The sequence below is a fragment of the Amycolatopsis sp. cmx-11-32 genome (assembly GCF_047608695.1).
Taxonomy (GTDB): domain Bacteria; phylum Actinomycetota; class Actinomycetes; order Mycobacteriales; family Pseudonocardiaceae; genus Amycolatopsis.
On sequence record NZ_JADNQN010000004.1, the window covers coordinates 623,860 to 679,148 of the forward strand.

The following is a 55,289-nucleotide window of genomic DNA, read 5'->3' on the forward strand; positions in this document are numbered from 1 at the left end:
GGCCTCGGACGGTGAATTCGGCGTCGAGCGCGACCATCACCGCGGGCAGTTCCGCGGCCGGGTCGGCGTGGGCGAGGCTGCCGCCGATCGTGCCCCGGTTCCGGATCGCCACGTGCCCCACGTAACCGAGGGCTTCGGCGAGCAGCGGAACTTCCGACCGGACGACTTCGGACGTCTCGACGACCCGGTGCCGGGTGAGCGCGCCGATCTCCAGGCGCCCGTTCTCCCGGCGCAGGAAGGAAAGCTCGTCGACGCGGTTGATGTCGACCACCAGCGACGGCCGTGCCTGACGCAGGTTCAGCGACGGCACCAGGCTCTGCCCGCCTGCCAGCACTCGTGAGTCCGGTGTGCCCAGAGCTTGGGCGGCCTCGTCGAGCGACGACACCCGGAGATAGTCGAACGGCGCGGCCTTCACCGGCGGGCTCCCCGCTTCAGCGCGGCCAGCAGCCGTGGCGGCGTGATCGGCAGCGAAGTGATGTCGACGCCGTACTCGCGCAGCGCGTCCTCGACAGCGTGTGCGATCGCCGCGCCACCGCCGATCACGCCAGCTTCTCCCATGCCCTTGAACCCGCCGGGAACGTGATCGGCGGGGGTCGCCATATGGGACACGGAGAACGGCGGGATCTCGGTCGCGGTCGGCAGCAGGTAGCCGGTGAACGAAGTGGTCTCCATCCGTCCGTCGGCGCCGTAGACCAGCTCTTCGTACAGCGCGCCGCCGATCGCTTGTGCCGCACCGCCGTGCAACTGCCCGTCCACGATCGTCGGGTTGATCACCGTGCCGCAGTCGTGCGCGATCAGGTAGTCCAGCAACGTCACCACGCCGGTCTCCCGGTCTACTTCGGCGAGCACGGCGGTGCAGCCGAACGAGGTCGCGACGTTGACCGGGTCGTAGACCTCGCGCTCCTCCAGCGTCGGCGTCTCGTCTTCCGGCCAGATACCGTTCAGCCGCCGGTACGCCGCGTCGCCGATCGCGGCCAGGGTGACCTCCTTGCCCGGTACGCCCTTCACCGAAACGACTCCGTCCTCGAGGGACAGATCGTCAGGGGAGGCCTCCAGGATGTGCCCGGCCACCCGCAGGATCTTCGCCCGCAGCCGGGTCGACGCGTTCAGCACGGCGGCGCCGCCGACGGCCGCCCCTCGGCTCGCCGCCGTGCCGTAACCGGTGTACGGGCAGCTGTCGGTGTCGCCGGACAGCACGGTGACGTGGTCGAGCGGGACGCCGAGCGTGTGCGCGGCCACCTGTGCCAGTGTCGTGTGAATGCCCTGGCCGATCGCGGACAGTCCCGTGTAGACGGTCACATGACCGGTCGAGTCGACTCGCACGACCTCCTCGTCGAAGCCGGAATGCCCCAAGCCGGAAAGGTTGATGATTCGGCTCGGTCCGAACCCGGTCAGTTCGTTGTGAAACGAATATCCGATGCCGACACCGTTTCCACGGCGCTTCGCCCAGCCCGCGTCTTCGACCGCTTTCAGGCAGAGATTTAGGCAGTCTTCGTACCGGCCGCTGTCGTAGACGAACACCGGGCTCTGGTACGGAAACGCCTCAGGCGGGATGAAGTTCTTGCGCCGCACCGCGTGCGCGTCCATGCCGAGGCGTTTCGCCAGTTGTTCCACCAGATGTTCGTGCACGAAGTTCGCCTTCGGCAGCCCGTAACCGCGGAACGACCCGTACGGCGAGCGATTCGTCATCACGGCGACGAGGCTCAGTTCCACGTTCGGGATGGCGTACGGCCCGGTCAGCAGCGCGGTCGTCGTCCAGCACGGGCTGGGGCCGACGGTCCCGAGCGTGCCGCCGAGGACGCCGTACACCGTGGCGCGCAGACCGGTGATCGTGCCGTCGTCCTTGGCCGCGAGTTCGACGTCGATCTTCTGCTCGCGCGAGTGCGCGTTGGCGACGAAGCTTTCTCTCCGGTCCTCGATGAGCTTGACCGGTTTCCCAGTGCGTCGAGAGAGGATCGCCGCGACGACCTCCTCGGCGTAGAAGTCGAATTTGTTCCCGAAGCCGCCGCCGACGTCGGGAGTGCGCACGCGGATCCGGTCCATGGAGAGCCCGAAGACCTCGCCGAACAGTTCCCGCGCGAGATTCGGCGCCTGTGTCGAAAGCCAGACGTCGAGCCGGTCGGTGAACGGGTCCCAGGTCGCCACCACGCCACGCGTTTCGATCGGCGTGCCCATCTGGCGTGCGAAGCGGAACGATTCGGTGAGTACGACGTCGGCCTCGGCGAACGCGGCGCTCACGTCACCCATCGGGATCGTTCCGGTGCCGGCGATGTTGTCCGGCCAGTCTTCGTAGAGCTTCGGCGCGCCGTCCGCCAGTGCCTGTTCGAGCGTGCTGACGGCCGGGAGTTCCTCGTACTCGACCTCGATCAGCTCCAGCGCGTCTTCGGCGGTCGCCCGGTCCTTCGCCGCGACAGCCGCGACGCCTTGACCGGGATACCGCACCTTGCCGACGGCCAGCGCGTGGTTCTCGGGCACCCGCATGTCCGGCAGGTTCGACCAGATCACCGGTTGCGGTGTCTTCGTGCTCGCCAGCACGTCTTCGCCGGTGACCACGGCGAACACGCCGGGGTGGGCGTTCGCGGCCGTGACGTCGACGCGCACGATCCGCGCGTGCGGCAGGGGACTGCGGAGGATCGCGGCCTCGAGCATCCCCGGCGACCGGACGTCGTCGATGTACCGCGCCCGGCCGGTGAGCAGGCGGACGTCCTCCCGCCGGGTCACCCTCGCGCCGATCAGTCCCTCGCCCATGCTGTCACTTTTCCGTACCGGCGGGCCTTCGCGCATCGTGCACATGGGTCACCGGTGCGGAATCCTGGGCGAGGATCTCGCGCTGACGTGGTTGCCGAGCACGGAAGCGCTGACTTCGAGCCGTTCCTGGACCACGCCGAACTCGGCGCGTTCCACGGTGTCGAGCAGGGCACAAATCCGCAGCCGGTTCGAGGACCAGACCCGGCGAACCAGATCCGGACCTGGTCCAGGACGTTGGCCACCGCCCTCGCGCCGATCAGCACGAGCCGCCACACGACACCCGGCTGACGGATGAACGTCCGATCGTGATCCCGAATCGCGCGGCCCAGACCGCGAGTCCGCCGCGGCCATGGCGAGGAAGTACCGCCACGGCGGTGGGACGCCGTTTCCGAGTTGGAAAGTCAGCGGATCCTGGCGACCCGGTAGGCGATCCCGCCCTCGACCAGGTAACCCGAGCCGGCGCAGACGACGTCGTTCAGCCAAGAGTAGTGCTCGGAGCCGGTCTCGAACAGCGGGTTCGTCCGGAAGTAGTACCGGGCCGGATCGACCAGATGCCGGGTCGCGGGATCGGCGACTTCGGCGCGGAGTTCGGCCGGGATCCGCCAGCGGCCGCCGTAGGTCATGTGCAGCAGTGCGTCGTCGTGGGTGCGGAGGGTCAGCCGGACGTCGAGCGTCATCGTGCCGTCGGGTCGGAACACGGCCCAGTCGCCGCCGGTGGGCAGCACCTCGCCGCGTAGATCCGGGCCCTCGAACGTGCCGCCCGCGGCGCCGAAGAACACCCGTCCACCGCCGATGTCCAGCCGCGGGTGCAGGTCGACGACGATGTCGAAGAGCAGTTCCGTGCGGAGTTCGCCGACGTCCTTCACGCGCGTGATCATGAGCTGAAAACCTTCCGCCGGACGGCGTCGGTCGAGACGCCGGACTGGGCGCAGAGCGCCGAGAGGTCGAAGAAGAACCGTTCGGACGCGATGAGGCCGTCCGCGAACGTGAACTGGATGAAGACAGGGAGTTCGGCGCGATCGCCGTTGGGCACGACGCCGAACCGGTCGCCGGTCATGGTCATCCGCGCGGTACCCCAGCAGACGAGTGTCGCGCCGTCGCTCGCGTGGCCGTCGAGGGTGACGTCGTAGTCGGGAAAGGTGGCGAAGAAGCGCTTGAGCGCCTTTTCGTTCTCGGCTCGGCCTTTCGCGGTCGTGCCGAAGGCGGGGGTTTCGAGAGTCATGTCCGGATGGAGCAGGTCCAGGGCGGCGGGGATGTCCTGCTTGCTCTTGGCGACGGCCAAGGCTTGGGCGAGTGCGAAGGTCACAAACTAAACGTACGACCGTTCGTATAGTTTAGTCAAGGGGTGGAGACCTGGGGAGGGTCGCCGGCGCCCGATTTGCGAGACACAGCCACGGGGCGTCCTGCGAGGCAAGCCCAAGTACCTGAAGGGGGCCTTCATGTACTCCAGGCCGCGGCGCTCATGGCCGCCCGGTCCGCCACTGGGAGCCACTGCCGCTCCGCGTCGAACGGCTGATAACCGGACCGCACGTGCTCGATCAGCAGCGGCAGCGTCGGGTGCCGGTTCTCGTGCCGCCACAGCAGGGAGAACGGATATACCGGCGTCGGGTCGACGAGCGGGATTTGGACGACGTCCGGATGCCGGGGCACGTGCATCTTCGCGCCGACGAAACCCAGGCGGTCCTTCGACTCGCTGAGCACCTCGATGTGGTGTTCGAGTCCGAAGTTCGGGCCGTCGGTGTCGACGAGGACGCCGAACGCCGGGCACAGTTCCTGCCAGAACTCCGCCCATTCGCTGGCCCGCGCGTTGTACGGCATCCAGGCCGTGAGGCCGTCGAGTTCCGCCATCTCCACCCGCCGTCGCCGTGCGAGCGGATGCCGCCGCCCGACCAGCAGGTTCGCCGGCTCCAGGTAGGCGGGTGTGCGGGCGATCGCGGGGTCCTTCACGGCGCTGACACGGGCGAAGGCGGCATCGACCGACTCGGGCAGCATCGGACGGCGCACCGCGCCCAGTCCGGGCGTGACGAGTTCCAGTTCGTCGTCGTGATCGGCGTGGAAGGCCCGGATCACTTCCATGGTCGCCAATCGTGTGCCGAGGACGTCGACGCGCAGTGGACGGCGCCTGTCGTGAAGACGCTCGACGGCGTGGTCCGCGAGGCTGATCAGCGCGCGAGCGTGCGCGAGGAACTCCTCGCCGTCCTCGGTCGGCTCGGCCCCTCCGCGCGTCCGCGACAGCAGTCGCACGCCTAGATCGGCTTCGAGTTTCGCGACCCGCTTGGAGATGGCCTGCTGGCTCACCTCCAGCCGGATCGCGGCCTCGCCGAAGTACCGGTCGTCGGCCACCGCGACGAAAGCGCGCACCGCGCCGAGGTCGAGTTCCATGTGTCCTCCTCTTACCACTCGTGGTTGTCGCTCGCCGCGTGTCGCTTGTCGGACAACTCGATGCCCGACGGCGCGGCCAAGATAGCGCCGCTGTTCACCGAGGCCCAGCGGTTCGGCACGCCGGCGGTGGGCATGACCGACCACGGGAACATGTGGGGCGCCGACGAGTTCTACCGGCAGTCCACCCAGGCCGGGCTCAAACCGGTGATCGGCATCGAGGTTTCCCTCGCGCCCGAGTCGCGTTTCCACGATAAGCCGGTGTTCTGGGACCGTCGCGGCGGTGACGTCTCCGGTGGCGGCGCCTACACGCGTACGACCATGGTCGCGGAGAACGCGGCCGGTCTGCGGAATCTTTTCCGACTGTCCTCTTTGGCCAGTCTGGAGGGCTGCTACCGCAAACCGCGGATGGACCGGGAACCCCATCATCGCGACCATCGGGTGCCCGTCCGGTGAGGTGCGGACCAGGCTCCGGCTGAGTAAGTCGGACGAGACGACGAGGACGCGGTTCTCGAACTGAAACAGGCCTTGCTGGCGCACAAGGGGGAAACCCCGGTCGCGGTCAGCTCGATGCCCTTGGGAGAGCCGAAGTTTATTCCCGGCAGCACGCCGCGCTGAGCCGAGGCGACCGGATTATGTTGTGGGCATGAGTTCCTTCGTCGCACAGCGAAACGGGCGGACGGCGTCCGCGGAAGACCTGGCGCCGCTGGCTTTCGCTGGGTTCGCCCACTTCACGGCCATGCAGGTGCGTGACGGCCGGGTCCGCGGTCTCGACCTGCATCTGGACCGGCTGCGGACCGCGTCCATGGAGTTGTTCGGCGGTGCGGTGCCTGACGACCGGATCCGCTCGTACCTGCGGACGGCGTTGGAGTCCGGTCCGGCCGACGTCTCCCTGACCGTGACGATCCACCTGCCGGGCGAACTCGAAGTCCTCATCCGAACCCGGCCACCGGCGTCCGGTCCGGAAGGTCCGCTGACGCTGGCGGCCGTCGAGCACGAACGCGTCCTGCCCTCGATCAAGCACACCGGCGAGATGGCGAAGACCTACTTCGGGCGTCAGGCCGTGGCCGAAGGGTTCGACGACGCCGCGTTCGTCGACAGCCAGGGCAGGCTCAGTGAGGCGACGATCTGGAACCTGGCGTTCTGGGACGGCGATACGGTGGTGTGGCCCGACGCCGGTCTGTTGCGGGGTACCACGATGGACATCTTGCGACGGCGGCTGGAAGTGCCGCAACGGGTCCAGGAGATCACCCTCGCCGCTCTGCCGGAACTCGCGGGCGCGGTGGTCATGAACTCGTGGACGCCGGGGATCGCGGTGCGCCGGATCGGCGCCACGCCGATGCCGGACGCTCCGTCCTTCGTGGCCTCGCTGCACCAGGCTTACCAGGCAGAACCCCTTATCCAGCCCTGAAAGGAAGACGCCGATGAAGATCCTCGTGGTCGGTGCCACCGGAACGATCGGGGCCGCGGTCTCCGAAGCCCTCACCGCGCGCGGGCACACCGTGCTCCCCGCCTCACGCTCCGGCGAATTCAAGGTGGACGTCGAGCGGCCCGGCACGCTCGACTCGGTGTTCGCCGCCGAACCGGGGATCGAGCACGTCGTGTGCTGTGCGGGGAGCGGCTCGCTCGTCCCGGTCGACGGCGGCAGCGACGAGGAGTTCGTCCAAGGCCTGCAAGGAAAACTGCTCGGCCAGGTGTTCCTGCTGCGGCACGCGATCCCGCACCTGCCGGACGGCGGGTCGGTGACGCTGACCGCTGGCCGGATCCCGGAGACGTTGCGCGGCAGCGCGTTCGGCGTCCTGACGAACACCGGCCTCGAAGCGTTCGTCGCGGCGGCGGCGCGCGAACTGCCACGCGGTCTCCGCGTCAACGCCGTCAGTCCCGGCTGGGTGAGCGAAACGCTGGCCGCGCTCGGCGAACCGGACGGCGGCACCCCGGCGGCGGAGGTCGCGCGGAGCTACGTCGAGGCCGTGGAGACCGCGGACCTCACCGGGCGGACGCTGACACCCTGAAAGGCCGCCGGGGCCGGGCTGGAGACATTGCCCGCCAGTGTGCGGGAGATCGTGGCCGGATTCCCGTTTGACGGGGCTGCCATCGTGGATCTTCGTGGCGAACCAAGACGACGACAGAAACGAACTCCTTCGACTGGCCGGGCTGGCGACGCCGATGGCGCTGCGGGTCGCGGTCACCCTCGGCCTGCCGGACCGGCTGTCCGGCGACGGTGCGGCCGCCGGTGAACTGGCGGCGGAACTCGGCCAGTCCCCGCTCGCGCTCGATCTGCTGCTGGGTCACCTCGTCACCCTGGGCGTCCTCGAACGGACGTCGAACGGCTACCGGACCACCGAATACGGCGCGAATCTCCGCGCCGCCGCGGGAAACGGCCTGGCCGGTCTGCTGGACATCAAGGCCGCCGGAGGGCGAGGTGAGCTGGCGTTCGTCGAACTCGCGCACAGCATCGCCACCGGCCAGGCGGGCTACCTCCGTCGCTACGGCCAGGACTTCTGGACCGATCTCGCCGAGCACCCGCGCCTCCGGGAGACGTTCGACCACCAGATGACCCAGCGGTTCAGTGCGCAGATCCCGGGGCTCGTCGGTGGTTTCGACTGGTCCCGTTTCGGCACGATCGTCGATGTCGGCAGCGGCCACGGCAGTCTGCTCGCCGCGATCCTGACGGCCAACCCCTCGGTACGCGGCCATCTCGTCGATCTCGCGCCCACCGCGGCAGGCGCCGAGAAGGAGCTGCGTGCGCAGGGACTCGAAGACCGGACCGAGGTGACCGCTGGCAGCTTCTTCGACCCGCTCCCGGCCGGCGCGGACGCCTATCTGCTCTCCGACATCCTCCACGACTGGGACGACGAGCGCGCGCACCGAATCCTGGCCCGCTGCGCCGAAGCGGCTCGTCCCGGGGGCCGGGTCCTCGTCATCGAGGCGGTCGGCGGGCTGGGGGCCCAAACGGAGTGGGACCTGGTCATGCTCGTGCTCTACGGCGGCCGCGAGCGGCGCCTCGTCGAACTTCGTGAACTCGCCGCCGCCCACGACCTGGTCTTCGACTCCGTCACGACGTTGACCGACGAGCGGAGCCTCCTGGAGTTCCGTATCCAAGATATTCCTTGACAAGAATATTCTCATGAGTGAATACTTCGGGGCATGGAACAGCAGATCGCAGCGGCGCTGGGAGACGGAGCGAGGTGGCGCATCGTCGAACTCCTCGCCGAACGGCCTCGTTCCGTCGGTGAGCTCGCCGAGCTGACCGGCCTCCGGCAACCACAGACCACCAAGCACCTCCAGACCCTCGCTCGCGTCGGTCTCGTGACGGTCTTCCCGCTCGGGCAGCGTCGCGTCTACGCGGTCGAGACGGTTCCGCTGAAGGATCTCGAAAACCGGCTGGGCGAGCTGATCGCGACCATCGGAGCGAACGAGGGCGAGCGAGATGTCCTCACGCGCTACCAAGCCAAGATCGGCGCGGACTCCGCCGCCGCGGACCGCGATAGGTGGGCGGACGGACGCGCGTTCTCGTTCGACCGCCTGCTGGCCGCGCCGCGGGACGTCGCCTGGCGGCACTGGACCGAGCCGGATCTGCTCGCGTCCTGGTGGGCTCCGCCGTCGATGACCGTCACCGACTGCGTCATCGAACCGTGGGCGGGCGGCCGTGCCGTTCTCGACTATCGCGACGCCGAGGGGCGGTATCGCTCGACCGGAAGAGTCCACGCCGCGAAGGAACTCGAGCGACTCGAGTTCGAACTCTCGGTGCTGGACGCCAAGGGAAAGACCTTCTTCACCGGTCATTACGACCTGAAGTTCACCGAGGCGCCGGGCGGAACCCGGCTCCGGCTGGACCTGCGCATCACCGAAACCACCGTCGAGGCCGTCCCCTTCATCGCCGGGATCGAAACCGGCTGGGGTCAGGTGCTCGACAAGCTCACAGCCCGGCTCACCCAGGAAAAGGACTGAACGACATGACGAACTCGACCGGCCGCCGCGTCACCGCGAACATCGGCCTCACCCTCGACGGCCACTACAGCGGCCCCGGTGGCCCCGGTGACATGGGAGCGATCGTCTCGTACGCCACCACCGACGTCGCCCGCGGACACCTCGCCCGCATCCACGAGAACGCGACGACCGCGCTGCTCGGCAGACTGAACGCGGAGGGCTTCCTTGGCTTCTGGCCGATGGTCGCCGGCGACGAGAACGCCGACCCGCGCGACCGCGCCTACGCGAAGTGGCTGGTGGACGCGGAAAAGGTGGTCTTCTCCACGACGCTGACCGAGGCCCCGTGGGACCGCGCCCGTGTCGTGAACGCCCCCGCCGCCGAGGTCGTCGCCGATCTCAAGGCCGACGGTGAAGGCGACATCCTGGTCAACAGCAGCGCGAGCGTCATCAAGGCCCTGCTCGCGGACGACCTGATCGACCGGCTGTACCTGATAATCTGCCCCGAGATCACCGGCGGCGGGCAGCGGCTGTTCGTCGACGGCCTGCCGGCTTCGAAGTGGAAGCTGACGTACCAGGAAGCCGGCGAGCTTGGCGAGCTGGCCTTGGTCTACGACCGCGTGCGCTGATCACTCCGAACAAGGTGAACGTCACCGACGCGACGCCGGGTGTTCCCGCGCGATCGTGGTGGCATGACACGTGAAACGAAATCCCCGGTACCAGGGGCGCTGACCAGGCGGAGATTCCGCGTTCGAGCGCCGTCGCGTCGGGTATGGCCACCGATGGAGTCTCTGAGCCAACTATAAGACTGGTATATGTACTATAGTTGGGTATTCAGTACTATACTTGGCGTTGCCGAAGACTGCTTCAGGGAGTTGGATCGTGGACTTGAGCCGACCGTTGATGACGGTCACCCCCACGCTCGACGGCGACGTCCTCGCCGTGCTCGCCAATCATGACGGCATCTTCACGACCGGGCAGTTGCATCGTCTTCTGGCAAGGCATTCGGAGGAGGGGATTCGCAAGGTGCTTCGGCGCCTGGCGAAGCAGGGTGTCGTGCTGTCCGACCGGGTCGGGAACGCCTTCGCGTACCGGCTCAACCGTGAGCATCTCGCGGCGGAGCACATCATCGGGCTCTCCCAGATTCAGAAGACGCTCCTGGAACGCATCGAAGACCGCCTGGAGTCTTGGGAGATCCCGCCGGTCTATGCCGCGGTGTTCGGCTCGGCGGCGCGCGGCGGGATGACGGAGGACAGCGATGTGGACCTCCTGCTGATCCGGCCGGATGACGCCGACGACGACCGGTGGGAAACGCAGGTTCACGCATTGGCGATCGAGGTGACCCGCTGGGTCGGAAACGACACTCGTCCTTTGGAGTTCACGGAAGCCGAACTCGCCGACCGGGCGTACGACGAGGCCGTTCTGCGTGATGTGGCACGAGACGGGCTCACCGTGGCCGGGAGCAGGGCATGGCTGGCAGGCCACTTGCGAAAGAGAAAAGGCTGACGTGCGAACCAGGGAGTGCGGCGGGGGTGTCCGGCGAGGGCGCATGCACAAGGCGAGCCAGTTCATCGAGGCCGCGGACACGATCCGTGAACTCGCCGACGAGCACGAGGACGCGGCCGACGCATACGTGACCTTGTGTGTCCACGCCGGAATCGCGTCCGACGTCATCTGCTGTGCCAGGTTGGGCGAACATGCGCGGGGTGAGAACCATGATGAAGCGCCGGCTACGGCGGATGAGTTCAAGCGCGCGGGCCGGGCGGCTCAGACCCTGGTCGAGACGGCTCGCCGGGTGGCTGCTGCCCGCTGAGCGAGCCGCGAGCAGGTGGGGTGGGCCCGGAGAGACTCGAACTCTCACTGGCACGGACCTAAACCGTGTGCCTCTGCCAATTGGGCTACGGGCCCCAGTACCGCCCTGAAATCGTAGCGTGCGACACGATCGGCGTTTCTCGGCGTGGCCGGTGCCGCCGGAGGGGGTGGCGTCCTCTAACGTGGGCCCCCTGCAAGTTCGTCGCGGCGAGGAGGACACGTGGCTCGCGATCCCGAGACCATCGAGCGTGAGATCAAGCAGGCCAGGAACGCACTGGTCGCCACGCTCGACCAACTGGGCACGAAGGCGAACCCCGCGAAGCTGGTGGATTCCGCGAAGACCGGCCTGCGCGCGAAGCTGGATGAGCCCAAGGTGAAGTACCCGCTCATCGGCGGGGCGGTGCTGATCGGCGTGCTGCTGATCCGCAAGCTCCTGAAGTAGCTCTCAGGAGGTCTGGGCCGCCTTGGCGGGTGTCTTGGCGGGCTCGGTCTTCTCCTCGGGCACCTTCGCCTCATCGACGGCCTTCGGGAGTTCCTTACCCTGGGGTATCGGCGGCTTGGCGGCGATCTTCTCTTTCGCCTTGCCGTTCGCCGGGGGAGGAACCTCGAGAGGTTCGATCTCCGGGAGCGTCAGCCGCGCCGTCATGTAGGCGGCGGTGAACTCGAGGGCACTGCCGTTGAGCAGGTGCACCACGGTCGACCTTTCCGGCGGGGACAGTTTCTCGACCAGCTGGTCGGCCCGGTCCCTCGCCGCGATGATGCCCGGCGCGCGACCGGTCAGTTCCTTGCCGGAGCCGCTGACCGTGACCTTCCAGTCGTCGTCCTCTCGGAAATACGACGCGGTGATCGGTTCGGTCATCCGCCTCACCCCTCTCCTCGCGAGCATGCGTCACTCTGTGGACTGAGCCACGCCACCGCCATGACGCCACTTTCGGTTGGTGGCGCCCCCTCTTGGCGGAGGTCGTGGAGGTCCATTAGGGTTTCTACAGTGTCATCGATACAGTAGGACAACTCTGTGTCACAAGACACTGGGGGCAATGTGCTCTGAGTGACGACCGAATGGCCTAATGCACGCGCATCTTCACAGTCGCTTCAGTGGGCCCGCGCGGACAGGCCTGACCAGAGGACGTCCATCGCGTATTCGGTGGCCATTTCGGGGCTGACGTCCTCGTGTCGCTCGCACCAGATCGCGAGCCGTTCGCACGCGCCGACGACGAACTCCGCCGATGCCTCGGCGCGGAGGTCGTCGCCCGATTCGAAGTAGCCGCTCATCAGTGCGGCGATCAGGTCGGTCTGCTGGCGCCGGGTCTGCTCGATCTCGTCGGCGGCCGGGGTGCCGATGAGCGCCATTTCGTGCCTGAGCAGCGACCAGGCCTGCCGTCGTTCCCGGATGAAGACGAAGAAGGCGAGCAGTCCCCGCCGCAAGGCCTCCTCGGCGGTGGTGGCGCCGACGGTCGCCCGTTCGGTGACCTCGCGCAGCGCTGCCCTCGACTGCTGGATGCAGGCCAGCAGCAGCCCCTCTTTCGAGTTGAAGTACTCGTACAACATCGGCTTCGAGACGCCGACGCGTTCGGCGATCTCGTCCATCGACGCCGCGCCGTAGCCGCGTTCGGAGAAGACCTCCTCGGCGATCTCGATCATCTGCCGCATCCGCTCCGCACGGGGCATGCGTTTGCGCTTCGCCGTCGTCACCACAACACTCTACCGAAGGTAACCTACTTCAAGTAAGGTGAACTCTCGGTAACAGGTAATACGAAGGAGGGGTCGGGGTCATGGGCAACCGCACCGAGACCGGTGTCGTCATCGTCGGGACCGGCTTCTCCGGTCTGGGCATGGCCATCCAGCTGCGGAAAGAGGGGCGCGAAGACTTCGTCATCCTGGAGAAGGCCGACGACGTCGGCGGCACGTGGCGGGACAACACCTACCCCGGCTGCGCCTGTGACATCCCCTCGCACATGTACTCGTTCTCGTTCGAGCAGAACCCCGGCTGGTCTCGCGCGTACTCGCCGCAGCCGGAAATCTGGCGCTATATGCGCGACGTCGCCGCGAAGTACGACCTGCACCGCTACATCCGCTTCGGCCAGGAGATGACCGGCGCCCGCTGGGAAGCCGACGAGAATCGCTGGCACGTCGCGTCGAAGTCGGGCGAAGAGTTCGTCGCGCCGGCACTGGTCGCCGGAGTCGGTGCGCTGCACCTGCCGCAGATCCCGGCGCTGCCGGGCATCGAGAACTTCAAAGGCCGGGCGTTCCACTCCGCGCGGTGGGAGCACGACTACGACCTCGACGGCAAGCGGGTCGCCGTGGTCGGCACCGGTGCGAGCGCGATCCAGTTCGTCCCGCGGATCGCGGCGGACGTCGCCGAGCTGACGCTCTTCCAGCGGACGCCGCCGTGGATCATGCCGAAGCCGGACCGCGAGATGCCGCCGGCGCTCAAGAAGGCCTTCGGCTCGGTGCCCCTGCTGCAGCGCGTCTTCCGCAACGTCCTCTACTGGGGCCTCGAAGCCCGCGCGATCGGTTTCAACGGGCAGCCGTGGGTGATGAAGATCGGTGAGCGCATCGCGAAGCGCAACATCTTCAAGAGCGTGAAGGATCCGGAACTGCGCCGGAAGCTGACGCCGGACTACACCATGGGCTGCAAGCGGGTCCTGGTCTCCAACGACTACTACCCGGCACTCGCGCGGGACAACGTCGACGTCGTCACCACCGGGGTCACCGAGGTGCGCGAGCACAGCGTCGTCGACGGCTCCGGGGTGGAGCACGAGGTCGACGCGATCATCTACGGCACCGGGTTCCACGTCACCGACGCCTTCGACGACCTGGAGATCATCGGCCGGGACGGGCGCAACCTCGGCAAGGAGTGGTCGGCCGAGGGGATGCGGACCTATCAGGGCATCACCGTGTCCGGCTTCCCGAACCTGTTCTTCCTGCTCGGCCCGAACACCGGGCTGGGGCACAACTCCGTGGTGTTCATGATCGAGGCGCAGATCTCCTACGTCGCACAAGCGCTGCGGCTCGGGCGTGGCAAGGCGCTCGACCCGCGTCCGGAGGCACAGGAGCGGTTCAACACCGAGATCCAGCGCAAGCTCGCCAAGGGCATCTGGACCCAGGGCGGCTGCAAGAGCTGGTACCTGGACGCGAAGGGCGTCAACCGGACGATCTGGCCGGGCTTCACCTGGCGGTACTGGCTCGACACCCGCAAGGTGCGTCGCGAGGACTACGAACTCCTCGGCTGAGTACGAACGAGGGAGGGTCCGTGAAAGCCAAGATGGGGGGCATGGCCTTCACGGACCCGGGGATGCCGCGCTCATGAGGGGTTGAGCCGGCGAAGCCTTCCGATGAGATCGACGGTGGGGATGCCGCACAGTTCGGCCATCCGTTCCAGCGCCGCGAAGTCGAGGTCGACTTCGGCGCTCCCGGCGTCGCCCGACCGCCTGAGCCGGTCGTCCGCCCACCGTCGCAGGGGGAACAGTTCTTCCTGGTCGTCCTTGAGCACCAGGCGCAGGTCGATCCGGACGCGGCCCGGTTCGTCCACGAACACCCGGCGATGCACCTTGGCCAGCAGATCCTGTGGCAGCTCGTCCATCGCGACGCACAATTCGACCAGGCGCACCACGGAACAGTGCCGGGTGCCCAACTCGTAGGTCGCCAGCGTCTGGAGCGAGATCTCACTCTGCAGATGCTGGTTCAGTTCCTTGCGTGTCCAGCCACGTTCGCGGCGGAGCTTGCGGAGCTCGTCTCCGAGTATCCGCTGATAGCTCTCAGCGTCGATCAGCACTCCCCATCCCCTGCCCTTCTCCACCGCTCATCCCATTCGACTAAAAGCGGGACGAGCGCCCTCACGTGTATGAAAGTCGGCAGGACGCCCGCTCTTACGCGGTTTCGGGGGTGCTTTTCATACCGTTTTTGACCTGTTGGGCCGAATGGGTGAAGGAATGCTTGTTCTGAGAGGTGTTCGGGTGGGTGTCGTGGAACACCGACGCCGCTCACCCTCGGTGCGGCCGTGTCGCGAAAGCCACTTTCGGGACGCCTGAGGTCGCGAAAGTGGCTTTCGCGACACGCGCCGGAGGAGGTGCTGTGCCGAGGTGGCGCCGTGCGGCGAGGGCGTCAGTTGACGCAGGGGACACCTTCGGCGGTGATCGGCTTCCCGCCGGACTGCTCGGGCGGCGGCGCCGCGGCCGACGAACCGGCGGCGTTCTGTGAGGACCCGGAGCCCCCGGTGCCGCTCGCCGACTTGAAGTCCGAGCCGAGGAAGACCATCACGTGCCCGGCCTCGACGCTCTTGTCCTCCTGGACGGTCGGATTGCCGCCGAGTTCGTCGGCGACCGCCTGGCCCGCCGCCTTCTGGCCCTTGGCGACCCAGACCACCGTCTTCCTGCGCGCACTGGCGGTCGCCGTGTCGCCCGCGGTGAAGCCCTTGTCGACGAGCTGCTTCAGCACCGTCGAGGCCAATCCGTCCCGGTTCGTGGAGTTGCGGACGTCGACCGTGGTCGCCTTGTTGGGCGATTCGGAGGACGGCGGCGGCTGCTCGCCGGGCTGTTGGCCCGCGAGCCCCTGCACGAAGTTCTTGACCTGCTTCGGGTCGACCTGGATGGCGACGCCGTCGTTCGGGGTTTTGTACTCGATGTTGACGATCGGGATCGTCCGGAACTCGAGCTGGCCGCCGGTCAGGTTCTTCATCTGCTGCGCGAAGCCGAAGATGTCCCAGTTCTGGTTGAGCACGACCGACTTCTTGATGGCCGCGATCAGGTCGTTGAGCTTGCCAGGGTTCGCGAGCGTGCCCGCCGAGAGCACCTTGCGCGCCATCCCGGCCATGAACACCTGCTGGCGGACGACCCGGTCGAGGTCGCCGCGCGGTAGCCCGTGGCGCTGCCGGACGAAGCCGAGCGCTTCGACACCGGAGATGGTGTGCGGGCCCTTGGTGAACTTCGCGCCGGAGAACTGGTCGTTGACGTCGTCGTTGAGGCAGACGTCGACCCCGCCGATGGCCTGGGTGATCTCGCTGAAGCCGAGCAGGTTGATGGCGGCGTAGTTGTCGATGGTCGAACCGGTCAGCTGCTCGACCGTCTTGATCAGGGTCTTCGCCCCGGCCTCGTTGGCCTTCTGGTCGAGTTCTTTCGGGTCGGAGACGCCGTTCTCCTGCTGCGTCTTGCGCTCGTCGAGCATCGCGCGGGCATAGGCGGAGTTGATCTTGTGTTTGCCGAAGCCACCGGGAATGTCGACGTAGGAGTCGCGGGGCAGGGAGATCGCGACGGCCTTGGAGCCGTCGTTCGGGATGTGCACGAAGATCAGCGAGTCGGTGTTCAGTTCGCCGTCGGCCTGTCCCGCGCGCAGCTGGGCGAGGACTTCCTTGGACAGCGGGTTGCCCTGCGCGTCCGTGCGGCTGTCGAGGCCGACGAGCAGGATGTCGCGGGCGCCGTCGGCGGGTTTGTCGCCCTCATCGGCGCCGATGCCGACGTTCGCGAAGGTCAGGCCGTCCATCGCCGCCCACGCGTAGCCGGTCAGGCCCACCACCAGCAGCGAGACGAGGCCCAGCGCGATCTTGGGTCCGCGGAACGATCGCCTCGGGGTGCGCCGGGGTTCCGGGCGCCGGGGCGGCGGGCCCGCGGCATGGCGGGCGGGTGCCGTCCTGGCCCCACGCGGCGGGGCCGGGCGGGAAGGAATGCGTCCGGGCGCGTCCTGCCCTGGCCGGGCGGGACGTCGATCCCCATACCCATTCCGAGGCGGGTACTCCACGCGGTCTGCTCCTTCTCTTCGTTACCGGTTGACGGTCTCCTCAAGGGACGCATGGTGCCTGTCGAGGGTTGTCGCAGGATTACACATCCCCCTGGAGATGTGGCGAGCACCACCGGTTCTCGGTCAATGGTACGGATAAGGCCAGGTCAGCGCCGCGCGGCTCAGGGAAGAACGCGTCGGGCCGCGCGGGCCGGGACCAGCGTGGCGGCCGCCGCGAGCATCGCGACGACGATCGTCGCGATGGGCAGCGCGATGGAGGCGGTGCTCACCTGTTTACCGTCCAGAGCGCCCATCAGCGGCGGCGCGCACGCGACCGCACAGACCAGCCAGGTCCCGGTCATCCGGCTGGTGCCGTTCCGCACGGTGTGGAGCAGGTACACGCCGAGCAGCAGATTGGCCAGGCTCTGGACCGGCCCGAGCCGGAGCCCGAGGAGGTCCGCGTCGGCCGAGGCGCCGCCGAAGCGGGCCAGCGCGAAACCGAACACCCCGAGCATCGCGTACGCCATCCCGACCGTCGCCGCGGCGCGGCAGAACAGCGCGGCGCGCGGGCCCGGTTCGTCGACCACCCGTTGCTGCGGTCCACGCGGTTGAGTGTTCCGGTGGCGTTCGAACCACCAGAAGACGAGGACGGCGGGGACGCCCAGCAGAGCGAGCGCGAGCAGGACCCTCGGCCGGGCCAGCCAGCTGAGACCGTCCACGAACGGGCCCGGCAGGTAGACGACCGCCACGAGCAGCAGCATCGCGGACAGGAAGCCGAGGTAGAGGCTCATCGGGGCGCGGAGGACGAGGTGAGCGGTGGCGGCGATCGCGGGACGTTCACCGAGCCTGGCCAGCGGCCGGGCGAGCAGGCCGAGGACCGCGAGCTGGACCAGGCCGAGCAGGAGCACGCCCCACGGCGGCCCCGACAGCGCCGCCGGGGCGCCGGGACCGCCGAGCAGCATGGGTCCTTCACCGCGGACGGCGACCGCGATGCCCAGCCCGGTGACGCCGGTGAACGCCGTCGCCACGAGCGCGCCACGCGGCAGGCGGACGCCGTCGGCGTGGGCGAACGCCAGTTGCTGGACGAACAGGGCGAGGAACAACGTCTCCGCGATGCGCGGGATGGCCGAGCCCGACCACTGCGCCGCCGCCTCGCTCGCCAAAATCAGTGTCAGCAGCCCGGCGACCGACGCGGTCCGCGTCCGGCGGTACAGCATCAGCAGCGCCGGCGCGAGCACGACGGCCAGCAGGAAGACGCCGAGCAGCCAGAGCGGGTGCAGCGCGATCCGCATGACCGTGGCGTTCGTGCCGGTCGGGATCCCCAGCACCTCCAGCGCGAGCGGGACTCCCAGCGCGACGACGGCGAAGATCAGCGCCGGGCGCAGGAGCGGGCTCGCGCGGTCGGCGAGGTACTGCGGATAGCGGCCGCCGGTCGCGCGGATCGATCGCCAGCCCGCCTCGTTGATCCGGCCCACCGCGAAGAAGATCAGCGGACAGAGCTGGGCGAGCCAGGTGAACGGCCACAGCGACCGCTCCGGCGCCCCCGCCCAGTGCGCGAGCGCGACGGCGGATTCGCCGAGCAACATCAGTACGACACCGGCGACCCCGAGCAACGCCCATCGGCCGACCGGGACCACCGGACGCGGCTCGCGGGGGAGGGTGACGACGGTCCGGCGGATGCGGACCCAGCCGCGGAGGCGGAACACCAGCAGCGCGCCGACCACCAGCACCCCGACGATCATCGGGCCGAGCGGATCGCCGACCGGCGGACCCCAGCGCTGATGCCAGGAGTTGAGCACGAGACCGGCGGTGTAGAGGGAGGCGACGACCTCACAGGTGCCGCGCGAGTCCATCGGGTTGATGACGCAGGCGTGGTGCATGTCGGCCGAGAGCCGGTCGTCGAGCGCGGACCTCGCCTCCTGGCCGAGCGGGTGCCCCTTGCGCTCGGCGTAGCGGAGGATGTCGTAACCGAGGTCGTGGGCCCTGCAGGGGACGGCGTAGTCCCATTTGGTGTTGTCGTCGCCCCAGGGCGCCGAGCAGCCACCGTCGGTGTGGACGGCGCGCACGGTGCCGTCCCGCGCGGTCATCACTCCAGGGGTGATCCCGCTGACCGCGGTGAAGTCGGCGGGCAGTTCGGCGATGACGTTCTCGACCGGGCCAGGCCGCACCAGCGCGTCGACCGCGTTCTGGGCGGCGAGGAGGTCACCCGCCGGCGGCCCATGGTCCGGCGGCGACGCGGGCCGCGACGCGATCAGGCCGAAACCGAACACCAGCACCGTGACCAGCAGTAACCAGCCCGAAGTCGACCATGGCCGCCGGATCCGGGCAGGCGGTCGGTCGAGGTCGGCTGTCGCTGGCATGGCGTCCAGGGTGCCATCCGCCGATCGATGCCGACATCCGGACAACCCCCGGGAACACCCACCGGGTGCCCTGATGGCGGTGACCAGTGGGGTCACTGAGGCGCGAGTGAAAGTCCGTGAAGGACTCCTTGAGGGACTCTGGGTCCCTCAAGGAGTCCTTCACGGACTCGGTGACGATTCACGTACTCGGGGAGGGAATGGTCGCGTTCAGTCCTCGGCGGTGGGCGGCGGAGGAACGGGCCGGTCCCTGTCCTGGGCGAACCGCACCTGGTTCCTGCCGTTCTCCTTGGCCACGTAGACGGCGGCGTCGGCGGCGTGCAGGAGTTCCTCCAGTGATTCACCGTGACGAGGTAATAGGGCCGCCCCGATGGAGGTGGTACGGCCCGAGATGGTGACGCGGCTGCCCCTTTTGTCGGTAGTCACTATATGCAGTTCGGCGATAGCGCTGCGCACTCGCTCGGCGGCCAGTTTCGCCGAAGTTTCGTCGATATCCGGCAGAAGTACGAGGAATTCCTCGCCCCCGAACCTGCCGATGACGTCGGCGGGCCGGGTGACCTCGTCCAATTTCCGTGCCACATCGCGGAGGACGTCGTCGCCCGCGGGGTGTCCATATGTGTCGTTAATCCACTTGAAGTGATCGAGATCAATCATCAGAAGGGCCAGGTTGTCGTCCGATCGGGCAGTCCTGCCGAGCGCCCGATCGGCCGACTCCGACCATCCGCGCATGTTGAGAACGCCGGTTTTCGGGTCCGTCCGCGCGTCGTTTTGCAGTTGGTCGATCTCGGCGAGACGGTTGAACACCACCGTCACCACGGCCATCACGATCACCATCGGTGGCATGATCAACAGCAGCACCGCGGTGACCGCGCCGAGGCCGATCGTGATGGCCTCCAGCAGGTTGTCCGCCCTATTGCCGAGCACGGTCGACATCGACGGCCGCTTTGGTGAACCGATCGCGAGGATGCCGCCGATGTAGGCGATCTGTACCGCCTCGAAGACCAGTCCGGTGATGATCAGAACACCGAACTCGCCGAGGGTGCCCCAGTCGGAAATCCGCCCCCATTCATGTGGGCCGAACGCGGCGAAAGTGAGCGACGCCAACGTCACCGAAACGCCGTGGGTGACCGACGAGAACACGAAGTTGTGCGCGGGCCGCCGGGCGATGAACCAATGCTGGATTCGGACGAGCGCGATGATGGAAAGCGTCAGCGAAAGCGGCAGGATGACCGCGGCCGGAAATGTCCACACGGCGGTGAGGTCGATGAGAACGGTGCGGCTGCGATCGCGCCGTCTTTCTTCTTGCCGCTGGGTGAACTGAATATGCGCCGTGGCGCCGACGGCGAGAATCGCGAAACGAACCCAGTCGATTCTTTCTGGGGTAGCGGAATGCGTTGTCGCGACGACCATGATCGCGATTCCGATCGCCTCCATGGCGAAAAGGAACGCGATGAAACGCTTCGGCCGCTGCCACAGCGCCCAGGCCCTGGGATCGTAGGGATGGCGCTGCGGCGGGTCGGCCTGGTCACCTTCCGGGCTCGATCGCCCGCCTTCGGTCACCGGTGCACCGCTCTCGGCCGCCGCCGCTCGCTCGTCAAGGTCGCCGGTGCCGTCGCCGCGCTGGCGGCGGTCACCGGACTCGGCTGGCAATTGCTACCTCTTTCCGCGCGGACGGCACGGCTGAGTAATCTCACCGGTACCGACTGAGACACCGTTCGTATTCCACGGCCGGTATCATCCCATCGCATAAGTTGTTCGACACCGGCAAGGGTGCCCCCGAACGAGGACCGGAGGTGGCAATCGTGTCCCGTGATTTCTGATCTTGACAGCTGAATGTTTTTCGAGACGCGACGCGGAAGGGGTGACGGATAGTGTCCAGTCGTGACTTCTAAGCCCGGGCAAGGTATTAGTTCGCAGCGACGAGGTGGCCAGGAGGTGTGTGACAGTGTCGAGCCGTGACTTCTGATCGAGAGTCGTTTCTTTTTACCCCGGCGTCGAAGGACCCGGTGTTGATGATCGGAGCGTCGAAGCAGTGTCCCGTCGAGAATTCCGAGTACGAACCCGCCGGGCGGCCACGCCGCCCCGGGGGTCGTCCAGTGTGGATTCGTCATGACAGCAGCGGTTCCGGGCTGGATCCGTTGAGGTGCCCCCAGCTGAGCGCGACCAGTACGGCCAGCAGCAGGCCGACCACGCCTGCCAGCGCGATGGCCGAGGTCGCGGCTCCGAGCCGATCGGCGGCGAGCCCGCCGAGTCCCGCCCCTATTCCTTGAGCCACCCGCAATCCCGTGCGGTACACCCCACCCGCACCGCCCCGTAGCTCGTTCGGGACCCAGGTGATGAACGTGGCGCTCACCGTGATCAGGTACGCCCCCGCGGCACCCGCCGCCGCCAGCAGGAGCAACGCCGGAATCAGACCCGGTTTGAGCGCGAAGGCGATCAGGGCGACCATCGGCAGGGCCGCGAGCACACCCAGCAGCTTCCTCCGTTGTTCCGCGGAGACGAACCGGGACAGCAGGAACGCGCCGATCACGAATCCCAGCGGATCGGCCGCCAACAGCCAGCCAACGGCTTGTTTCCCGACACCCATCTCCGCGGCGAGCGGCGCGGCGAGCCCCTCGGGGATCACGGCCAGGCCGACCAGCCACGAGAACCAGACCAGTACCCGCAGGTGACGGTTGCCGAACACCTGCTTCACCGCGCCGAACCAGCTGTCGCCGCCGTCGGACGCCGCCGCCCGCCGGGAAACGGAGAAGCGGACCACGGCCGCGCTCAGCAGGAACGTCGCCGCGTCCAGCGCCAGCGCCCAGCTCGCCCCGACCTGTGACACCAGCAGGCCGCCGCCCGCCAGGCCGAGCAGCATGGCGGTGTTGGTGGAGATGCCGCGGAGGTCCTGGCTCTTGAGATAGAGGTCGTCGTCGGTGAACACCTCGCGGGCCAGCGCGTTCTGTGCCGCGTTGCCGGGCGCGTTCGCGAGCCGCGCCAGCACCACCAGCCCGCACAACAGGGCGAGCGGGGTGCCGGGGATCGCCATGATCGCGATCAGCACCGCCTGGATCAGCGACGAGAAGACGAGGACGGTGCGCCTCGGGTAGCGGTCGGCCAGCTGGGAGAGGCCGAGGCCGCCGGCCAAGGCAGGCAAAAAGGTCAGCGAATAGACCACCGCCGAGAGCAGCGCGGAACCGGTGCGGTCGTAGACGAGGATCGCCAGCGCGACGATGGTGAGCTGGTCCCCGATCAGGGACTGCACCTCGGCGAGCCAGAGGGCGCGGAACTCGCGGTTCGCGAGGGCGGCGGTCATCCGCGGCGCCGCGTTCGTCTTCACTGGGTGACCACCTCCCCCCGATCGGGTGAACTTAGCTCTCTCGCATTCTTGCCTGCTCTGTTACGAGGCCGTCGAGGGAGTCACAGTTCATACCCCGCCGTTCAACGTTCAGTATGCCTCCGGCTACAGGGAGACGAACAGAAGACCGGCCGATCCTTCGCCTGTTAGGCCGATCGAGCTACGCCTTCTGAGCGGTGAGTGACGCTGGTTCGACTCGTCCGCGAGTATCTGCGCGCCGATCGCTCCGCACTCGCTCGGCGCAGCCCGCCCGCCGTTCGCCGCCGCCGGAGCTGCGGCTGGGCCGAATGGGTCAACACTGAGGGGAGACCGGTCTGGAGGTGGAGGCCGGCCGGGCAAAAGGGGTGAAGGCGATGAACGGTTTGCTCGACGACAAGGCCGTCGTCGTGACCGGGGCGGGTCAGGGTCTCGGTGAGGCGTTCGCGGTGCACGTGGCGAGGGCGGGCGGGGCCGTCGTGGTCAACGACATCGATGTCGCGTTGGCCGACCGGACGGCGGAGAACATCCGCCGGTTCGGTGGACGGGCGGTCGCCAGCGGGCACAGCGTCGCGGATCCGAAGCAGGCGCAGGAGATCGTCGACCTCTGTCTCACCGAGTTCGGCGCGATCGACGGGCTGGTCAACAACGCGGGGCTGAACTACGAGGCGTTTCCGTGGGAGGACGACGTCGAGCAGGCCCGCGAACTGGTCGAGGTGAACGTCCTCGGTGTCATGTACACCGGTCTCGCCGCGATCAAGGCGATGGTCGCGCGCGGCAAGCCGGGTTCGATCGTCAACATCTCGTCCGGGGCGTCGCTCGGGCAGCGCAAACTGGGGGTGTACGCCGCCAGCAAGGGCGCCGTCGCTTCGTTGACCTACTCCTGGGCGCTCGACCTGGAGGAGAGCGGGATCCGGGTGAACGCGGTCTGCCCGCTCGCGCATACCCGGATGGTGTGGAAGTCCGAACGGTCGCTGCGAGCCTGCCCGCCGGACCGGACCCCGTCGCGGATCGCGCCGGTCGTGCTCTTCCTGCTCGGTGCCGGTTCCGACGGGATCACCGGGCAGATGATCCGCTGCAACGGGCCGCAACTGCACGTCATGGGACAGCCGTACCTGAAACAACCCATCCTCGAGCGGCCGGTGTGGGACACCGAGACCGTGCAGCGCGCCTTCGACGAGGTCTTCAGCGCGCACCTGGAGAACTACGGTCTCGAGAAGCGTGTCCCACCCCGGCTGCGCAAGTGGACGGAGTCGACCCGGACCGCTTAGCCGACAACGAACGGCAGCTTCGCGGCCAGTTCGCCCAACTCGGCCTTCTCCGCACCGGCCGGCTCGCGGCGTCCGGTGCCGACCAGCGGCGCGTCCGTGTCGGAGAACGACGCCGGGAACTGCTCCCCGGTGCGCTGCTCCAGGATCCGCCTTGTCTTCGCGAGGCTGTCTTCGGCCGGGCCCTTGAGGTGCGGCAGGTGCGCGACGAGGTCGAGGTGGTGCAGCGTCCATTCCAGGACGTACGCGGACAGGAAGTCACCCGCGCTGAGCACGACGTCGCGGGTGGTGACCCGCATCCCGGGGTCGGCGAGGTCGGCCCGCGGCGGAACCGACGTCGTCGAGGTGGAACTTGAGGAGCCGGGGTTCCTGGTACGCGGCGGCGAGACGCACGATCACCTTTCCGGAACCGGTCCCGGCGGAGGCCACGTGCCGTCGGGTGGCGGGTCCGTGAAGGACTCCTTGAGGGACTCTGGGTCCCTCAAGGAGTCCTTCACGGACTTGGGGGGTGGGGGCCGCTCGCTCAGGAACCGGCGGCGGGAGCGCCGGCCACGTAGAGGTCCGCGATCGCGGGCGCGTACCGGTCGTTGATGATCCGCCGCTTCAGCTTCAGCGTCGGGGTCACCTCGCCGCTCTCCGGCGTCCACGCCTTCGGGATCACGTGGTACCGCTTGATCTGCTCGATCCGCGCCAGCCGCGCGTTCGCGGCCTCGACGGCCTTCTGGATCTCCGCGCGCACCTGCGCGTTGTCGGCGAGCGATTCGCCTTCGGTGAGTTGGATGCCGTTCGCGGTGGCCCAGCCGGGGGCGATCTCCTCGTCGACGATGATCAGCGCGGTGACGTAGGGCCGCTTCTCGCCGATCGCGACGGCCTGGCCGATCAGCGGGTGCTCCTTGAGTAGTCCTTCGATCTTCGTCGGGGCGATGTTCTTGCCGCTCGAGGTGATGATCAGTTCCTTCTTGCGGTCGGTGATCGTGACGAAGCCGCGTTCGTCGATCGTCCCGATGTCGCCGGTGGCGAGCCAGCCGTCGGCGTCGACGTCCGGTTTGATCGAGCCGTCTTCCTGCAGGTAACCGAGGAACACGATCGCGCCGCGGACGAGGAGTTCGCCGTCCTCGGCGACCTTCACCTCGATGCCTTCCAGCGGCTTCCCGACCGAGCCCGCCTTGAACGCCGACAGTGTGTTGGACGTGACCGCGCCAGTGGTCTCGGACAGGCCCCAGACCTCCTGGATTTCGACGCCGAGCCCGGCGATGAAGTAAAGGATCTCCACCGGCAGCGCGGCGGCACCACTGGAGGCGACTTCGACCTGGTCCAGGCCCAGCATGGCCCGTATCGGCGCGAGCGCGGCCGCGTCGGTCTGCGCGATCTTCTCCGCCAGTTCCGGCGGGACCTCCTTGCCGTCGCTGCGCAGTTTGTAGCCCTGCTGCAGCAGTTCGTTGGCGCCGATCAGCCCGTTCCGCTTGTCTTCCGGCAGCGATCCGAGCAGGTTCTTCAGGCCCGCGACCATCTTTTCCCACACCCGCGGGACACCGAAGAAGCTTTTCGGGTGCACCTGGCCCAGCGCGCCGACGACGGCGGTCGGGTCGCCGACGGTGTGCACGTGCCCGGCCCACACGATCGGCATGTAGATCGACAGTTCGCGTTCGGCGATGTGCGCGAGCGGCAGGTAGGCGATGTTCGTGGCGTGCATCGGCGACTCGTGCAGCCTCATGACGGCGGCGGCCTGGTAGATCGCGTTGCGGTGGGACAGCACGACACCCTTGGGGTCGCCCGTGGTGCCGGAGGTGTAGATCATCGACAACGGGTCGTCCTGGCCGATCGCGGACCATGCCGTCTCGAACGCCTCCGGATCGGCGGCGTGTGCTTCCGCGCCCGCCGCTCGCAGGTCGGCGAACGACAGGAAACGCTTGTCGCCATGGGGAATCACGGACGCGTCGAGCAGGACGATGTGCCGCAGCGCGGGCAGGTCGTCGAGAACCTGGGACCAGCGGCCGAGTTCGTCGGCACCGGCGAGTACGACGACGCCGGCGGCGCTGTGCCGGGCGACGAACCCGATCTGCTCCGGGCTGAGCGTCGCGTACGCGGTGCACGGGATCGCGCCGAGATGGGCCGCGGCGAGGTCGGCGATCAGGTGTTCGGGACTGCTCGGCGCCATGATCAGCATCCGGTCGCCGGAGCCGAGCCCGAGCCCGGCGAGCCCGCGCGACACCTCGGCGATGGCGGTGCGGAATTCACGCCAGTTCAAGGTCGGCTTGCCCTCGATGTCGAGTGACGTCACCGCGGGCAGGTCACCGAACTCCTGGGCGTTGCGGTGAAGCAGGGCGGGGATGGTCTGGCCTTCGATCTGCTCGGCGACGGTCGGCTGGTTGGTCAACGCTGGCCTCCTCGATGCTGCCTGATCAGGCCCACTGTAAGGGCTCTGGTCAGTGGTGGATAGAGAATCGCGGCCACGGTTGCGCTACGCGAAATGTCCACCTTTTCCGGTTCCATCACGTCAGTCGCGGACTTCCGGAGCGCTCTCGCCGACGATGACCACCGTGACCGGCTTCGACCACCTCGGCGCGGCCGATCCCTTGGCGCACAAGCGAAACGCGTTCGATCGGGCAGACGGCTTCGCGCCGTCACGACGCTTCGGGAACTCCGGAGCTGAGCACCGAGCGGGCGGCGTGCGCGAGGCTCTCGCGCACCTCGGCGGCGTCTTCGAGATAGCCGCCGGCCATGGCGCCGTCGCGCAGCAGGGTCAGCTCCCGCGCGGCGGCTTCGGGGGCCGGGTGCCCTGTCGCGCCGACGATCTCCGCGATCGAGTCGCGGAGCCACGTCCGGTGTTCGCGCACGACCTTCCGCACGGGGTGCTCCGGATCCGGGTACTCGGCGGCCGCGTTGGTGAACGGGCAGCCACGGAAGCCCGGCGCGCAGATCTCCTCGACGACCCCGAGGATTTCGAGTATTTTCGAAGGTTCTGACTTCTCGTCCCCCGCGGCGGCGAAGAACCCGAGGTAGGCGCGGACCAGGTCCTCCTTGCCGGGGAAGTGTGGTAGAAGGGCGCCCGGCCGACCTCGGCCGCGACGATCCTCGCCGCCGTCTTCAAAGGCGGTCTTTGGCCGCGGAGCGGCGGGCGGGCGCGGCTGCCATGGCCGACGCGCAACCGCGCGAATGGTGAAGCTGATTCAGGAACCGGTGGCAAAAAGGTGATCACCTCGCCCCGTCGGGGGAGACGAGACGGTCTTTCGCGAATCCGCTGTTAGTCTCGATGTTCGCTCTCGCCGCGAGTGTGACGTAGACCTTTCCCCTGTGGCGTAAGGGAAACCCGCGTCGCTCGGCTCAGCGGCGAGACGCGGGCAACGGCGCCTGGAGAAAGAGGGGATTGTGTTGATCGCCTATACCGCCGTCGCCGTGTTCGGTGTCGCTTCCGGTTTCCTGCTCAACGAATTCGGCTCGCGTTATCCGGTCGAGACGGCGCTCGTCGTGATCCTGGTCTGCGGGGTGGTGACGTTGTGCTGGGTGGGCGTCCGGACGCTCCGGGCCGCGTCCAGGAGGGTCGACGTGCTCCTCGAGGACGAGCTCGGCCCCGCCGGTGAAGATCATTTCGATGCACCGGCGATAAACGCCGGCAATTCTCGATTTCGCGGATCGAACGGCCTTACGGCCGCCTTCCTCCGGGGTGAAGTCGTTCGCAAACCGAACGGTATGTGAAGCCCTCCCCCGAAATCGTGAGCGAGGTCACGGCGCGTAGTTTTCGTCGACTTTTCAGCCGAGACAGGAGTGCGACAGGCTGTTACTTGATCGAGTCCGATGAGTGCCGGTCAAGCCGCTGACTGCGGTAAACCGGCAGGTGATCTACTGGCGGGTCACTTGTCGGGGTGTTTCTGTCCATGTGGTGGACTTTCGAGGTCCGGCGACCCTTCGTCAGCTGGTCACGGCGATATGTGACTACCCTTCGCGTTCGGACTTGACTCACCCGTTTGGGTCTCCTAGCGTCTTCGCGGGCGGAGCGGACCACGCTGTGTTGATCCGGCTATCGGATCCCGCGGGTATGAGATCCCCGGCGACCCGACACCAATAACTGCCGGAAGGAAAACGGACCACGGTGAAGCAGAATTCCCTTCGACGAGGCCGCGGCTCTTCGATTCGTTCGCGCGTTCTGACGATCGCGCTCATTCCCAGCATCGCGCTGATGCTCGTCGGTCTCGCGATCGGCGGGTACCTGATCTCCGACGCGGTCAATGGCCGTGACTACGCGCAGCGGATCCGTGACTCGGAAGCCCCTTCCGTCCCGTTCTTCGCCCAGATCCAGGAGGAGCGCCGACTGACGCTGCGCGAACTCGCCGGCGACCGTTCGCAGCACGCGACCCTCGTGGAGCAGCGCGCCAAGACCGACGCCGCGACCCAGGGCGTCGTCACGCACCTCCAGAAGTTCATCGGCGACTCGCCCGACAGCGTGCAGCGCACCATCGCCACGGTGAACGGGCTGTTCCAGAAGATGCCGCAGATCCGGCAGTCGGCAGACTCCGGCCAGCTGCCCCTGCTGGACGCCTTCACCTTCTACAACCAGATCCTCGACCAGTTCGTCGAAGGGCTGACGGGGCTCGCGCAGGACGCGCCGAACGCGGAGAACGCCTACCAGCGCATCACCGCGGTGCCGCTGTTCACCGCGATCGACCAGTTGCAGCGCGCGAACTCCCTCGCCGCCGCGGCAGTCGCCGGTGGCGGGTTCACCGACGAGACCTACCGCGCCTACGTCAGCCAGGTCGGTTCGTACCGCTCGCTGCTCGAGTCGTCCGTTTCGCGGATGCGCCCGGACGTGAAGGCGAAGTTCGACCAGCTCGTCGCGAGCGATCCGTGGAAGGCCGTCAACACGGTCGAGAACACGTTCCTGCAGAACAGCAAGGCCACCCTCCCGGTGCCCGAGCAGCTCTGGCTGCAGTCGTCCCGCGGCGTCGGCGACGCCATGATGCGCGGCTTCGTCGAGCAGAGTGGTGCCGCCACCACCGAGGCCATCGACGAGGCGGACCGGACGCTGATCACCTCGGCCATCGCCGCCGCCATCGCGCTGCTCGTGGCCATCGGCGTGTTCATCATCGCCCTGCGGCTGTCCAACCGGCTCATCGGCAGGCTGGCCCGGCTGCGCGAGGACACCCTCGACGTCGCCGAGACCCGGCTGCCCGAACTGGTGGACCGGGTCCGCGCGGGCGAACCCGTCGACCTCGACGACAAGGGGCACTTCCTCGACCACGGCGACGACGAGATCGGCCAGGTCGCCGAGGCCTTCAACAAGGCGCAGCAGACCGCCATCGCGGCCGCCGTCGAAGAGGCCAGGACCCGTGAGGGCACCAAGAAGGTGTTCCTCAACATCGCGCACCGCAGCCAGGTCATCGTGCACCGCCAGCTCAAGGTGCTCGAACAGGCCGAGCGCAAGCAGGAAGACCCGGAGCAGCTGGAGACGCTCTTCCAGCTGGACCACCTCTCCACCCGTGCCCGCCGCAACGCGGAAAACCTGATCATTCTCGGCGGCGGCCAGCCAGGCCGTCAGTGGCGCAAGCCGGTCACGCTGGCCGAGCTGACCCGTGGTGCCTCGGCCGAGACCGAGGACTTCGCCAGGGTGAAGACGGCGAAGATGCCCGCGATCGCGGTGCAGGGCCCGGTCGTCGGCGACCTCGTGCACCTGCTCGCGGAGCTGATCGACAACGCCACCTCGTTCTCCCCGCCGCAGTCGCGGGTCGAACTGCGCGGCAACGTGGTCGGCAAGGGTGTCGTGATCGAGGTCGAGGACCAGGGCCTCGGGATCGAGCCGGAGCAGGCCGCCGAGCTGAACGCGATGTTGGCCGATCCGCCGGACTTCGGCATCATGGCGTTGTCGACCGAGCCACGGCTGGGCCTGTTCGTGGTCGCGCGGCTCGCCGCACGCCACGGGATCTCCGTGCACTTGCGCGAGTCCGCATACGGCGGCACCAGGGCCATCGTGCTCGTCCGCACCGACCTGCTCGCGCCGGTCCCGTCTGATCAGCCGGAGGACGAGGTGGACCCCGAGAGCACCGAGGTGCCGGACGCCGCGCCGCTGCTCCCGGGCCGTCGTGCCCGTCACCGCACCGAGTTCCCCGCCGAGCGGCCGGAACTCCCGGTGCCGATGCCGGTGGCTCCCCAGGAGCAGCCGCAGCCGAGGGCGGAGCAGCCCGGCGCCGCGTTGCCGCCGCTGCCCCCGCGCCGTCCGCGCGTGCCGCGGCCTGAGACGCCCCGGCCTGAGCCGATGCGCTCGGAGCCCGCGCGTGCCGAGGCCCGGCCGCAGCCGGTGCAGCCGCCGGCCTGGCCACCGGCCGCCGATTCCCGACCGCAGGACGGCCGTCCGCCGCAGACCCGGCGACCCGGCCCCGAGGCGCCCGGCAGGCCACCGCTGCCGCAGCGCCGCCGTCAGACGAACCTGGTTCCCCAGCTGATGGAGGACCGGCCTGCCGCCCAGCGCGAGGAGGTCCGCGAGGACACTCCCGAGCTGGCCAGGAACCGCCTCGCCGCGTTCCAGCAGGGGACGCGCCGCGGCCGGGACACCGAACCCACCGACGACTACACCGACCTCGACATGTACGGAGATCGTGACTAGATGGCCAACGCAGGAGTCAGTGAACTCGACTGGTTGCTGGATGACCTGGTCAAGCGGGTCAGCGGTGCCGACCGGGCGGTGGTCCTCTCGGCCGACGGCCTGCTCATCGGAAAGTCCGGCAACCTGTCGGAGCAGGACGGTGAGCACCTGTCCGCGGTGGCGTCGGCGTTCCAGAGCCTCGCGCGGGGCACGGGACGGCACTTCGGCGGCGGCAACGTCCGCCAGACCATGGTCGAGATGGACCACGCCTTCCTGTTCGTCACCGCGGCGGGCCGGGGCGCTTGCCTGGCGCTGCTGGCCAAGGAAGACGCGGACATGGGCCTCGTGGCCTACGAGATGAACCTGATGGTCAAGCGGGTCGGCGCGGTGCTCACTTCGGCGCCCCGCGCCGCGACTCCCCTGTCGCCATGAGCGGGCGGCACGAGTCGTGGTTCGAGGACGAGGCCGGTCCGCTGGTCCGGTCGTACGCGGTCACGGGCGGGCGCACCCGCTCGGACACGATCGGCCTCGACCTGATCACCCTGGTGGTCGCCATGCGCACCGCGCACGAGGTCGCCGGCTTCGAGCCGGAGTACGGGCGGATCCTCAACCTGTGCCAGAGACCGACCTCCGTCGCGGAGGTCGCCGCGCGCATCGATCTGCCGCTGCCGGTGGTGAAGGTGCTGCTGAGCGATTTGATCGAACAGAACCTCGTGCTCTTCCGCACCGCGACACCGGTCACCGACACCCCCAACAAACACGTACTCCAGGCGGTTCTTGATGGCATCCGGAAACTCTGAGCCCCGGCGATCCTTGACCGCGAACGCGGTCAAGGTCCTCATCGCCGGCGGGTTCGGGGTCGGTAAGACCACGATGGTCGGTTCGGTCAGCGAGGTCCCCCCGCTGCGCACCGAGGAGGTCATCACCGCGGCGTCCGAGGGCGTCGACGACCTCACCGGTGTCGAGAAGAAGACGACCACCACGGTCGCCCTCGACTTCGGCCGGATCACCATCAACCCCGAGCTGATTCTGTACCTGTTCGGTACGCCGGGACAGGACCGGTTCTGGTTCATGTGGGACGAACTGGCCGAAGGCGCTCTCGGCGCCGTCGTGCTGGCCGACACCCGACGGCTCGACAGTTGCTTCGCGGCCGTCGACTTCTTCGAGCGCCGCGGACTGCCGTTCGTCGTCGCCGTGAACTGCTTCGACGACGCGTATCGCTATGGCACCGAGGAGGTCCGGCAGGCGCTCGACGTCAGCATGGACGTCCCCCTGCTGCTGTGCGACGCGCGGGAACGCGATTCGACGAAGCAGGTGCTGACCGTGCTGATGGAGCACGTGCTCGCGCTGTCCGACCTGGCGGCCGGGCTGCCGCAGGGCCGCTGACGCCTCTTTGAAGTGCCATGAACGGTCCGTTACTTGCAAAATTTGCAAGTAACGGACCGTTCATGGCATCGGCGGGGCCTGTAGCGAGAAGTCCGTGAAGGGCTCCTTGAGGGACCCTGGGTCCGTGAAAGTGGCCTTCACGGACCTGGCCCCGATCTGGACCTGAAGCCCACCGCGGCATTGAGGCTCAGCCGCGACGACGGCGGCGCAGTGTGTCGAGCGCGTAGGTGCCCGGACCCACCACCGCGAACAGCAGGAAGATCCAGGAGTACAAAGCCGCCATCTCACCCTTGTTCTGCAGTGGCAGCAGCGCGTCGGGCTGATGGACGACGAAGTACGCGTAGGCCATCGTGCCCGAAAGCAGGACCGCGACCGGGCGGGTGAACAGGCCCACCAGGATCAGCAGCGAGCCGACCACCTCGATCACTCCGGCGTACCAGCTCGGCCAGGTGCCGACCGGGACGGCCGCCTTGTCGAAGAAGCCCATCTTCTGCAGGCCGTGGCAGAGGAACAGGAACGCGACCACTACGCGGACGACGGAGAGGGCCAGGCCTTGCCATTTGGCGGGGGTCTGGCCGATCTCGGTGGTCGTGGCGGTGGCTGTCTGGGTCATGACGCATCCTTCCGGCTCAAGGTGGTCTAAACCATTGATGGGAATGAGGATGCCGGATACCCCCATCGGCAGGGAACTTTCTTTCGGGGGGTAATTCCGTGGTATGCCCTGATTTAACAACGCCGCAATGAACGAGAACGCGAAATCGGCCTCTTTCCTGGAATCATTCCAGGAAAGAGGCCTCGGCGATTTCGATCAGCGACGGCGGCGCAGGGTGTCGAGGGCGAAGGTGCCGGGGCCGATCGCGGCGATCAGCAGGAAGATCCAGCAGTAGAGGGCGGACAGCTCGCCCATGTTCAGCAGCGGCAGCAGGCCTTCCGGTGCGTGGACGGTGAAGTAGGCGAAGGCCATGACGCCGGAGAGGAGCACCGCGACCGGGCGGGTGAACAGGCCCGCCAGCACCAGCGCGGCGCCGACGACCTCGATCACGCTGCCGTACCAACCGGGCCAGGAGCCGAGTTCGACAGCGCCACCGGCACCGTCGACACCGCCGAAGAATCCGAATCCTTGCAAGCCGTGGCAGAGGAACAGGAACGAGACGACGATCCGCACGGCCGACTGGATCGCACCCTGGAGCTTCGTGGCACGCGGGGTGGTGGTGGTCTGGGCGGGGGTGATGGTCTGCGTCATGGTTTCCGGTCCTTCCGGGAAAGTCTGTCGGGCGGCTTCTGACAACGCGTCGGACGGGCCCGACGCGAATCGACACCCGGGCGGAGACTTTTTTCGTGGGCCGGTCACATCACTCGTTCGGAGCAGCGTCAGACTGGATGCCATGGCGGGTAAGACGAGTGCCGGGATCCTGCTCTTCCGCAGGTCGGGTGTGGTGACCGAGGTGCTGCTCGGGCATATGGGCGGGCCGTTCTGGGCGAAGAAGGACGCGGGCGGCTGGTCGATGCCCAAGGGCGAGTACGAGCCGGACGAGGCGCCGGAGGCGGCCGCGCGCCGCGAGTTCGCCGAGGAGCTGGGGCTCCCGGCGCCGGAGGGGGAGTACTTCCCGCTGGGCGAGGTGAAGCAGTCCGGCGGCAAGGTCGTCACCGTCTGGGCGGTGGAAGGCGACCTCGACCCGGCTCAGGTCGTGCCGGGCACCTTCGAGATGGAGTGGCCGCCGAGGTCGGGCCGGACGCAGGAGTTCCCGGAGGTCGACAGGGCCGCCTGGTTCGGGCTCGCCGAAGCGGAGGAGAAGCTCCTCAAGGGCCAGCGCCCATTCCTCGCCCGGCTGGGTGAGCTGCTCAACGGCTGAGGCCTTACCCCTCAAGCAACGCGCTGAGTGGTTTGTCGGCGAGTGATCCCAGTACGAGATCGGCGTGGTCGAAGTTCAGCACCGCGGTGATCGCGTTCGGTACCGCGACGCACGTGAGTCCCGCGGCCTTCGCCGCGGTGACGCCGTGCGGTGAGTCCTCGAACGCGATCGCCTCGGACGACGGCAGGTCCAGTGCCGCGAGCGCGGCCAGATAGAGGTCCGGGCTCGGCTTCGCCTCGTGGAGGTCTCCGGTGAGGACGGCCTCGAACGAGTCCGCCAGGCCGAGCCGGTTCAGCTGCGTGGTGACCCAGTCACCGGTCGAACTCGACGCGATGGCCAGCCGGAGGCCTCGCTCTTTCGCGTCGTCGAGGTACTCCTGGACGCCGGGACGCGGTCCCTCGGATTCCAGCAGTTCGGTGACCCGGGCGCGGACGCCGGTGCGGATCGCGAGCGTGTCGAGTTCCTCGCCGTCCTTCGCGAGCAGCTCGAACATCGCGGTGGCGGTGTGCTGTGTGCCGATGACGGTGTGCCAGACCGCCAGCGGGAGTTCGCCGCCGCGCTGCCGGAAGGTCTCTTGCCAGGCCGCGAGGACGGCGGCTTCCGTGTCGACCAGCGTTCCGTCGAAGTCGAAGATCAGAGCGCCGGTCATGGGACGAGTCTACGTCTTGACGCACTGAGGGGGACGGATTACCGTACGCGTTCGTTAGGAAAGTTACCAAACGAACAAGCGCCGCGCACCCGTCCCTCTCAACCCGCCGCCACGGATTCCCGGGGAGATCGATGTGAAGGCCCGAACCCGACTACTACCACTCGGCGCGGCGATCATCCTGTTGCCGACGCTGCTCAGCGGCAACGCGCAGGCCGCCGATGTCCTTTTGTCCCAGGGTAAACCCGTACTGGTCTCCTCGGTGGAGTCCGCCGAGTACGGCGGCCCGCTGGCCGTCGACGGGAAGACCAATACTCGCTGGGCGAGCGTCGAAGGCGCGGACCCGCAGTTCATCCGCGTCGACCTCGGCGGCCCTTCCGCCGTCAACCGGGTCAAGCTGAACTGGGAAGCGGCGTACGCCACCGCGTACAAGCTGGAAGTCTCCAACGACGGCTCGGCGTGGACCTCAGTCAAGTCCGTCACCAACGGCAACGGCGGCACCGACGACCTCACCGGTCTGTCCGCCCGCGGCCGCTACCTGCGTCTCGTCGCGACGAAGCGCGCCACCAGTTACGGCTACTCCCTTTGGGAGATGCAGGTTTACGGGACCTCGGACTCCTCCGGTGACACCCAGGCGCCCACCGCGCCCACGAACCTGAAAGCCGGTTCCGTCACTTCGTCCACAGTGGACCTGACGTGGACGGCGTCGACGGACAACGTCGGCGTCAGCGCGTACGAGGTGCTCCGGAACGGTCAGGTCGTCGGCACATCGGAAACGGCGTCCTACACCGACAGTGGCCTGAGCGCGGCGACCGCGTACACCTACACCGTCCGCGCGAAGGACGCCGCGGGCAACACTTCGGGTGCCAGCAACCAGATCCAGGCGACCACGCAAGCGGGCGGCGGTTCGTCGTTCGTGCTGGCCGCCGCGGGTGACATCGCGGACCAGTGCACCGCGTCCTCGTCCTCGTGCATCCACCCGAAGACCGCCAACCTGGTCGGGCAGATGAACCCGGCCGCGGTGATCACCATGGGCGACAACCAGTACGACGACGCCCACATCGAGGACTTCACGAACTACTTCGACAAGACCTGGGGCAAGTACAAGAACATCATGCACCCGGTCCCCGGCAACCACGAGACCTACGACCACACCCCGCTGGGCGCCTACAAGAAGTACTTCGGCAAGATCGCGACGCCGAACGGGAAGACCTACTACAGCTGGGAAATGGGCAACTGGCACTTCGTGGCCATCGACAGCACGGAGTTCTCGCCGGGGCTGGCCGCGAACGCCGTCAGCGACGAGCAGCTGAACTGGATCAAGCAGGACCTGGCGAAGAACACCAAGCCCTGCGTCGCCGCGTACTACCACCACCCGCGCTATACCTCGGGTGACCACGGTGACAACCCGAAGATGGCCACGCTCTGGGAGACCATGGTCAAGAGCAAGGTCGACCTGGTGCTCAACGGGCACGACCACCACTACGAGCGGTTCTTCCCGCAGAACGCCAGTGGGGCCAAGGATCCGAACGGCCCGGTGCAGATCATCGGCGGTGGCGGCGGGATGACGCTGTACCCGGTCAAGACCGAGCATCCGGCGACGGCGAAGGCGATCTCGACCTTCGGTGTGCTCAAGCTGAACATGTCGGACAACGCTTTCTCGACGCAGTTGATCGGCCTCGACGGCAAGACCATCGACTCCTCGCCCACCTACACCTGCCACTGATCCACGCGATCGGGTGCCGGGGCGCGGGCGTGTGCGCGGCGTCCCGGCACCTCCTCGCGGCGTAGGAGGTCTCCCATGTACATCGCCACCGCCAGGGCTGCGCCAGACGTGCCGAAAGGGGGCATCAAACGGGCCGTCACCGGGAACGTCGTCGCGCTGGGCCTGGTCAGCCTGGTCACCGACATCTCATCGGAGATGGTGACCGCGGTCCTCCCGCTCTATCTCGTCCTCGGTCTCGGCCTGAGCCCGCTGCAGTTCGGCGTGCTCGACGGCCTTTATTCCGGCGTCACCGCCGTGGTCCGGCTCCTCGGCGGGCACCTCGCCGACCGGTGGCAGCGGCTGAAGGCGGTCGCCTGCTTCGGTTACGGGCTTTCCGCGCTGGGCAAGATCGGCCTGATGCTGGCCGGTTCGTCCACCGTCGCGATCGGGGCGGTGCTCGCGGCCGACCGCACCGGGAAGGGCGTCCGGACCGCGCCCCGGGACGCGCTGATCACCTTGAGCAGTGACCCCGAGCACCTCGGGCGCGCGTTCGGCGTACACCGGGCGATGGACACCTTCGGCGCGTTCCTCGGCCCGCTGGTCGCGATGGCCGTGCTGTGGCTCAGCCTCGGCAGCTACGACTCGGTGTTCTTCACCAGCTTCTGCATCGCCGCGATCGGCGTGATCATCCTGGTGGTGCTGGTCAAGGACCATCAGCCGACGTCGCGAGCCGAGCGGCACAAGGTCTCCTTGCGGGAGACCGCGGGGTTGATCCGGCAGGCGCCGTTCCGCCGCATCTGTGTCTGGGCCGCGTTGCTGGGCCTGGTCACCCTCAGCGACTCGTTCCTGTACCTCGTCCTGCAGCGGCGGTGGGAACTCGGCGCCGTCTTCTTTCCCTTGCTGCCCTTGGGAACCGCCGGTGTGTACCTGCTGCTCGCCGTTCCCCTGGGCAGGCTTTCGGACCGCGTCGGCCGCTGGAAGGTCTTCCTCGGCGGGCACCTCGCGCTGGTCGCCGCCCTGCTGGCGCTGCTCGGACCGGTGGACGGCGGCGTGCTCGCGGTGCTGGCGCTGATCCTGCACGGTGTCTTCTACGCCGCGACCGACGGTGTCCTGATGGCCGCCGCCGGGCCACTGCTGCCCGAACACCAGCGAGCGAGCGGGCTGGCACTGGTGCAGACCGGGCAGGCGACGACCCGGATGTTCGCGTCCGTCCTTTTCGGACTCGCTTGGACGGCTTGGGATCTGCACGCCGCGGTCATGGTGGCCGCGGGCACACTAACCGTCGTGGTCGTCGCGGCCGCCGTGATCCGTCCACTGAGGACATCCGCATGAAGGGGCGGATCCTTGGCGTGGCAGCGGCGGTCGTCGTCCTGGTCGCGGCAGCCGTCGGGTACGGTATCCTTTCGCGGGATCGCGGTCCGGGCGTCAACGCCGTCGCCGTCGTGTCGGGGCAGGTCTCCGTGCAGTCTCCGGGCCAGTTGTTGTTCCGCAACACCGCCGAGGGTCCCGACTTCGGCCACCTCGCCACGGTGCCCGTCGACCGGCCCGGCGAGGTACGGAAGGTGGCCGGACTCAGCTGCGACCGATTCGCCGCCTCGGCGGGGACGGCACTCTGCCTGGCCGCGCAGCCGGGCGTGCTGCCGCCGATGACCGACGTCATCGTGCTGGACAAGGACCTGAACGAGATCCGCCGGGTCGAACTGCCGGGCACGCCCAGCCGTGGCCGGGTCTCGCCGGACGGCGAACTCGTCTACTGGACGCTGTTCGTCAACGGTGATTCCTATGCGGAGACAGGGTTTTCGACCAGGGCCGGAATCCTCGACCTGTCGAGCGGGCAGCTGCTGAAGAGCGTCGAGGAGATGGCACTGTTCCTCGACGGCAAGCAGTATTACTCGTCCGACGTGAACTACTGGGGGATCACCTTCGCCCCCGACGGCAAGCGGTTCTACGCGACCGTCGGAACCAAGGGGAAGACCTACCTGGTCGAGGCGGACTACGAGAAGTACAGCGCGAACATGATCCGGGAGAACGTCGAGTGCCCGTCACTTTCGCCGGACGGGAAGCGGATCGCTTTCAAGAAGCGGGTCTCCGCCGATCTCGCGGCGCCGTGGCGGCTGGCCGTGCTCGATCTGGCGTCCGGCAGGGAGACCATGCTGGCCGAGACGCGGAGCGTGGACGACCAGGCCGCCTGGCTCGATGACCGAACCGTGGCTTACGGGCTGGAGTCGGGGATCTGGGCGGTTCCCGCGGACGGGAGCGGGGCGGCGCGGGAACTGGTCACGCTGGGTGCTTCGCCGGCGGGTGTGTAGTGGGCCTCGACCTTTACACGTCCCCAAGTACATGAAGGCCCCCTTCCTTGCGCCTAGCGCCAGGGGCCCGGCAAAGCGCGGTCTTGCAGGCCAGGCGGTAATCGTTCGCTGTATGAGGCCGACGATGAAAGAATGGGGACGTTGAGTGTCCCATTCCTTCATCGTCGCGGGGTCACTAGCGATAATGAGTCCGGATTACCAACAGCAGCGCTGACCAGCGGCTCTGCAACTTTGCCGGGACCCTGCGCCTAGCGCAAAGGAAGGGGGCCTTCACGGACCTTCGGCAGGCAACCACTCACGAGCGGGCCACGCCCAGCGCGTCCGCCTGCTCTCGGAACACGTCGTAGGCCGCCTTCCCGAACAGCACGAACCGCACCAGCTCCACCGAACTGGCCCCGGCCGACAGCGTGTTCACCACCGTTTCGAGGGCGATCTCCGCGGCGGACTCGATCGGCCACCGGTAGATCCCGGTCGAGATCGCGGGGAACGCCACGGTGTGCGCACCCAGGTCGGCCGCCACGTGCAGCGAGTTGCGATGACAGGCCGCCAGCAGCGCGGAGCGGTCTTCGGAGTCGGACCACACCGGCCCGACGGTGTGCACCACCCAGCGCGCCGGAAGGCGGCCCGCCGTGGTGGCGACCGCCTCTCCGGTCTTCAGTCCCTTGCCGTAGTGCCCCGCGCGCAGCGCCCGGCATTCGGTGAGGATCTCCGGTCCGCCGCGGCGGTGGATGGCGCCGTCCACCCCGCCGCCGCCGAGCAGGGACGAGTTCGCGGCATTGACCACGACGTCGACCCGCTGTTGGGTGATGTCGCCTTCGACCAGTTCGATCCTCATGACCGCTCCGTCAGCCGTTGAAGTACTCGATCAGTACCGGGGCAACCGCTTTCGGCTTGAGCATATGCGTCTGGCCTTCGATCGTCTTGTGCTCGGCGCCGGGAACCGCCTTCGCCAGCGCGGCGACACCGTTACGGATCCACGCGGGGCTCTTGCCACCGTCCATGACCAGCGTCGGCACGGAGACGCTCGCCCAGCGGCCCTCGGGCAACGGGGTGCCGTCGTGCAGGCCGTCGAACAACGCGGCGTCGTAGCGCAGGGTCGGCGCGACCTTCTTCAGCTTCGGCCACGCGGGCATGAACTGCATCATGAACACGACCGGCGCCGGGACACGGACGCCTTCGCGCATGAAGGTCTTGATCGCGGTTCCGGGTCGTCCGGTGGCGATGGCCGTCTCCAGCCGTGCGGTGTAGTCGGCCGGGACCGGCGGGCGCGTGTCGTCGACGACCAGCGGGAATTCGTAGACCGCCAGTTTCGTGATCGGCAGTCCGGCCTTCGCGGCTTCGAGGGCGAGCGCGGCGCCGGACGAGATCCCGTAGACGTGGGCGGCCCCGCCCGCTTCCTTGATCAACGCCGCGATGTCCTCGACTTCGCGGGCGACGGAGAAGGGCTCGGTGTCACCGCTTTCACCGCGGCCGCGGCGGTCGTAGGTGTAGACGGTGAAATGCGGTGCCAGCTCGGCGGCCAGCGGCTTGGCCGGGCCGAACTCGCGGTGGCACATGGCGCCGTCGACGAGGATGACGGCGGGGCCGGAGCCGGTGCGGGTGTAGGCGATGGTGGTGCCGTCTTGCGAGGTCACGGTGCTCATGGCGGAGATTCTCCTCGATCGGTTTAGCGAGTGAAACGGACGATGACGGCGGTGACCCAGCCCCAGGCCAGCAGCACGGTCGCCCAGAAGGCGAGCATCACGACGGCGTTCGCGTTGCCGGAACTGATCCCGGCGAAGGAGGCGAAGAACGCGATGCCGGTGGCGCGGGAGTAGACGGCCCAGCCGCGGTGCCCCTCACGGGAGAAACGGCTCGCGAACACGAACGTCGCGACGATCAGCGAGAGGAAGCCGACCGACCCGGCGGCCATGTGCAGCGCCCCGGCGGTGCTGAGCGTCGCGGAGCCGGTACCGACAGGGCCGGAGTCGATAGGGAAGCCGCTACCCGCGTCGGCCTTGAAGACCGCCGCGAACAGCAGGCTGACGCCGAAGACGCCCAGGAGTCGTGGACCCCAGACGCTGCCTCTGCCGGGCTCGAGCGTTCGGCTCAGCCCGATCGCTCCCGCGATCAGCAGGACGCCGGACACCAGGAAGTTCGTGACCTGGATCCAACCGGCGTCGCCGTTGCTCAGCATGCTCGCGGGGTGCTTCGTCATGTCGAAGCCGTCGCGGAGGGCGGCCTGGGTGAACGAAGTCAGGAAGTACAGCGGACCCGAGACGGCGCCGCAGACGAGCAGGGCGCGGGTCGGAATCGCGACGGGGGTTCGGGTGGCGGCGATGGTCATCGTCTCGGCCTTTCGAAGCGGGGTGCGTTGGGCACAACTCTCGCTCCGAACTCTAAAATTGTCAAGACAAAAAAAGTTGTCGGTGACGCAGGTCGCAGCACCCGAAGGCGTCGCAACTAGAGGACTACTTGCGGTTTCGCAAGGTCAGGAGGGTGATCTCACTCGGCGCGAAGACGCGCAGCGGCGGTCCCCAGAAGCCGGTGCCGCGGCTCGTGTACAGCTGCGTGCGTTCGCCGTGGCGCGAAAGTCCGGCCAATACGGGCTGGTCGAGCCGCACCAGAAGGTGGAACGGCCAGATCTGGCCGCCGTGGGTGTGCCCGGAGATCTGGAGGTCGACGCCGGCCTCGGCGGCCTGCTTAACCTGCTTCGGCTGGTGGGCGAGCAGGACGACCGGGGTGCTCGCGGCGACACCGTCGAGCGCGGCCGGGAGGTCGGGGCCGTGACCCGGAAGTCCCGAGGCGGCGCCGGTCGGGTCGTCGATCCCGGCGAAGACGAGGGTGTCCCCGCCGTTGTGGACCGGCACATGCCGGTTGTGGAGCGGTTCCCAGCCGAGGTCGCGCATGTGGTCGAGCCAGGCCTGCGCCTCGCCAAAGTACTCGTGGTTGCCGGTGATGTAGAACTTGCCGAGCTTCGCGCGCACCTTCCCGAGCGGCGCGACCTGACCCTCGCGTTTGGCGACCGAACCGTCGGCGAGGTCGCCCGCGTGGGCCACGACGTCGGCGTTGAGTTCGTTCACCACCTCGACGACCTTCTCCGACCACTTCGTCCGGTTCAGCGGACCGAAATGCGTGTCGGTGATGATGGCGAAGCGGAGACCGTCGAGTCCGGCGCCGAGCCGGGGGAGGACGACGTCGAGTTCCTTAAGCCGCGGGACGCGCCGGGCTTCGGCCATCCCGTACGCCGCCAGCACCACGAAGGCCACCACGACGACGCCGGACACGATCTCGGCCGCACCGTCCACTCCGGACACCGAAAGGACGAGCCGTAGCACGTTTCCGAGTACCGACAAGGAGAACAGCAGCCAGATCAGCCCGAGGGAGAGGTCGCCGATCTTCGCCGCGAGGTCGCGCTGCCACGGGCCGTGGCCGAGGACCATGCACGCGGGTACGGCGAGCACCGCGGCGGCGAACACGATCGTGCCGATCACTTCGAGCGCGGCCGGGAGTTCGGGGGAGCCGACGATCGTCCACCACGGCACGCCGAACAGGAGAGCGAGGACGGCGATCAGGGCGGCGACGCGGACAAGGATGCGAGGCATGATGCCGCCAGGCTAACAGACCATCGGTCTCTACCGCGTTCTTCGCTGAGGGGTGTTTCAGGTACGTAAGTGGACGTACGTGAGGTGTCACTTCACGGTGGAGCTTTCTGCTCCTCAGCGATGTGGCGTACACGAGCGTGATGATCGCGTCCGGCGGGTCGTGGACCGGACCGCTGTCGATGCGCAAGGCGGTGACCGGTCGAGATGGTGACCTCGGGGGTCGCCTTGGTCGTGCTGGGTCTTAGCGGTGCGGCTGGCCTCCGTGAAGCGGTTCACGCCCGGTCGACGGTGCTATGAACGGTCCTTTCCTTGCAAAATTTGCAAGGAAAGGACCGTTCATAGCACGCGCTACCGGCCCACGTAAGCGCGCAGATGCTGCGCCGTGAGGGTGTCACCGGAGGTGACCAACTCAGAAGGCGTCCCGGTGAACACCACCTCGCCACCGTCCACCCCCGCGCCCGGCCCGAGGTCGACGATCCAGTCGGCGTGCGCCATCACGGCCTGGTGGTGCTCGATGACCACCACCGTGTTCCCGTCGTCGACGAGCCGGTCGAGCAGGCCCAGCAACTGGTCGACGTCGGCGAGGTGCAGTCCGGTGGTCGGCTCGTCGAGGACGTAGGTCGCCGACTTCTCCGCCATCCGGATGGCCAGCTTGATCCGCTGCCGTTCCCCGCCGGACAGCGTCGTGAGCGGCTGCCCGAGCCCGAGGTAGCCGAGGCCGACGTCGGAGAGCCGGTCCAGGATCGTCCGCGCCTGCCCGGAGGTGAAGAACTCGCGCGCTTCGGCCACGGGCATCGCGAGGACCTCGCTGATGTTCTTGCCCCGCAGCCGGTAGGTCAGCACCTCCGCGGTGAACCGCTTGCCCTCGCATTCCTCGCAGACCGTCGCCACTCCGGCCATCATCGCCAGGTCGGTGTAGATCAGCCCGATGCCCTTGCACTTCGGGCACGCGCCCTCGGAGTTCGCGCTGAACAAAGCGGCCTTGACGCCGTTGGCCTTGGCGAACGCGACGCGGATCGGGTCGAGCAGTCCGGTGTAGGTCGCCGGGTTGCTCCGCCGCGAGCCGCGGATGGCCGACTGGTCGAGCACCACCACGTCGTCCCTTGTGGACAGTGAGCCGTGGATGAGGGAACTTTTGCCCGAACCGGCGACGCCGGTGACCACGGTCAGCACGCCGAGCGGGATGTCGACGCTGACGTCCTTGAGGTTGTGCCGGGTCGCGTTCCGGATCGGGATCTGCCCGGCGGGCGTACGGACGTCGGGACGCAGCCGCGCGCGGTGGTCGAGGTGCCGCCCGGTCAGGGTGCCGGACGTGCGCAGTCCGGCGACGTCGCCGGTGAAGCAGATCTGCCCGCCGTTCGGCCCGGCGCCAGGACCGAGGTCGACGACGTGGTCGGCGATCTCGATCGTCTCCGGTTTGTGCTCGACCACGAGCACCGTGTTCCCCTTGTCCTTCAACAGGAGCAGCAGGCCGTTCATCCGCTGGATGTCGTGCGGGTGCAGCCCGACGGTCGGCTCGTCGAAGACGTACGTGACGTCGGTGAGACTGGAACCCAGGTGCCGCACCATCTTCACGCGCTGCGCCTCACCGCCCGACAGCGTCCCGGATTCGCGGTCGAGGCTCAGGTACCCGAGGCCGATCTCGACCAGGGACTCGAGGGTGCCGCGCAGTGTCTCCATCAGCGGGCCGACCGACGGGTCGTCGAGTTTGCGGACGAAATCGGCAAGATCGCTGATCTGCATCGCCGAGCACTCGGCGATGTTCACCCCGTCGATCTTCGAGGACAGCGCCGCCTGGTTGAGCCGGGCCCCTTCGCACGCCGGGCACTTCTTGAAGGTGACGGCCCGGTCCACGAACGTCCGGATGTGCGCCTGCGCCGCTTCTTTGTCCTTCGACAGGAACAGGCGCTGGACCTTCACCAGCAGGCCCTCGTACGTGGTGTTCATCCCGCCGAGCTTCATCTTGGTGGCGGGCTTGTGCATGAAGTCTTCCCACTGCTGCGGGGTGTAGTCCTTCAGCTTCACCGCGGGATCGACGAAACCGGACTCCGCCAGCCCCTTCCAGTACCAGGTCTCCGGGGCGAAGTTCGGGACGGTGATCGCCCCTTCGTTGAGCGAAAGCTCCTTGTCGACAAGCTGGTCGACGTCGATCGTGGACACCGTCCCGAGCCCTTCGCAATCGGGGCACATTCCCTCGGGAAGGTTGAAGCTGAACGCGCCCGACGTCCCGACGTGCGGCTGTCCCAGCCTGCTGAAGACGATCCGCAGCATCGTGTGGGCATCGGTCGCGGTGCCGACCGTGGAGCGGGCGTTGGCCCCCATCCGCTCCTGGTCGACAACGATCGCGGCGCTCAGGTTCCGCAGCGCGTCCACGTCCGGCCGCCCGACCGGAGCCATGAAGGACTGGATGAACGCGGTGTAGGTCTCGTTGATCAGCCGCTGCGACTCCGCGGCGATGGTGCCGAACACCAAGGACGACTTCCCTGAACCCGAGACACCGGTGAAGACGGTGAGACGGCGCTTGGGGATGTCGACCGAGACGTCGGCGAGGTTGTTCTCTCTGGCTCCGCGCACCTGGATCATGTCGTGGCTGTCGGCGGCCGAAAGCATGGCTCTCCCCTGGTTGGAACTCTTTAGCCTGTAAAGTGAGGGTAGCAGAGGTTAGTTTATGCTGTAAGGAGTTGGCACGTGGTCGTCTACGCGGCTCAGGGAGACCCTCGTCGGTCGATGGCCCTGCTCTGGCGGACGGAGTCGCCGGACGTCGAGCGCCCCGGCCCCAAACCGGGACTTTCGGTGGAACTGATCGTCGAAACCGCCATCGAGATCGCGGACGCCGACGGTATGGCAGGCCTTTCGATGCGGGCCGTCGGTGACCGGCTCGGCCGCACGGCCATGGCGCTCTACACCTACGTCCCGAGCAAGAGTGAACTTCTCGACCTCATGTACGACAAGGCTCTCGCGGAGCTGTCGGCCACCTACGACGGGGACGACTGGCGGGCCGACGCCGCGCGGTGGGCCGAGGATCTCTGGGTCTTCTATCTGCGGCACCCCTGGGTCTTGCAGGTCTCACAGGCGCGGCCGGTGCTGGGACCGAACGAGTACGTCGTCCTGGAGTCGCTGGTGAAGATCCTGCGCCGGACCGGGTTGCCGCCGGCGATGCTTCGACGGCTGGTCAGCGCGCTGTACTCGTGTGTGCGCGAGCCTGCCAGGACGGCGTCGGAGTCGCGGCAGGCGGAGAGGGCGACCGGGCAGTCCGACGACGAGTGGTGGTACGCGCGGTCCGCGCACCTGCGGGAGGTGTCGCCGGATTTCGCGGAGCGGTTCCCGACACTGACCTGGATGGAGGGCGAGCACGCGTTCCGGATGGAGGACGAGACGGTGTCCTATCTGGAGCAGGAGGCGAGGGAGGCCTTCGAGCTTTCCCTGTCCGTACTCCTGGACGGGATCGAAGTCACGATGAAAGCGGAGTAGCCTTCTCCGCATGCCCAGTGATTTCGTCTTGAAGACCATGAACGCCGTCCACCGCGTCATCCAGAAGGTCAGCGGCGGCCGTGCCGGCTGGGAGGTCGCCGGGATGACCGTCCTGGAGCTGACCACCATCGGCCGTAAATCCGGCCAGCCACGCACCGTACTGCTGACCTCGCCGCTGCGCGAGGGCGACGCGTACGTCATCGTGGCCTCCCGCGGTGGCGACGACCAGCACCCGGCGTGGTTCCTCAACCTGCGCGACAACCCCGACGTCCAGGTCACGCTGAAGGGCGAGACCGCCCGGCCGATGGTCGCGAGCGTCGCCGACTCCGAGCAGCGCGCCCGCCTGTGGCCCAAGATCACCGCGGACTACAAGAACTACGCGCAGTACCAGACCAAGACCGAGCGGGAGATCCCCGTGGTGCTGCTGGCCCCGAAGGCGTAAGCCCGTCACGAGGTGGCCTTCATGTACTGGGGAAGGAGTCCCCGCGGCAGGCCGGGTCCATCGGCCCTACCGGCGAGTTGGTAAGCCGGGGACCGTTGTCCTCGACGAAGTACACGACGAGAGCGCGAGGATGCCGATGTCCGACTCCTTGGGTCTCGAGCTGCTCGACCGCGAGCAGTGCCTGTCACTGCTCGCGGGTGCCGGGCTCGGCCGGGTGGTGTTCACCTCCCGCGCCCTGCCGGCGATCCAGCCCGCCCGGTTCGCGCTGCACCACGGTGCGATCGTGGTCCGGACGCCGGCACAGAGCGCGTTGTTCGCCGGAGTGCTCGACAGTGTGGTCGCGTTCGCCGTCGACGAGTTCGCCGCGGACCTGGGGACCGGCTGGTTCGTCACCGTCCTCGGCCGCGCCTCCGAGGTGCGTGACCCGATCGTGATCGCCGAGCTCGCGACCTTGCCGCTCGGCTGCTGGACTGGGCAAACGGACGCCCGCTATCTCCGGATCCCGATCGAGTCGGTCACCGGACGAAGGATCCTCGGCGCATGCGGTAACGAAGCACTGTCCGTGATCGACGCACCAGATGAGCGATCCGGGCGCGTCTGTCATTCCTGACCCCACTGCCCGGGGAGTTAGTCCGGGACGGTGACGCCAGTGCGGCGGGTGAGTGCGGCGAGTGACGCCAAGGCGCCGAGGATTCTGGACGCGGTGGCTGGGATCGCCCACGATCTCAGCCTCTCCGACGTCCTGCGGCGCATGGTCGAATCCGCCTGCGAGCTGACCGGTGCGCCGTTCGGCGCGCTGAGCGTGCTCGATTCGGATGAGTTCATCCGTTTCGGCGACGCGTGGAACACCCCGCCGTCCGAGGACGAGTCCCGTGTGATGCCCATCCGGATGCGTGGCCGCATCTTCGGGATGCTGTACCTCGCCCGCAAGCCGGACGGCGAGGAGTTCACCGAAGCCGAGGAAGACCTGCTCGTCGCGCTCACCGCGGCGGCCGGTGTGGTGATCGAGAACGCCGCGCTGTTCGACCAGGTGCAGCGGCGCGAACGCTGGCTCGAGGCGTCCTATCACGTCACCGGCGCGCTCCTGACCGACCAGGACCTGACCGCGACCCTGCACCTGATCGCCGAACGCGCCCGCGTCGTCGCCGGTGGCACCACCGGCGCGGTGGCCCGTCCACGCGGCGACGGCCAGCTGGTCTTCGAGATCGTCGAGCCGCCGGGGCCCGACGCGGACCGGCTCGCCGGGATCGCCGTACCGACCGAGGGCACCGCGACCGGGATGGCGTTCACCACCGGCAAACCCGTCATGGTCCGGGACTACGGCGAAAAAGTGGTCGAGTACCAGGGTGAACGTGGTGCCGTGATGCCCGCGGTGGTCAAGGACCTCGACTCCGCGGTCGCCGTCCCGCTGATCGTCGGCGAGGAGAAACTCGGCGTCCTGCTGGTGGCGAAGTTCCGCGACAAGACCCCGTTCTCCGCCTACGACGTCCAGCTCGCCGAGACCTTCGCCGCGCACGCAGCGCTCGCGGTCGAATTCGCCCGCGCGCAACAGGACAGGCAGCGGCTCGCCGTCTTCGAGGACCGTGACCGGATCGCCCGCGACCTGCACGACCTGGTGATCCAGCGACTGTTCGCGATCGGGCTCGGCCTGGAGGGACTCAGCAGGCTCACGGTCGAACCCGCCGTCGCCGACCGCGTTGGCGATTTCGCGCACGAGATCGACCGCACTATCCGCGAGATCCGCAACAGTATCTTTTCCTTGCAGGAGCCGGCCGAGGCGCAGGGCAGCCTGCGGTCGGAGCTGCTGCGCGTCGCGCTCGACGCGGGCTGTGCGTCCGAACCCCGGGTCGGGTTCGACGGGCCACTCGATTCGGTCGTGCCGGACACGGTTCGCTCGGACCTCGTCGCGACCCTGCGCGAGGCACTGTCCAATGTGGTCAGACACGCGGAGGCGACGGCGGTTTCGGTCGATGTCTCGGTCGACCGCGACGGGCGATGGCTGGAGCTTTCGGTGGTGGACGACGGCGTCGGTATGCCTGCCGAACCCGGCCATCGCAGCGGCGTGGCGAACCTCGCCGAACGCGCGGCCCGCTGGAACGGGTCGTTCAGCGTCGAAGCGAGGCCGGAGGGCGGGTCGAAGCTCGACTGGTCGGTGCGCCTGCCGGCCCGACAGGGGAGTGTGGGATGACGATTTCGGTGTTCCTGCTGGACGATCACGAACTCGTCCGCACCGGCCTGAAGACCGTCTTCGAAGCCGAAGACGATCTCACGGTGGTCGGCGAGGCGTCCACGGCCGCCGAGGCGCTCGTCCGGATCCCCGCTGTCAAACCGCAGGTCGCGGTGCTCGACGTCCGGCTTCCGGACGGCGGTGGGATCAGTGTCTGCCGTGAGATCAGGGCGGCCGTCGAGCCGCCGCCCGCCTGCCTGATGCTGACGTCGTACTCGGATGACGACGCGTTGTTCGGCGCGATCATGGCCGGTGCGGCCGGGTACATGCTCAAGCAGGTCTCCGGCGGCGCGCTCGTCAAGGCCGTCCGCACGGTCGCGGCGGGCGGATCGCTGCTGGACAGCACGCTGACGGCGTCGGTGATGAACCGGTTGCGCGGCGAGACCGACGATCAACCGGATCCGCGATACGAACAGCTGAGCCCGCAGGAGCGGCGCGTGCTCGATCACATCGCCGATGGGCTGACCAACCGCCAGATCGCGGAAAAGCTGTTCCTGGCGGAGAAAACGGTTAAGAACTACGTGTCGTCCTTGCTGCACAAGCTCGGCTTCGAACGCCGCACCGCCGCCGCCGTCTACGCCACCCAACGCCGCAAGCCGTCCTCTTAGAAGAGCGTGATCCCGTCGGCGAAACCGGGATCCTCACGCAGCACCCGGCGAAGTTCGTTGAGCGCCCGATGCTGGGTGACGCGCACCGCGCCCGCGCTCGCCATGCCCAGCGTGCGGGCGGTCTCTTCGGCACTGAACCCGAGGATCACCCGGAGCACCAGCACATCCCGCTGCTTCGCCGAAAGCACCTTGAACAACCGTGACAGCTCGCGGCCGCGCTCGGCCTTCTCGACCTCATCGAACGTCGGGTTCCACGGACCGTCCTGTTCGGGTTCCGGATCCGACACCGGCGCGGAAGGATCGCGGGCGAGGTTCCGGCGGACGTCGGAGACCTTGTGCGAGGCGATCCCGAAGACGTACGGCAGGAAGCTGTTGTTCTGGTGGCTGTAGCGCGGCAACGCGACAAGGACGGCCATCAGGACCTCCTGTGCGCAATCTTCGGCGTTGGAGATGCCGCGCGTCGGTCCGCCCAGCCTGCCGAGGCAGTACCGGAACACGATCGGCCGGAGAAGCGTCAGCAGGCTGCCGATGGCCCGCCGGTCACCACTGATCGCCGCGCTGATCATTTCGCCGTCCGGCTCTCCCGGACGGGGCACGTACGTCGGGCGTATCGCTTCGGACACGGTCATCACGCCGGATGGGCCGTTCTCGGTGTGTACCTGTGCGTTCCCATCGTCCCCACCTCCCGAAAGCCCCCAGCTCTGTTTGGCCCTTCCGACGTTACGGAGCGCGTTCGCGAGTCACACCGGTACAGCAGCCCGGAGTAGTCGGGTCTTTAGGCCCTGGTGTGTCTTGGCTATGGACTTTCGCCGAATTGGTCTAGACAATTAACTCAGCGCGGCGGCAGGCCGCCCCTGGTACGGAGGAATCGCGATGAGGCGTTCCAGATCCCTGGCCTTTCTGGCCGTTGTGGTGCTCACCTTCGCCGGTTTGATAACCGGTGGCGGCACCGCGAGCGCGGCCAACCTGCTCCTCAACCCCGGCTTCGAGGCGGGCTCGACGTCCGGCTGGTCCTGTGCGGCGGGCGCGGCCGTGACCACGCCGGTCCGTTCGGGCGGTTACGCCGTTTCGGTCACGCCCGGCTCGACGACCGGGAAATGCGCACAGACAGTGTCCGTCCAGCCGAACACGACCTACGCGGTATCCGCCTGGGTGAACGGGAACCCGGTGTACCTCGGGGTCACGGGCGGTCCGTCGACCTGGACCGCCGCGACCTCCTACACACAGCTTTCGCTTTCGTTCACGACGTCGGCCACGCAGACGACGGCGGAGGTGTACGTCCACGGCTGGTACGGGTCCGGCACCTTCTACGCGGATGACATCACCCTCGACGGGCCGGGTGGCGGGACCCCGGGAGCGCCTCCGGCGCCGGGAAATCCGGCCGTGGGCACGGTGACGAACTCGTCGATCGCGCTCACGTGGGGAGCCTCGGCCGGCACGGTGACCGGGTATCGCGTGTACGAAGGCGGGAAGGTGGTCGCGACGGTGACCGGGACGTCGGCCACCGTTTCGGGGCTGACAGCCTGTTCGTCGCACAGTTACTCGGTGGCCGCGTACAACAGCGCCGGTGAATCGCCGAAGACCACGGAGGCGGGTGCCACGACCGGCGGTTGCGTCGACACCGGCCTGCCGAAGCACGCGCTGATCGGTTACCTGCACGCGAGTTTCGCCAACGGTTCCGGCTACACACGGATGGCGGACGTCCCGGCGGCGTGGGACATCGTCAATCTCGCGTTCGGTGAGCCGACTTCGGTGACCTCCGGCGACATCCGCTTCACCCGCTGCCCCGTGGCGGAATGCCCGACCGTGGAAAGCGACGCGGACTTCATCGCCGCTATCCGGGCGAAGCAGGCGCAGGGCAAGAAGGTCCTGATCTCCATCGGAGGGCAGAACGGTCAGGTCCAGCTGACCACTACCGCGGCGCGTGACGCGTTCGTCAGTTCGGTCTCCGCGATCATCGACCGCTATGGGTTGAACGGGCTCGACATCGACTTCGAGGGACACTCGCTGTACCTCAACTCCGGTGACAACGACTTCCGCAACCCGACCACACCGGTGATCGTCAATCTCATCTCGGCGCTGAAGACACTGAAAGCCAAGTATGGCGCGGGATTCGTGCTCACGATGGCGCCGGAGACGTTCTTCGTGCAGACCGGGTACCAGTACTACGGCGGTCTCGGCGGCGCCGACAACCGGACGGGCTCGTACCTGCCGGTGATCCACGCGATGCGGGACGCGCTGACCGTGCTGCACGTCCAGGACTACAACTCCGGGCCGGTGATGGGCCTGGACAACCAGTACCACTTCATGGGTGGCGCGGATTTCCACATCGCGATGACGGACATGGTCAAGGCCGGGTTCACCGTGGCTTCGACCGGGTTCCGCTTCCCGGGGCTACGCGCGGATCAGATCGCGTTCGGGCTGCCCGCGGCGGTGAGCGCGGGCAACGGGCACACCGCGCCGGCGGCGGTGCATTCGGCGTTGAACTGCCTGGTGAAGAACTCCGGTTGCGGGTCGTACACCTTGCGCGGCGGTGCTTCACCGGCGTTACGCGGGCTGATGACGTGGTCGATCAACTGGGACCGGTACTACGGCTGGGAATTCCAGAACAGCCATGAGCCGTTCCTGAACGCCCTCCCCTGATCCCGCAATTAGTCCTCTGGTTGCGGTCCTTGCGCGTGCATACATCGCAACCAGAGGACTACTTGCGCCGGTGCGCCGCGCCGCGCGCTGCTGGGGTGCTTGAGCCAGAAGTGCGGGCGGTGGGCGGTGACTTTTCGGCGCCTCTTGCGGGTGACGCCGTGAAGGCCTGCTTCCCTACTCTCAAAGTCAGGGTCCCGGCGAAGTCGAGGTCTTGCGGGTCAGGCGGCTCTTCGTCGCTGCGCGAGCTGACGATGGAGGAATTGGGACGTTGAGTGTCCCCACCCCCACGCAAGTAGTCCTCTAGTTGCGATCGATGCGTACGCAAGGACCGCAACTAGAGGACTAATTGCGCCGGGGGGAGGGGGAGGCGGGTATGGAGCGGGCCCGCACCGTGCAGCATCGGCGCGGGCCCGCAGTTCAGGGGAAAGGGACGTCAGAAGCGCGCGGTGATCCGCGTGAAGTCCCAGTCGTTCTGCGCGATACCACTGCAGTTCTCGGCGACCCCGCCGCCTGCGCAGCCCCGGTCACGGTTGGTCGACCAGAACGCGAGCCTGGCGGTCTTGTTGGTTTTGGACCAGTCGGTGATCCTGCTCCAGGTGTCGAGACTCGTCAGTTCCCGCTGATCCGAAAGGCCGTTCATCCCGCTGATGCCCAGGTGGCTGTACGCCGTGGCGTCGTTCCAGCCGAACGTCGACTTCAGCTTGTCCCGCAGTCCGTTCGCGGCGTTGATGGTGTTCCCGTACATGTCCGCGCCACCACCGAAGTCGAACGGCATGATCGTGTAGACGTCGATCCCGGCGTTCAGCGCCTTCGACTGGTCGATGAGCCGCTGGCCCCAGGAGTTCGGGCCGGTGGTCGTCGTGCCGAAGGTGAGGATGGTCTGGATACCGGGGTTGTTCGCCTTCACGATCTTCAGCGCGTTCAGGATCCGGTCCTGCACGACCGCGTTCTCGAACTCGTCGGTGTTCTCGATGTCGATGTCGATCGCCTTGAGACCGTAGGCGTCGATCACCTTCTGGTAGGCCCCGGCGAGGGCTTCCGGCGTCGAGCAGTTCGGGCCGAGCTTGTTGCCGCTCCACCCACCGAAGGAAGGCACGATCTGGCCGCCCGCGGCCTTGATCTGCGCGATCGCGTTCGCGTCGACACCGCCCTGCAGCGGCCTGCTGCCGTCCCACGCGGGGTTGCAGCCGCCCGAGGACAGGATGAACGCCATCGTGAACCACTTGACGCCGGTCGCGTTCATGACCGTCTGCGGGTTCGGCGGGCTGCCCCAGCCCAGGTACAGGTACGGCGCTCCACGCCCGCCGGGCAGCGGCGGGTTGCTCGTGGTCGTCGTGGGCGGGTTGGACGTCGACGTGGTGGTGGTCGGTGTGGTGGGGGTGGTCGGCGTCGTGGTCGGCGTGCCGCCGCCCGGATCGCAGGAACCACCGTTGATCTTGCAGTTCGCCGGGGCGACGTAGCCCCCGGAGTACTTGACGTTGAACCCGAAACTGGTGCTGCCACCGTTGGGAAGGTTGCCGTTCCAGGTGTTCTTCACCGTCACATGCTGGCCGGAGACGGAGTAACCGCCGTCCCACAGCGAAGCGATCGAATGTCCTGCGGGGAGATCGAATTCGACCGTCCAGGTGGGAAGGCTCGATCCCGACTTGTTGCTGATCGTGTACTTGCCTTCCCAGCCGGAGCCCCAATCGGAGCCCTTGCTGAAGGCGGCACCGACGCCGCCGGCCGCGGAGGCCGGCGCGATCACGAGGATCGCGCCGACCGTTGCGGCAGCGGCGGTCAGGCCGATGGCCTGTATCCAAGTCCGCTTGGCCACTGTCAAACCTCTCAGTTCAGGCCGTTGCGCATGGCCGTGACGAGTTCACCGTTGCCGGTGTCACCACTGAGCTCCCAGAAGAACGCGCCGCCGAGACCCTGGTTCTTGGTCCAGCCCATCTTTCCGTTGATGGTCGCGGGAGTGTCGTAGCTCCACCAGTTGTTGCCGCACTTCGCGTAAGCGGTGCCCGCGATCGTGCCGGTCGACGGGCAGCTGCTCTTCAGGATCTTGTAGTCCTCGATGCCCGCCTCGTAGGTGCCCGGTGCCGCGCCGGTCGCGGTGCCGCCCGGGGTGTCCTGCGTGACGCCGGTCCAGCCGCGACCGTAGAAACCGATACCCAGCAACAGTTTGCTCGCCGGGACGCCCTTGGCCTTGAGCTTCTGGATGGCGTCGTCGGAGTTGAATCCCTGCTGCGGGATACCCGGGTACGCGGTCAGCGGCGAGTGCGGGGCCGTCGGACCCTTCGCCGCCCACGCGCCGAAGAAGTCGTACGTCATGACGTTGTACCAGTCGAAGTACGCCGACGCGGGGCCGTAGTCGGCGACGTCGAGCTTGCCGCCGCTGCTGGCGTCCGCGGTGATCGCGGCGGTGACCAGGAACGAGGAACCGAATTTGGTGCGCAGCGACTGTGCCACGTTCTTGATCGCGGCGGGGCCGCTGGTGTCACAGGTGAGACCGCAGGCGTTCGGGTACTCCCAGTCGATGTCGATGCCGTCGAAGACGTCGGCCCACCGCGGGTCCTTGATCAGCTTGTAGCAGGACTCCGCGAACGCGGCCGGGTTCTTCGACGCCTGGCCGAAGCCGCCGGACCAGGTCCAGCCACCGAACGACCACAGCACCTTCAGGCCAGGGTACATCTTCTTCAGCTTGCGCAGCTGGTTGAAGTTACCGCGCAGCGAGCCCGCGTCCCAGCTGTCCGAGACACCGTCCACACTGGACCCGGCGTCGTAGAACTTGTCGTAGTCGGCGTAGGTGTCGTCGTTCGCGGTGCAGGAACCGTTGGTGACGTTGCCGAACGCGTAGTTGATATGCGTCAGCTTGGCCGCGGAACCGGAAGTGTGAATGTTCTTCACGTGGTAGTTACGGCCGTAGACGCCCCACTGCACGAAGTAGCCGAGGTTCTTCTTGGCGCCCGGGTTCGGGTTCGTGGTCGTCGTGGTCGGCGGGTTGCTCGTGGTGGTCGTCGTCGGCGGGTTCGACGTGCTCGTCCCGGTGGTCGTGGTGCTCGTCGGCGGGTTGCTCGTCGTCGGCGTGCCGCCACCCGGGTCGCAGGAACCGCCGTTGATCTTGCAGTTGGCGGGCGCGGTGTAGGCACCGGAGTACTTGACGTTGAAGCCGAAGCTGACGGTGCCGCCGTTGGGAACGTTGCCGTTCCAGGTGTTCTTGACGGTCACGTGCTGGCCGGAGACGGTGTAGCTGCCGTCCCACAAGGAAGCGACCGAATGCCCGGCCGCCAGGTCGAACTCGAGCGTCCAGGAACTGAGGCTCGAACCCGACTTATTGCTGATCGTGTACTTGCCTTCCCAGCCGGAGCCCCAGTCCGACCCCTTGGTGAGCGAGGCTCCGACCCCGCCCGCCGCGCTCGCCGGGACGGTCACCAGACCGACCGCCAGCGCCGCGACGGCCGTGAACAGACCGATCAGATGCCATCTTTTTCTCGACATTTCACTCCTTACAACCCGGTGCAGGGAAATGATCTTGGAGACGATTTCGTCAATGGGAAATCGGCGACATCGCGTTACCGCGGCCGAAGCCGGGCAGGCGGGGATGCGTCTTCATCGACCACCTCCATGCGGAACGCTTTGTTGCGGGAGACGGTACGTGGTCTGGACCAATATGGGAAGCGTCACTACACAGAGTGGCGATTTTACTGCTAACGGCCTAATACGTTCGACAGCGTTAATCGTTCACTGGTTCGGTGCCGCTCACCGACGAGGCTCGTCCATTTCGCCGAGCCGGGCGATATTCGCCGATTCATCGGGGTCCGGTGCGATACCGGAAAGGAACACCTCGGTGATTTCGACGGCCACGTCGGGGGCGAGCCGTTTGAGGCTCAATGCCAGCACATTGGCGTCGTTCCACTTGCGCGCGCCCGCGGCGATCCAGGTGTCCCAGGCCAGTGCCGCGCGGACGCCGGGGACCTTGTTGGCCGCGATGGCCGTGCCTGTCCCGGTCCAGCACATCACCACGCCGAAGTCGGCTTCGCCGTCGGTGACCGCTTTGCCAACCGCCGCGCCGAGCTCCGGCCAGTCTTCCGACGTCGCCGGAAGGATCACCTCGTGCCCGGCCTCGGCGAGGAAGGCCCGGACGGCGTCCGTGGTGGCGTTCCGGTCGTCGGCCGCGAAGGCGATCTTCATACCCGGATCGTACGCCGTCTCACCAGGTGACGAACCGGAAGTCGTGGGAGGATCGCGGCGTGGACCCGTCTGCGGAGGAGCGTCGGCTCCAGCGCGACCAGGAGGTCGCCAGGACGCGGATTCTCGACGCCGCCGCCCGCCTCGTCGGC

The 55,289-nt window shown here is 67.7% G+C and carries 54 protein-coding genes, 1 tRNA gene and 2 pseudogenes (2 of these 57 only partly in view); 29 read left to right on the forward strand and 28 right to left on the reverse strand.

What is annotated here, in order from left to right; genetic code table 11:
* Positions 1 to 415, reverse strand: partial view of an FAD binding domain-containing protein gene (locus ACM6LR_RS15450; RefSeq protein ID WP_414943988.1) — the beginning only. The gene continues 434 nt to the left of window position 1, outside the view; 415 of the gene's 849 nt are visible here — the first part of the coding sequence; it begins with the start codon at positions 413 to 415; its stop codon lies beyond the left edge, outside the window.
* A complete protein-coding gene (locus ACM6LR_RS15455) occupies positions 412 to 2,748 on the reverse strand; it encodes a xanthine dehydrogenase family protein molybdopterin-binding subunit (RefSeq protein WP_414939260.1) in 2,337 nt (778 codons plus the stop codon). The genes ACM6LR_RS15450 and ACM6LR_RS15455 overlap by 4 nt, the downstream gene beginning before the upstream one ends.
* An 87-nt stretch (positions 2,749 to 2,835) precedes the next feature.
* Here ACM6LR_RS15455 and ACM6LR_RS15460 point away from each other — a divergent pair, with 87 nt between their 5' ends.
* Positions 2,836 to 3,036, forward strand: a complete 201-nt coding sequence (locus tag ACM6LR_RS15460) for a hypothetical protein (RefSeq protein WP_414939259.1) — start codon at positions 2,836 to 2,838, stop codon at positions 3,034 to 3,036.
* 113 nt (positions 3,037 to 3,149) lie between these two features.
* Here ACM6LR_RS15460 and ACM6LR_RS15465 read toward each other — a convergent pair whose 3' ends face one another.
* From ACM6LR_RS15465 to ACM6LR_RS15475, 3 genes are all read right to left on the reverse strand, one after another.
* Positions 3,150 to 3,626 (reverse strand): DUF3237 domain-containing protein, encoded by a 477-nt coding sequence (locus ACM6LR_RS15465; RefSeq protein WP_414939258.1) that lies wholly within the window; start codon positions 3,624 to 3,626, stop codon positions 3,150 to 3,152.
* Complete coding sequence (locus ACM6LR_RS15470; RefSeq protein ID WP_414939257.1) at positions 3,623 to 4,054, reverse strand: ester cyclase; 432 nt, start codon at positions 4,052 to 4,054, stop codon at positions 3,623 to 3,625. Before ACM6LR_RS15470 ends, ACM6LR_RS15465 begins: the two co-directional genes overlap by 4 nt.
* 131 nt (positions 4,055 to 4,185) lie before the next feature.
* The gene (locus tag ACM6LR_RS15475) at positions 4,186 to 5,130 is read right to left on the reverse strand and encodes a LysR family transcriptional regulator (protein ID WP_414939256.1); all 945 of its coding nucleotides are present in this window, start codon (positions 5,128 to 5,130) and stop codon (positions 4,186 to 4,188) included.
* A gap of 60 nt (positions 5,131 to 5,190) precedes the next feature.
* Between ACM6LR_RS15475 and ACM6LR_RS15480 the strand changes: the two are divergent.
* From ACM6LR_RS15480 to ACM6LR_RS15515, 8 genes and pseudogenes are all read left to right on the forward strand, one after another.
* Positions 5,191 to 5,620, forward strand: a pseudogene (locus tag ACM6LR_RS15480) (PHP domain-containing protein); the annotation flags it as partial.
* A gap of 153 nt (positions 5,621 to 5,773) precedes the next feature.
* Complete coding sequence (locus ACM6LR_RS15485; RefSeq protein WP_414939255.1) at positions 5,774 to 6,538, forward strand: aminotransferase class IV family protein; 765 nt, start codon at positions 5,774 to 5,776, stop codon at positions 6,536 to 6,538.
* Positions 6,539 to 6,551: 13 nt separating this feature from the next.
* Entirely contained in the window at positions 6,552 to 7,139 is a 588-nt protein-coding gene (locus ACM6LR_RS15490; protein ID WP_414939254.1) for an SDR family oxidoreductase, read from the forward strand.
* Between the two features lie 94 nt (positions 7,140 to 7,233).
* Positions 7,234 to 8,241: a methyltransferase gene (locus tag ACM6LR_RS15495; RefSeq protein ID WP_414943989.1), complete on the forward strand. Its 1,008-nt coding sequence runs from the start codon at positions 7,234 to 7,236 to the stop codon at positions 8,239 to 8,241.
* Between the two features lie 33 nt (positions 8,242 to 8,274).
* Positions 8,275 to 9,078 carry a metalloregulator ArsR/SmtB family transcription factor gene (locus ACM6LR_RS15500; RefSeq protein WP_414939252.1) on the forward strand — a complete coding sequence of 268 codons (804 nt, stop codon included), beginning with the start codon at positions 8,275 to 8,277 and terminating at the stop codon, positions 9,076 to 9,078.
* A gap of 5 nt (positions 9,079 to 9,083) precedes the next feature.
* Positions 9,084 to 9,683: a dihydrofolate reductase family protein gene (locus ACM6LR_RS15505; RefSeq protein ID WP_414943990.1), complete on the forward strand. Its 600-nt coding sequence runs from the start codon at positions 9,084 to 9,086 to the stop codon at positions 9,681 to 9,683.
* Between the two features lie 253 nt (positions 9,684 to 9,936).
* Entirely contained in the window at positions 9,937 to 10,560 is a 624-nt protein-coding gene (locus ACM6LR_RS15510; protein WP_414943991.1) for a nucleotidyltransferase domain-containing protein, read from the forward strand.
* 43 nt (positions 10,561 to 10,603) lie between these two features.
* Positions 10,604 to 10,867 carry a hypothetical protein gene (locus tag ACM6LR_RS15515; protein ID WP_414939249.1) on the forward strand — a complete coding sequence of 88 codons (264 nt, stop codon included), beginning with the start codon at positions 10,604 to 10,606 and terminating at the stop codon, positions 10,865 to 10,867.
* A gap of 21 nt (positions 10,868 to 10,888) precedes the next feature.
* Here the strand turns inward: ACM6LR_RS15515 and ACM6LR_RS15520 are convergent.
* Positions 10,889 to 10,962, reverse strand: a tRNA-Leu gene (locus ACM6LR_RS15520).
* A 124-nt stretch (positions 10,963 to 11,086) separates the two neighbouring features.
* Here ACM6LR_RS15520 and ACM6LR_RS15525 point away from each other — a divergent pair.
* Entirely contained in the window at positions 11,087 to 11,308 is a 222-nt protein-coding gene (locus tag ACM6LR_RS15525; protein ID WP_076162544.1) for a DUF3618 domain-containing protein, read from the forward strand.
* A gap of 3 nt (positions 11,309 to 11,311) precedes the next feature.
* On the opposite strand, the gene ACM6LR_RS15530 is transcribed toward ACM6LR_RS15525, so the two are convergent.
* On the reverse strand, positions 11,312 to 11,725 hold the full coding sequence (locus ACM6LR_RS15530) for a hypothetical protein (RefSeq protein WP_414943992.1): 414 nt from the start codon (positions 11,723 to 11,725) through the stop codon (positions 11,312 to 11,314).
* A 233-nt stretch (positions 11,726 to 11,958) separates the two neighbouring features.
* Positions 11,959 to 12,516, reverse strand: a complete 558-nt coding sequence (locus ACM6LR_RS15535; RefSeq protein ID WP_414939549.1) for a TetR/AcrR family transcriptional regulator — start codon at positions 12,514 to 12,516, stop codon at positions 11,959 to 11,961.
* A gap of 122 nt (positions 12,517 to 12,638) precedes the next feature.
* Here ACM6LR_RS15535 and ACM6LR_RS15540 point away from each other — a divergent pair, with 122 nt between their 5' ends.
* Positions 12,639 to 14,099 carry a flavin-containing monooxygenase gene (locus ACM6LR_RS15540; RefSeq protein WP_414943993.1) on the forward strand — a complete coding sequence of 487 codons (1,461 nt, stop codon included), beginning with the start codon at positions 12,639 to 12,641 and terminating at the stop codon, positions 14,097 to 14,099.
* A gap of 71 nt (positions 14,100 to 14,170) precedes the next feature.
* On the opposite strand, the gene ACM6LR_RS15545 is transcribed toward ACM6LR_RS15540, so the two are convergent.
* The 4 genes from ACM6LR_RS15545 to ACM6LR_RS15560 all read right to left on the reverse strand — a co-directional run bounded on the left by ACM6LR_RS15545 (position 14,171) and on the right by ACM6LR_RS15560 (position 20,369).
* Positions 14,171 to 14,641, reverse strand: coding sequence for a helix-turn-helix transcriptional regulator (locus tag ACM6LR_RS15545; protein WP_414939247.1), 471 nt, complete (start codon positions 14,639 to 14,641; stop codon positions 14,171 to 14,173).
* Positions 14,642 to 14,970: 329 nt separating this feature from the next.
* Positions 14,971 to 16,374 (reverse strand): LCP family protein, encoded by a 1,404-nt coding sequence (locus tag ACM6LR_RS15550; protein ID WP_414939548.1) that lies wholly within the window; start codon positions 16,372 to 16,374, stop codon positions 14,971 to 14,973.
* Between the two features lie 386 nt (positions 16,375 to 16,760).
* Positions 16,761 to 18,938: a phospholipase A2 gene (locus ACM6LR_RS15555; RefSeq protein WP_414943994.1), complete on the reverse strand. Its 2,178-nt coding sequence runs from the start codon at positions 18,936 to 18,938 to the stop codon at positions 16,761 to 16,763.
* 207 nt (positions 18,939 to 19,145) lie between these two features.
* The gene (locus ACM6LR_RS15560) at positions 19,146 to 20,369 is read right to left on the reverse strand and encodes a GGDEF domain-containing protein (RefSeq protein WP_414939245.1); all 1,224 of its coding nucleotides are present in this window, start codon (positions 20,367 to 20,369) and stop codon (positions 19,146 to 19,148) included.
* A 66-nt stretch (positions 20,370 to 20,435) separates the two neighbouring features.
* On the opposite strand from ACM6LR_RS15560, the gene ACM6LR_RS15565 reads away from it, so the two are divergent.
* Positions 20,436 to 20,642: a hypothetical protein gene (locus ACM6LR_RS15565; RefSeq protein WP_414939244.1), complete on the forward strand. Its 207-nt coding sequence runs from the start codon at positions 20,436 to 20,438 to the stop codon at positions 20,640 to 20,642.
* 400 nt (positions 20,643 to 21,042) lie between these two features.
* On the opposite strand, the gene ACM6LR_RS15570 is transcribed toward ACM6LR_RS15565, so the two are convergent.
* Positions 21,043 to 22,257: an MFS transporter gene (locus tag ACM6LR_RS15570; protein WP_414939243.1), complete on the reverse strand. Its 1,215-nt coding sequence runs from the start codon at positions 22,255 to 22,257 to the stop codon at positions 21,043 to 21,045.
* 371 nt (positions 22,258 to 22,628) lie between these two features.
* Between ACM6LR_RS15570 and ACM6LR_RS15575 the strand changes: the two genes are divergently transcribed.
* Positions 22,629 to 23,522, forward strand: coding sequence for an SDR family NAD(P)-dependent oxidoreductase (locus ACM6LR_RS15575; RefSeq protein WP_414939242.1), 894 nt, complete (start codon positions 22,629 to 22,631; stop codon positions 23,520 to 23,522).
* On the opposite strand, the pseudogene ACM6LR_RS15580 reads toward ACM6LR_RS15575, so the two are convergent.
* The 3 genes and pseudogenes from ACM6LR_RS15580 to ACM6LR_RS15590 form a co-directional block, all read right to left on the reverse strand.
* Positions 23,519 to 23,918 (reverse strand): annotated as a pseudogene (locus tag ACM6LR_RS15580) (maleylpyruvate isomerase); the annotation flags it as partial. The gene ACM6LR_RS15575 and the pseudogene ACM6LR_RS15580 sit on opposite strands and share 4 nt — an antisense overlap.
* Before the next feature lie 124 nt (positions 23,919 to 24,042).
* On the reverse strand, positions 24,043 to 25,896 hold the full coding sequence (locus tag ACM6LR_RS15585) for an AMP-dependent synthetase/ligase (RefSeq protein WP_414939241.1): 1,854 nt from the start codon (positions 25,894 to 25,896) through the stop codon (positions 24,043 to 24,045).
* 247 nt (positions 25,897 to 26,143) lie between these two features.
* Positions 26,144 to 26,689 (reverse strand): TetR family transcriptional regulator C-terminal domain-containing protein, encoded by a 546-nt coding sequence (locus ACM6LR_RS15590; RefSeq protein ID WP_414944041.1) that lies wholly within the window; start codon positions 26,687 to 26,689, stop codon positions 26,144 to 26,146.
* 226 nt (positions 26,690 to 26,915) lie between these two features.
* Between ACM6LR_RS15590 and ACM6LR_RS15595 the strand changes: the two genes are divergently transcribed.
* The 5 genes from ACM6LR_RS15595 (at position 26,916) to ACM6LR_RS15615 (ending at position 31,479) form a co-directional block, all read left to right on the forward strand.
* Positions 26,916 to 27,215, forward strand: coding sequence for a hypothetical protein (locus tag ACM6LR_RS15595; protein ID WP_414939240.1), 300 nt, complete (start codon positions 26,916 to 26,918; stop codon positions 27,213 to 27,215).
* 394 nt (positions 27,216 to 27,609) lie between these two features.
* Positions 27,610 to 30,114 (forward strand): nitrate- and nitrite sensing domain-containing protein, encoded by a 2,505-nt coding sequence (locus ACM6LR_RS15600; RefSeq protein WP_414943995.1) that lies wholly within the window; start codon positions 27,610 to 27,612, stop codon positions 30,112 to 30,114.
* Positions 30,115 to 30,525 (forward strand): roadblock/LC7 domain-containing protein, encoded by a 411-nt coding sequence (locus ACM6LR_RS15605; protein ID WP_076162557.1) that lies wholly within the window; start codon positions 30,115 to 30,117, stop codon positions 30,523 to 30,525. It abuts the gene before it with no gap.
* The gene (locus ACM6LR_RS15610) at positions 30,522 to 30,893 is read left to right on the forward strand and encodes a DUF742 domain-containing protein (protein ID WP_037306798.1); all 372 of its coding nucleotides are present in this window, start codon (positions 30,522 to 30,524) and stop codon (positions 30,891 to 30,893) included. The genes ACM6LR_RS15605 and ACM6LR_RS15610 overlap by 4 nt, the downstream gene beginning before the upstream one ends.
* On the forward strand, positions 30,874 to 31,479 hold the full coding sequence (locus ACM6LR_RS15615; RefSeq protein WP_414939238.1) for a GTP-binding protein: 606 nt from the start codon (positions 30,874 to 30,876) through the stop codon (positions 31,477 to 31,479). The genes ACM6LR_RS15610 and ACM6LR_RS15615 overlap by 20 nt, the downstream gene beginning before the upstream one ends.
* A gap of 187 nt (positions 31,480 to 31,666) precedes the next feature.
* On the opposite strand, the gene ACM6LR_RS15620 is transcribed toward ACM6LR_RS15615, so the two are convergent.
* Together ACM6LR_RS15620 and ACM6LR_RS15625 are read right to left on the reverse strand one after the other, a co-directional pair.
* On the reverse strand, positions 31,667 to 32,092 hold the full coding sequence (locus tag ACM6LR_RS15620) for a DoxX family protein (protein ID WP_414939237.1): 426 nt from the start codon (positions 32,090 to 32,092) through the stop codon (positions 31,667 to 31,669).
* Between the two features lie 195 nt (positions 32,093 to 32,287).
* Complete coding sequence (locus tag ACM6LR_RS15625) at positions 32,288 to 32,722, reverse strand: DoxX family protein (RefSeq protein WP_414943996.1); 435 nt, start codon at positions 32,720 to 32,722, stop codon at positions 32,288 to 32,290.
* Between the two features lie 142 nt (positions 32,723 to 32,864).
* Here ACM6LR_RS15625 and ACM6LR_RS15630 point away from each other — a divergent pair, with 142 nt between their 5' ends.
* Complete coding sequence (locus tag ACM6LR_RS15630; protein WP_414939235.1) at positions 32,865 to 33,332, forward strand: NUDIX domain-containing protein; 468 nt, start codon at positions 32,865 to 32,867, stop codon at positions 33,330 to 33,332.
* Between the two features lie 4 nt (positions 33,333 to 33,336).
* Here ACM6LR_RS15630 and ACM6LR_RS15635 read toward each other — a convergent pair whose 3' ends face one another.
* Positions 33,337 to 33,981: an HAD-IA family hydrolase gene (locus ACM6LR_RS15635; RefSeq protein ID WP_414943997.1), complete on the reverse strand. Its 645-nt coding sequence runs from the start codon at positions 33,979 to 33,981 to the stop codon at positions 33,337 to 33,339.
* 133 nt (positions 33,982 to 34,114) lie between these two features.
* Between ACM6LR_RS15635 and ACM6LR_RS15640 the strand changes: the two genes are divergently transcribed.
* From ACM6LR_RS15640 to ACM6LR_RS15650, 3 genes are all read left to right on the forward strand, one after another.
* Positions 34,115 to 35,704, forward strand: a complete 1,590-nt coding sequence (locus ACM6LR_RS15640) for a discoidin domain-containing protein (protein ID WP_414939233.1) — start codon at positions 34,115 to 34,117, stop codon at positions 35,702 to 35,704.
* Positions 35,705 to 35,779: 75 nt separating this feature from the next.
* A complete protein-coding gene (locus ACM6LR_RS15645; protein WP_414939232.1) occupies positions 35,780 to 37,015 on the forward strand; it encodes an MFS transporter in 1,236 nt (411 codons plus the stop codon).
* On the forward strand, positions 37,012 to 37,992 hold the full coding sequence (locus ACM6LR_RS15650) for a TolB family protein (protein WP_414943998.1): 981 nt from the start codon (positions 37,012 to 37,014) through the stop codon (positions 37,990 to 37,992). Before ACM6LR_RS15645 ends, ACM6LR_RS15650 begins: the two co-directional genes overlap by 4 nt.
* Positions 37,993 to 38,287: 295 nt before the next feature.
* On the opposite strand, the gene ACM6LR_RS15655 is transcribed toward ACM6LR_RS15650, so the two are convergent.
* The 5 genes from ACM6LR_RS15655 to ACM6LR_RS15675 all read right to left on the reverse strand — a co-directional run bounded on the left by ACM6LR_RS15655 (position 38,288) and on the right by ACM6LR_RS15675 (position 44,186).
* Positions 38,288 to 38,827: an O-acetyl-ADP-ribose deacetylase gene (locus tag ACM6LR_RS15655; protein WP_414943999.1), complete on the reverse strand. Its 540-nt coding sequence runs from the start codon at positions 38,825 to 38,827 to the stop codon at positions 38,288 to 38,290.
* Positions 38,828 to 38,837: 10 nt separating this feature from the next.
* Positions 38,838 to 39,635: an alpha/beta fold hydrolase gene (locus ACM6LR_RS15660; protein WP_414944000.1), complete on the reverse strand. Its 798-nt coding sequence runs from the start codon at positions 39,633 to 39,635 to the stop codon at positions 38,838 to 38,840.
* A 23-nt stretch (positions 39,636 to 39,658) separates the two neighbouring features.
* Positions 39,659 to 40,318, reverse strand: coding sequence for a DUF998 domain-containing protein (locus ACM6LR_RS15665; protein WP_414944001.1), 660 nt, complete (start codon positions 40,316 to 40,318; stop codon positions 39,659 to 39,661).
* A 124-nt stretch (positions 40,319 to 40,442) separates the two neighbouring features.
* Complete coding sequence (locus ACM6LR_RS15670; RefSeq protein WP_414939227.1) at positions 40,443 to 41,576, reverse strand: metallophosphoesterase; 1,134 nt, start codon at positions 41,574 to 41,576, stop codon at positions 40,443 to 40,445.
* Positions 41,577 to 41,924: 348 nt separating this feature from the next.
* Positions 41,925 to 44,186 carry an ATP-binding cassette domain-containing protein gene (locus tag ACM6LR_RS15675; protein ID WP_414944002.1) on the reverse strand — a complete coding sequence of 754 codons (2,262 nt, stop codon included), beginning with the start codon at positions 44,184 to 44,186 and terminating at the stop codon, positions 41,925 to 41,927.
* A 78-nt stretch (positions 44,187 to 44,264) separates the two neighbouring features.
* On the opposite strand from ACM6LR_RS15675, the gene ACM6LR_RS15680 reads away from it, so the two are divergent.
* From ACM6LR_RS15680 to ACM6LR_RS15700, 5 genes are all read left to right on the forward strand, one after another.
* On the forward strand, positions 44,265 to 45,047 hold the full coding sequence (locus tag ACM6LR_RS15680; protein ID WP_414944003.1) for a TetR/AcrR family transcriptional regulator: 783 nt from the start codon (positions 44,265 to 44,267) through the stop codon (positions 45,045 to 45,047).
* A gap of 10 nt (positions 45,048 to 45,057) precedes the next feature.
* Positions 45,058 to 45,489 carry a nitroreductase family deazaflavin-dependent oxidoreductase gene (locus ACM6LR_RS15685; protein ID WP_414939224.1) on the forward strand — a complete coding sequence of 144 codons (432 nt, stop codon included), beginning with the start codon at positions 45,058 to 45,060 and terminating at the stop codon, positions 45,487 to 45,489.
* A gap of 130 nt (positions 45,490 to 45,619) precedes the next feature.
* A complete protein-coding gene (locus ACM6LR_RS15690; RefSeq protein WP_414939223.1) occupies positions 45,620 to 46,099 on the forward strand; it encodes a pyridoxamine 5'-phosphate oxidase family protein in 480 nt (159 codons plus the stop codon).
* A 30-nt stretch (positions 46,100 to 46,129) separates the two neighbouring features.
* Positions 46,130 to 47,677: a GAF domain-containing protein gene (locus ACM6LR_RS15695; protein WP_414944004.1), complete on the forward strand. Its 1,548-nt coding sequence runs from the start codon at positions 46,130 to 46,132 to the stop codon at positions 47,675 to 47,677.
* The gene (locus ACM6LR_RS15700; RefSeq protein WP_414939221.1) at positions 47,674 to 48,324 is read left to right on the forward strand and encodes a response regulator; all 651 of its coding nucleotides are present in this window, start codon (positions 47,674 to 47,676) and stop codon (positions 48,322 to 48,324) included. The genes ACM6LR_RS15695 and ACM6LR_RS15700 overlap by 4 nt, the downstream gene beginning before the upstream one ends.
* Here the strand turns inward: ACM6LR_RS15700 and ACM6LR_RS15705 are convergent.
* Positions 48,321 to 48,953 (reverse strand): sigma-70 family RNA polymerase sigma factor, encoded by a 633-nt coding sequence (locus ACM6LR_RS15705; protein WP_414939220.1) that lies wholly within the window; start codon positions 48,951 to 48,953, stop codon positions 48,321 to 48,323. The two genes, ACM6LR_RS15700 and ACM6LR_RS15705, sit on opposite strands and share 4 nt — an antisense overlap.
* Positions 48,954 to 49,197: 244 nt before the next feature.
* Between ACM6LR_RS15705 and ACM6LR_RS15710 the strand changes: the two genes are divergently transcribed.
* Complete coding sequence (locus ACM6LR_RS15710; RefSeq protein WP_414944005.1) at positions 49,198 to 50,967, forward strand: chitinase; 1,770 nt, start codon at positions 49,198 to 49,200, stop codon at positions 50,965 to 50,967.
* 433 nt (positions 50,968 to 51,400) lie between these two features.
* Here the strand turns inward: ACM6LR_RS15710 and ACM6LR_RS15715 are convergent, their stop codons facing one another.
* The 3 genes from ACM6LR_RS15715 to ACM6LR_RS15725 all read right to left on the reverse strand — a co-directional run bounded on the left by ACM6LR_RS15715 (position 51,401) and on the right by ACM6LR_RS15725 (position 55,140).
* On the reverse strand, positions 51,401 to 52,756 hold the full coding sequence (locus ACM6LR_RS15715) for a cellulose binding domain-containing protein (RefSeq protein ID WP_414939546.1): 1,356 nt from the start codon (positions 52,754 to 52,756) through the stop codon (positions 51,401 to 51,403).
* Positions 52,757 to 52,794: 38 nt separating this feature from the next.
* A complete protein-coding gene (locus ACM6LR_RS15720; RefSeq protein WP_414944006.1) occupies positions 52,795 to 54,447 on the reverse strand; it encodes a glycosyl hydrolase family 18 protein in 1,653 nt (550 codons plus the stop codon).
* 261 nt (positions 54,448 to 54,708) lie between these two features.
* Positions 54,709 to 55,140, reverse strand: coding sequence for an RpiB/LacA/LacB family sugar-phosphate isomerase (locus tag ACM6LR_RS15725; RefSeq protein ID WP_414939217.1), 432 nt, complete (start codon positions 55,138 to 55,140; stop codon positions 54,709 to 54,711).
* A gap of 59 nt (positions 55,141 to 55,199) precedes the next feature.
* On the opposite strand from ACM6LR_RS15725, the gene ACM6LR_RS15730 reads away from it, so the two are divergent.
* Positions 55,200 to 55,289: the beginning of a TetR/AcrR family transcriptional regulator gene (locus tag ACM6LR_RS15730; protein WP_414944007.1), read on the forward strand. The gene runs 540 nt beyond the window's last position; only the first 90 of its 630 coding nucleotides appear in the window; the start codon lies at positions 55,200 to 55,202; the stop codon falls past the right edge of the window.

Excerpts from the sequence above, each read along its gene's own strand:
- ACM6LR_RS15500 (WP_414939252.1), top strand. The coding sequence starts at position 8,275 with ATGGAACAGCAGATCGCAGCGGCGCTGGGAGACGGAGCGAGGTGGCGC.
- ACM6LR_RS15485 (WP_414939255.1), top strand. The coding sequence starts at position 5,774 with ATGAGTTCCTTCGTCGCACAGCGAAACGGGCGGACGGCGTCCGCGGAA.
- ACM6LR_RS15515 (WP_414939249.1), top strand. The coding sequence starts at position 10,604 with ATGCACAAGGCGAGCCAGTTCATCGAGGCCGCGGACACGATCCGTGAA.
- ACM6LR_RS15615 (WP_414939238.1), top strand. The coding sequence starts at position 30,874 with ATGGCATCCGGAAACTCTGAGCCCCGGCGATCCTTGACCGCGAACGCG.
- ACM6LR_RS15455 (WP_414939260.1), bottom strand. The coding sequence starts at position 2,748 with ATGGGCGAGGGACTGATCGGCGCGAGGGTGACCCGGCGGGAGGACGTC.
- ACM6LR_RS15465 (WP_414939258.1), bottom strand. The coding sequence starts at position 3,626 with ATGATCACGCGCGTGAAGGACGTCGGCGAACTCCGCACGGAACTGCTC.
- ACM6LR_RS15535 (WP_414939549.1), bottom strand. The coding sequence starts at position 12,516 with ATGCGGCAGATGATCGAGATCGCCGAGGAGGTCTTCTCCGAACGCGGC.
- ACM6LR_RS15540 (WP_414943993.1), top strand. The coding sequence starts at position 12,639 with ATGGGCAACCGCACCGAGACCGGTGTCGTCATCGTCGGGACCGGCTTC.
- ACM6LR_RS15705 (WP_414939220.1), bottom strand. The coding sequence starts at position 48,953 with ATGACCGTGTCCGAAGCGATACGCCCGACGTACGTGCCCCGTCCGGGA.
- ACM6LR_RS15475 (WP_414939256.1), bottom strand. The coding sequence starts at position 5,130 with ATGGAACTCGACCTCGGCGCGGTGCGCGCTTTCGTCGCGGTGGCCGAC.
- ACM6LR_RS15645 (WP_414939232.1), top strand. The coding sequence starts at position 35,780 with ATGTACATCGCCACCGCCAGGGCTGCGCCAGACGTGCCGAAAGGGGGC.
- ACM6LR_RS15610 (WP_037306798.1), top strand. The coding sequence starts at position 30,522 with ATGAGCGGGCGGCACGAGTCGTGGTTCGAGGACGAGGCCGGTCCGCTG.
- ACM6LR_RS15655 (WP_414943999.1), bottom strand. The coding sequence starts at position 38,827 with ATGAGGATCGAACTGGTCGAAGGCGACATCACCCAACAGCGGGTCGAC.
- ACM6LR_RS15675 (WP_414944002.1), bottom strand. The coding sequence starts at position 44,186 with ATGCTTTCGGCCGCCGACAGCCACGACATGATCCAGGTGCGCGGAGCC.
- ACM6LR_RS15725 (WP_414939217.1), bottom strand. The coding sequence starts at position 55,140 with ATGAAGATCGCCTTCGCGGCCGACGACCGGAACGCCACCACGGACGCC.
- ACM6LR_RS15700 (WP_414939221.1), top strand. The coding sequence starts at position 47,674 with ATGACGATTTCGGTGTTCCTGCTGGACGATCACGAACTCGTCCGCACC.
- ACM6LR_RS15690 (WP_414939223.1), top strand. The coding sequence starts at position 45,620 with ATGCCGATGTCCGACTCCTTGGGTCTCGAGCTGCTCGACCGCGAGCAG.
- ACM6LR_RS15555 (WP_414943994.1), bottom strand. The coding sequence starts at position 18,938 with ATGCCAGCGACAGCCGACCTCGACCGACCGCCTGCCCGGATCCGGCGG.
- ACM6LR_RS15665 (WP_414944001.1), bottom strand. The coding sequence starts at position 40,318 with ATGACCATCGCCGCCACCCGAACCCCCGTCGCGATTCCGACCCGCGCC.
- ACM6LR_RS15710 (WP_414944005.1), top strand. The coding sequence starts at position 49,198 with ATGAGGCGTTCCAGATCCCTGGCCTTTCTGGCCGTTGTGGTGCTCACC.
- ACM6LR_RS15650 (WP_414943998.1), top strand. The coding sequence starts at position 37,012 with ATGAAGGGGCGGATCCTTGGCGTGGCAGCGGCGGTCGTCGTCCTGGTC.
- ACM6LR_RS15670 (WP_414939227.1), bottom strand. The coding sequence starts at position 41,576 with ATGCCTCGCATCCTTGTCCGCGTCGCCGCCCTGATCGCCGTCCTCGCT.
- ACM6LR_RS15565 (WP_414939244.1), top strand. The coding sequence starts at position 20,436 with ATGGCGCTGCGGCGGGTCGGCCTGGTCACCTTCCGGGCTCGATCGCCC.
- ACM6LR_RS15720 (WP_414944006.1), bottom strand. The coding sequence starts at position 54,447 with ATGTCGAGAAAAAGATGGCATCTGATCGGTCTGTTCACGGCCGTCGCG.
- ACM6LR_RS15575 (WP_414939242.1), top strand. The coding sequence starts at position 22,629 with ATGAACGGTTTGCTCGACGACAAGGCCGTCGTCGTGACCGGGGCGGGT.
- ACM6LR_RS15620 (WP_414939237.1), bottom strand. The coding sequence starts at position 32,092 with ATGACCCAGACAGCCACCGCCACGACCACCGAGATCGGCCAGACCCCC.
- ACM6LR_RS15560 (WP_414939245.1), bottom strand. The coding sequence starts at position 20,369 with ATGGAGGCGATCGGAATCGCGATCATGGTCGTCGCGACAACGCATTCC.
- ACM6LR_RS15490 (WP_414939254.1), top strand. The coding sequence starts at position 6,552 with ATGAAGATCCTCGTGGTCGGTGCCACCGGAACGATCGGGGCCGCGGTC.
- ACM6LR_RS15505 (WP_414943990.1), top strand. The coding sequence starts at position 9,084 with ATGACGAACTCGACCGGCCGCCGCGTCACCGCGAACATCGGCCTCACC.
- ACM6LR_RS15625 (WP_414943996.1), bottom strand. The coding sequence starts at position 32,722 with ATGACGCAGACCATCACCCCCGCCCAGACCACCACCACCCCGCGTGCC.
- ACM6LR_RS15605 (WP_076162557.1), top strand. The coding sequence starts at position 30,115 with ATGGCCAACGCAGGAGTCAGTGAACTCGACTGGTTGCTGGATGACCTG.
- ACM6LR_RS15630 (WP_414939235.1), top strand. The coding sequence starts at position 32,865 with ATGGCGGGTAAGACGAGTGCCGGGATCCTGCTCTTCCGCAGGTCGGGT.
- ACM6LR_RS15530 (WP_414943992.1), bottom strand. The coding sequence starts at position 11,725 with ATGACCGAACCGATCACCGCGTCGTATTTCCGAGAGGACGACGACTGG.
- ACM6LR_RS15685 (WP_414939224.1), top strand. The coding sequence starts at position 45,058 with ATGCCCAGTGATTTCGTCTTGAAGACCATGAACGCCGTCCACCGCGTC.
- ACM6LR_RS15635 (WP_414943997.1), bottom strand. The coding sequence starts at position 33,981 with ATGACCGGCGCTCTGATCTTCGACTTCGACGGAACGCTGGTCGACACG.
- ACM6LR_RS15660 (WP_414944000.1), bottom strand. The coding sequence starts at position 39,635 with ATGAGCACCGTGACCTCGCAAGACGGCACCACCATCGCCTACACCCGC.